Here is a 57,671-nt window from a genome sequence, read left to right as displayed (position 1 = left end):
GAACACGCCGCCAGCTCCGGCACCGCGCGAGGCGGCACGACGTAGTCACGATCCCGAATGAGGGCCAGGAACTGCTCTGGCAGCGCGACGCGATGACGGCGCACGTAGTAGGCGAAGTCCTTGCGCCACAGCCAGTCACCGTCGGTGAGCACCGTTGCCCCGTTGAGAACCTGCTGGCCGGAGTCGAACGGGTTTTCGGCGACATCCATCACATCGATGAGGACGTACCCGGAGTTCAGGTAACCAACCACCCGGGCCAGGTCGGGCAGCTCCGTGTCGGTGACGCAATCGAAGATGCTCTGCTGCGGCTCGGGGGAGCGCACCGGCCCGAACTCGACGAACATGCCCGCCGTGCGCAGCTGACCGCTCTCCATTACCGCCCACTCTTCGGATAGAAGGTCTTCCACTCACCATCGCCCCGGATCATCGGGGTCTGCCCAACCGGACCATACCGGTCCACGCCGACAGCGTCCGTAGGCGCGGTGACCGGTACGCCCAGGGCGTCGGCTACCTGCTGCGCCGCCGGTGGAACGCCCGCCTGGGGGTCCACGGTTCCGGTGTGGCAGGCCACCAGTCGGACCGGCCCGCCGTCGTAGTGCGGGTTGGCGCGAATCGCATCGGCGATCTGCTGTGGGTGGGTGTAACCGGAGGGATGGTCACCGCCGTCGGCACCCAGCAGGCCAGGGCGGAACATGCCGTTGCGTTCGCCGTGCACCACCACATCGTGGTGGCCGGGGATCGGGCCGACCATGTCGAAGTTGTTCATCGTGGCGCTGTCGTAGCCGATCGCGGTGCTGGTCGGCCTGTGATACACCGGATCACCCGCGAGCAGTTGTGCCTCCGACGGTGGCGGTGGCTGCGGATGCACAGTCGGATCGCTCCAGTCCGACCGGCGCCCCATCGGCTCCAGCCCTGGACTGCCGAACGGCGTGACGGTCCCGCCAGCTGTAGGGCTGTCGGCGGCGGTGGGATCGGTGCGGGCGGCGCGGTGCAGCAGGCGAGTCAGTTCGTCCATCAGACCCTCCAGCCGCCCCAGCAGCGGCACCAGGTGGCGCAGGCTGTTGATCAGGGCGCTGACCAGCCTGCCGATGCGTGCCGCCCACTTGGCGACCAGACTGCCCACCTGGGAGACGACCAGCGGAGTAGCGGCGCCGAGCGTCACTCCGGTCTCGGCCAGCCACAGCGGCAACCTGACCGCCAGCACGGACACGAAGTCGGCGATCAGGTCCCGGACCATCTCGCGTGTCAGCGCCACCAGGAGGCCGGCACCTTCCACCAACGACGCGATGCCGGTGGCAGCCCGCGCAAGGCCGCCCATCGCCCGTATCTGGCCGGTCACGTGTTCCTGGTAGGCCCGCGCCGACGCGCCCTCCCAACCGACCAGTTGGGCGGACATCGCGGTTTGCAGATCGGCCGCCGCGCCCGCGCTCTGTGCGGCGACATTGCGCCAGGTCTGTGCGTAGGCGGTGATCTGGTCGGGTTCTCCGGCCAGCCAGTCCAGCGCGTCCGACAGCGGCTTCACATGCTCCAGCAGCCAGCCGACACCCCAGCTGAGCATTGAGCCGAGCGGATCGAGCACGGTCGCCAGCGCGTCCAGGGAGGTGGCCACGCCGCCGATCGTGGTGTCGATCCAACTACCTGACTCGATGCCCGCCACCGTGCCGTTGATCTCCTCGACCAGCCCTAGCCCGGAATACCAGCGGGTCGAGTCGATGCGGGGTGCCACCAGGGGATTGGCGGCCACCTCGGTCACAGTGGCAGCTCCAGGTGACCGGAGGCGCGGATCCGCCGCGCATTGCCGTGGTCGGTCAAGGCCGTGGTGGTGGCGACGTGCCGGAGACTTGTCGCCGTCTCCCGCAGGGCCGTCGCTGTCTCGCCGAGGGCGGAGACCACCTGATCCCCCAGCGGGTCGATCAGCCGGGGCAGGAAGGCCGCGATCTGCCCGTACGCCTCTGCGCCCAGGTGCACCTGAGCGGCCGCGCCGCGTGCGGTCTCCATCCGCCCCGCAGCCTCGTCCACTGCTGCGGCGTATCGGTGCACTGCCGTACCCGGAATCCGCATTCCACGGTCACCAGTCATAGGCCGCCTCCCGCTGCCGGTTCGTCCGCTCCTCCGGTGGCCCGGGGAATCGCCGCGCGAACGAATCGACCACGGCCCGGCCAGTCTCCGAGTCGGCGCCGACGGTGTCGTGGACCGCCGCTGCCACCTGCGTGGTGACGCTGGCCTGTGCTCGGGCGATGGCCGTCATCACGATCTCGGCGAGATCGGCACCCCGCATCTGGCGTACCCGATCGTCGAATCTCAGGTCGGTCAGTGCGCCGGAGGCGGCTACCGTGACGCGCACCGCGCCGTCTGCCCCGGTAGCCGTGGCAGTGAGGCGCGCGACCCGGTCAGACAACTCGGCGGCTGCCTGTGCCTGAGCGGAGACCTGTGCCGTCCACGAATGCAACCACTCCTGCGCCTCGTCCGGGCTCCGACCGAGCATCACACTCCCGAGAATCCGTGGTCGCCGGTTGCCGTTCCTCCACAGTGCACCACAGTCGGAGACCGCCAGGTGCGCAAACGGTCGCTCCAGCGGATCTCCCGGGATGGAATCAGGCTGGTTCGTCCGCTGACCGGATCGTGCCTCGGGCCAGGCCGTCGGCTGTCAACTGGACCAGTTCCGCGCCGAGGGTCGCGGCCTGTCGGATCGCCGACTCGAAGGCGTTCAGCCGGCGGAAGGCCTCCCCCTGGGCGCGTTGCTCCTCCAGCGGCAGTCGGCGTACCTGGGCCCGCCGGATGTCGAAGCGCAGGGTGCCGGACAGGCTCGACGCCTGTCTCTCGTTGGTCGTGGTGCGTAGTTGACCGGCCAGGAACCAGGGGTCCAGGGCCGCCGGGTTGGGTCGCAGCAGATACAGGTTGCGGCCCAGCAGTGCCCCTTCGGCGGTCACCACCCGGGCGGTGAGCTGCCGGGCCACCATCGGCACCACGACGTCGCCGACGGCCAGTCGGATCTGCTGGCCCAGCCCGCCGTCGTCGTGGCCGGAGGGGGGTTCACCGGCGAGCACATCCGACACGGTCAGCACCGGTAGCCCTTCCCCGGCCGGTTCACCCGTCTCGGTCGAGGCCGCGCGGATCGGGCCGATCAGGTGCAGGGCACCGGAGCGGGCCAGCTCCGCCACCGTCAGGAACTCCCCTTCCGGGCCCGGCGGTGCGGGGGTGACCTGCGGCATCAGCGCCGACAGGTCGCCGACGAGGGCGGCTAGGCGGTCTCTGGTGCGTACCAGATGCTCGGCGGTCCTGCCCTCGACGGCGGGTTGGCGACGGGCGGGGGTGAGGTCGACCTCCTCGTCGAGCAGTTCGATCACCGGTACCGCGCGGGCGAAGCCGGGTTCCTCGGCCTCGGGGTCGGTGTGGAAGGCCCGCCAGGCGGCGAGGATCCGGGGCGCGGTAGCGGCCAGGTCGCCCTCGGCGGCGTCGACAAGCAGGGTCCGCGCCGGTGGTGGCGCGTCCGGCGCGGGGCGTCGCAGCACCCACAGATGCAGCGGTACGCCGTGCGGCGCGGCCACTCCGGGGGGCAGGGCGATGACGGCGCGCAGGGCGCCGCGGCGCAGCAGTTCGGCGCGGATGCGTCGCCCGGCGCGGCGGCTGGCCACCGTGGGGGGCATCAGCAGTACGGCGTGCCCGCCGGTCCGCAGGCGGGCCAGGGCGTGTTGGGCCCAGGCCAGTTCGGGTTCGGTACGCGGGGTGGTGCCGACGATCCAGCGTGGGTCGTGCCCTAGTTCCTCGTCGCCCCAGTTGGTGGCGCCGAAGGGTGGGTGGCAGAGCACGGCGTCGAAGCTGTGCCCGGCGAAGGCGTCGGCGCGCAGTGAGTCACCGATCTGCACCTCCCCGGGTACCTCGCGCAGGGCCAGCCAGAGTCCGGCGAGCCGGGCCAGGTCCTCGTCGAGTTCCTGGCCGTAGGCGGTGGTGCAGCCGGCCCGGACGGCGGCGCGCAGCAGGGCCCCGGAGCCGGTGGCGGGGTCCAGGACGGTGCCGCCGCCGACCTCGGCCAGGGCGACCATCAGGTCGGCCAGGTCGTCGGGGGTGGCGAAGGTCCGGGCGGGACCGGGTGCGCTGAAGCGTTGCCACAGCTCGTCGAAGGCCCCTTGGGGGCCGTGTTCGTCGACCAGGGCGTCGAGGTCGGGCAGCAGTGGTTTCAGGTACGGCGCCAGGGCGCGGGGACGTTGGCCGCGTTGCCGGGCCAGCAGGACGGCGCCGACGGCGGCCAGGGCGGCGGCCGGGGATTCACCGGCCGGGGCCAGGCGCCGCCAGAGCCGGTCGGCGGTGGACTGGTCGGCGAGCTTTCCCTGGTCGCGGAGCCACTGTTCGACCTGGATCAGGTCGAACTCGGGGCTGGCCGCCGTTCCGCCGACCGGGGCGGGGAAGTCGGGGTGCCGTTTGCGCCAGTTGCTGACGGCGGCTCGTCCCACCCCGGCTAGCCGGGCGATCTCGGCCGCCGTGATGGTCGGGTTCACCTGCACCTCCGTAGTGTGTCACGCCTGTCAACCATCATGCTTGTTGACACTGTTCACAGATGATGCTCTTATTGACGTCGCCACACCGGAACCAGGAGGAAAACAATGCGCAAGACCACGCTGATCGCCCTGCTCGCCACCGCCCTGGTCGGGCTGGGTTGCGGTGCCGCCACCACCGAGGGAGCCGGTGACACCAGCGGCGGCGACGGCGAGGCGAAGGCCGACAAGCAGGCCGAGAAGGTGGCCAAGATCGGCGACCCGGCGCGCGACGGCAAGTTCGAGTTCACCGTCAAGTCGGCCAAGTGCGGCGTACGCAAGGTCGGCAGCGACCTGCTCGGCGCCACCGCCCAGGGTCAGTTCTGCCTGGTCACCCTCAAGGTCAAGAACATCGGCAAGGAGTCGCAGATGTTCGACGGCAGCAGCCAGAAGGCGTACTCGGCCGACGGGACGGAGTACTCCGCCGACGGGGCCGCCGGCCTGTACGCCAACGAGAACGCCGAGACCTTCCTCAACGACATCAACCCCGGCAACCAGGTGACCGGCGTGGTCGTCTTCGACATCCCCAAGAAGGTCAAGCTCACCAAGCTCGAGCTGCACGACTCGCCGTTCTCCGGCGGCGTCACCGTCGCCCTCGACTGACCGGCCGGGCCGTCACCGTCACCGTCACCGTCACCGGCCCCGGCCCCGGCCCCGGCCCCGGCCCCGGCCCCGGCGAGCCGACCACCCCACCCCGTCCCGCACCGCATCGTCCTGCCCGCAGCATCGGAAGGAGCAACCGATGGAATCGCATCTGCCCGTCGTTCGTCAGCGTGGTGTCCGTGGCGGAGAGGGTGGCTGGGCCGGCCCCGGCTGGGCCCCGGGCCGGACCGACGCCCACCGCATCGATGGCTGAGCGGGGTACGCCGTGTCGAAGCAGCCTGATCGGCAGCCGCCGAAGGAGTTCCTCGGGGTCGGCGGGGACCAGATCACGGCCCGCCGGTTCGTCGAGGAACGCCTCGCCGAACTACCGCACCGGCCCGAGGACGCCGAAGTCCGATTACGCGGCCTGCTGGCGATCTACGAGGACCTGAACGCGCGGGGACACCCGGAGCCGATGGTCCTGCTGGCCGGGGTGCTGGGCATCCCGGTGGAGGTCCTGATCCGCCACCTGCGAGCCGCCCAGCGCTGACGGGCCGCACCGGTGGTCATCCGCAACTGCTTCGGCCGCCGTCCGATCGGGCGGCGGCCGAATTTGCCGCTCTCAAAGCAGCAGGCTGGCCAGGTGGCCGCCGGGTTGGATGTTGGGGGCCTGGAAGGAGTAGGTGGTGGCGTTCCACGGCTCGGGGTGCGGGCCGGGCCAGGGAACCGGCCTCGGGATGCGGACCTGCCAGGCCAGGCTGTTGCCGCACCAGTCGCCGTGCAGGTGATCACCATGAACGGTGAGGGCGATCGGTCTTCCGGGTATGGCGACTCCGGCGTTGGTGACCGGGGTCGGTTCGTGCCAGGTTCCGTTGACATTGGAGGTGGCCCGGATGGCGCCGTCCTCACCGGCGAACATGACGACGGCCAGGGAGTTGGAGAACAGGCCCGTGGCGAGGTGGGCCCCGGGGGGTGCGGCCCCGACACCGGCGACCGCCACCGGTTGCCATGGGTCGGGTACCGGACCACCGGTAAGCCTGACCTGCCAGATCCGCCCGTCGGTGTCGGTGACCATCCCGGCCGCGTTGCCGACCACGGCGAGCCCGCCACCGGGTACGGCGAAGTTCGGTGGACTGGCCAGGGAGGTCATCCAGGTGCCGGCACTGTTCTGCCGGACCACCCGCACCGCCCCGTCGATGCCGACGAAGGCCACCCCGACGGTGCTTCCCGGGATCGCGGCGACAACCGCACCGGGTGCGGCGACACCGACCGCGGTGATCTGTCGGGGGCCGACCCGCGTACCGCCTCGGTATGACTTGTTGTAGATCGCCCCGTAGCGGCCGACGAAGAAGACCTCCGTTCCGGCTGCGGTGACCGACGTCCCGGGCAGGGCCTGGCCGCCGGGTCCTTCCACGCTCGTCTGCCCGCCCGCGCCGGTCGAAGTGCTCCACATGACGAGAGCGCCGCTCGCGTTGATCGCGAACACCCGAGGAACGGTGGATCCGGACCCGAGCAGGGCAACAGCGGATCCGGGCAGCGCGGCCGGGTCGCGGTGCACCGCCACCGGCGCGCCCCAGGTCGACCTGTAGAGGGTCAAGTTCCTGCCGATGGTGTACGTCCCGACCTGGGCGTCGGCGTACGCCGGCCCGGTGGCGATGGGCGCGAGCGTGAGGATCAGCGCGGCTCCCACCGTGACTGCGAGACGCCGGCATCCCCCGCGAACCTTGATCATGCGTGCTCCCTTCGAGCGACGAGACCAGTAGGGACAGGATCGCCGCCGGAGCACCGAATTGATAGGTGTCTGTCAATTAGTGCGGACCCGGGCCCCGCCTGCCCGCCACACTCCCCCGCCGAATCCTTGACATCGCCTATTGTCGATCCGAAAAGTTCCACCCTGGCCGACCACCACCACCTTGGTCATTCCGGGTGCGAGGCCGTACCACCGATCGAGGTGCCGGCCGGCCCTGAAGCGACCTCGGCCAGGTCCACGCACCACGAAGGGAGTGCCACATGTGTTACGGGTACGACGGCGATGCCGCGCTGCGGCGATCCGGCATGGACCGGCGGGGTCTGTTGCGTGGTTCGTTGGCGGTCGCCGCCGGTGTGGGGCTGGCCGCCTCCGGTGCGACCGCCGCGACCGCCGGCCCCGGACACGGGCATGGTCACGGACCCGGTCACGGGCATGGTCACGGGCACGGGCCGGGGCACCCGGGGCGGCGTCCGGTGCCGCCGGGTCTGATCAGCATCCAGTTGTGGACGGTGCGTGACGCGCTGAACGGCGCACCGGGCTACGACGCCACCCTTCGACACCTGGCCCGCATCGGCTACCCCCGGGTGGAGCTGGCGCTGGGCTACTTCGGTCGCAGCGCCGGTCAGCTACGCCGGTTCCTCGACGGCATCGGGGTCAAGGCCAGCTCCAGCCACGACGGGATCAGCGCCGACCCCGCCGCGCTGCGGCAGAAGATCCAGGACGCGGTCACCCTGGGCCAGAAGTACCTGGTGGTGCCGTACCTCTACTCGGAAAGCGCCGACGACTGGAAGCGCTGGGCGGAGCAGATGAACACCGAGGCCACGGCGGCGCGCAAGGCGGGCCTGCGGTACGGGTACCACAACCACGCCCACGAGTTCACCATCGACCTCGGTGGTGGGCGTACCCCCTGGGACATCCTGACCGCGGAGCTCGACCCGAAGCTGGTGCACCTGGAGATCGACATCTACTGGGCGGTCACCGGGGGCATCGAGTCCGGCGCCGGGGCGGCCGACCCGGAGGGCTTCACCCTGGAGGTGATCCGTCGCGCACCCCAGCAGGTCCTCCAGTACCACGTCAAGGACCGGCACGCCGCCGACGGGGACATGGCCGACCTGGGCACCGGGATGATCGACTTCGCCCGGATCTTCCGGGGCCACCAGGTGCAGGAGTACATCGTGGAGAACGACACCCCCGATGTGACGCCCCAGCAGACCGCCGAGGTCGGCTACCGCTACCTGCGCAACCTGCGCTACTGACCTGCACCGACGGGCACCGGGCCGCGCGTCCGGCCCGGTGCCCGTCGCCGGCGGGGGCCCCTGACACAATCGCCGCCATGGAGGCTGCCGAACTGGTGCTGGTGCTGCGCTACCGCAAGGCGGTGACGTACGGCTTCCATGTCCTGCTCGGGGCGTTGGAGACCCACCAGACCTCGACCCGGTACGAGGTGCGGTTCGGCGACACCCCGGCGACCACCGCCGCGCACATCCGGGACGCCGCCGCCACCGCGAGCCGGGTGTTGGTGCTGTGGTCGTTCTACTCCCCCGACGCCCACGCTTTGGCCCAGGAGTTGGCCGAGATCCGGGCCCTGGCCGACGCCCCGAACGTCACCCACCTGGCCGGTGGGGTGCACGCCACGGCTGAGCCGGTGCAGACCCTGGACGCCGGGTGGGACATGGCGGCGGTCGGCGAGGGTGAGACCACCCTGCTGCACCTGGTGGACGCCGTCGGCGACCCCACCGGCATCACCGGGCTGGTGTACCGCGACGCCACCGGCTCCGTGGTGCGCACCGGGCGACCGCAGCGGCGCCCCCTCGACGACTTCCGGGGCTTTTCACTGAAGTGGGACCGATTCAACGCCTTGGAGATCACCCGGGGTTGTGTCTTCTCCTGCCGCTTCTGCCAGACCCCCTTCATGTTCTCCGCGAAGTTCCGGCACCGCAGTGTGTCGAACGTGCGGTGGCATGTCGACCAGATGCGGGCCCGTGGACTGCGGGACGTCCGGTTCATCACCCCGACCGCGTTGAGCTACGGCAGTCAGGATGAGGAACCGAACCTCGACGCCGTCGAGGAACTGCTGGCCACCTGCAAGGAGGGCATCGGTCCCGACGGGCGGGTCTTCTTCGGCTCCTTCCCCAGCGAGATCCGACCCGAGCACGTCAGCCGGGCCGCCCTGCGGCTGGTCAAGAAGTACTGCGCCAACAACAACATCATCGTCGGCGCCCAGTCCGGCTCCGACCGGGTTCTGGACGCCGCGAAACGCGGCCACGGGGTCGAGGAGGTCAAACGGGCGGCCCGTCTCGGCATCGAGGAAGGCTTCCGGATCAACGTAGACATGATCTTCGGTATGCCCGGTGAGAACGAACAGGACGTCGCCGACTCGCTGCGCCTGGCCGGCGAACTGGCCGAGGTCGGGGCCCGCATCCATGCCCACACCTTCATGCCGCTGCCCGGTACCCCCTGGCGCGACGCTCCACCCGGCGATGTGGACCCCGACACCATCCGCCAGGTCGACCGCCTCTCCCAACGCGGCGCGCTCTACGGCCACTGGCAGAAACAACGCGAACACGCCGCCCGACTGGCCGCCGCCGCCGAGGCGTACCCCCGCCCCGGACGCAGCCGCACCATCCTGCCCCAGGTCCGGAGATGCGAGACGCCGGACTGAGAAGGTCCTCGGTAGCGCTTGATTGATGCGTCACCATGTGGGGATGCCGCATCGTCTGTCCTATGCCGACGCCGTGAAGATCCTGGGTGGCTCCGGCCCATTGGCGAAGGCCGTCGACAACCTGTTCGGTGGTGCGCTCGCCGTCGCCACCGCAGGTGGTAGCGACATCGCTAGCAGCTTCTTCGATATCAAGCCCGAGGTGAGCCGACTCGGCAGCCTGGTCACGGCCAAGCTCAATGAATCGGTACGTGGGTTGGGGCGGCACGAGCGCAGTGAGTTGCTCCAAGCCGCCCACACCGTCCTGGCGATCACCGCGTTCTTCGAGAAACTGGACGAATGCCTGACCGCGGCGGGTCTCGGCAGGCCGGAGTTCACCCGGGAGGACCAACTCGACTTCGCCGCCGGTCGCGACGAGGGCACCCTGGTCGACCATTTCCTGCGTACCCCTGTGCCGTTGCCGGCGCCCGACCTTACGTATCGGGGCCTGCTGGCCGCCTTGGAGGACTGGTTCTCCGCGCAGGCGACGCGGATGAGCCGTCACCTCACCGGGCTGGCCGCGTGGGACGACGCCGACGAGCGTGCGCGTCGGGCGGTGGTGGAACTGCTCGACCAGCGGCTGCCCGGTGCGGCGGTGGATCGCTACGACGAGATCCATCGTCGCCTCGCCGAGGAGATTCCCGAGTTCGCCCTCTGGGCCGATCGGCTTGAGGCGCGGGCCGCCGCCCGGGGTCTGGAACGTCTGGAGGCGCTGCTGCTGCGGGTCGGCACCGGGCGGGTTCCGGGCCTGCACCGGGCCGCCCTGTCCCAAGCTTATCGTGCCGAGTTAGACCGTCCCGTTCTCGGCGGTGACGCCGGGGAACTGCCCGTGCCGACCCTCAGGGCGGCGTACGTTGATCCGCTCTTTCGGGTTCGGACCGCCGATTCGGCTGCCCGTCCAGCGGACGAACAGTGGTGGGCCGGCGTCGACGAACGCGACGACTTCGCCGGATTCCTCGCCGCCCATCTGACCACCACCCAGGCCACCGAGGCGCCGATGCTGCTGCTCGGTCAACCGGGTGCCGGGAAGACCTCACTGACTCGCATCCTCGCCGCCCGTCTGCCCCCGGGGGACTTCTTCGTCTGCCGGGTGCCGTTGCGCGAGGTGTCCGCCGAGGCCGAGATTCAGGACCAGGTGGAACAGGCTTTGCGCCGGGCGATCGGCGAGACGGTCTCCTGGGCGGAGCTTTCCCGTGACGCCGCCGGTGCCCTGCCGGTCATCCTGCTCGACGGCTTCGACGAACTCCTTCAGGCCACCGGGCTGCACCAGTCCGACTACCTGCATCGGGTCGTGAAGTTCCAGCAGCGGGAAGCAGCGTTGGGCCGCCCGGTAGCGGTCATGGTCACCACCCGCATCGCGGTGGCGGACCGGGCCCGTCTGCCCGTGGGCGCATTGGCCGTACGCCTGGAGCCCTTCGACGAGGCGCAGATCAGACGCTGGCTGACTGTCTGGAACGACACCGCTCGACCCGCCAAGCCGTTGTCGCCGGAGGTGGTGCTCCGCTTCCGCCACCTGGCCGAGCAGCCGCTGCTGCTGCTCATGCTCGCCCTCTACGACGCCACCGGCAACGCGCTGCGCGACGATGCCGCCGCCCTCGACGACGGCCAACTCTACGAACGGTTGCTGACCTCCTTCGCCGAGCGTGAGGTGCGCCGGGTACACGCGGGACAGCCCGACTCGGCCCTGCCGGGGCTGGTGGAGCAGGAGCTGCTGCGCCTGTCGGTGGTGGCCTTCGCCATGTTCCACCGCCTGCGGCTGTGGGCCACCGAGAGTGAACTCGACGAGGACCTGACCGGCCTCGGAATCTCCCCCTCACACCCAGGCCGCACCGAGACCTTCCACCGCCCGGTCACGGTCGGTCAGGAGATGATCGGGCGCTTCTTCTTCATCCAGCGCGCCCAGGCCGTCCAGGAGGAGCAGACCCGCCAGACGTACGAGTTTCTGCACGCCACCTTCGGCGAGTATCTCGTGGCCCGGCTGGTCGTGCAGGCCGTCCGCGACACCGAGGCGCGGGAGGCGGCGAGCACCCTGGCCCTGCGCCTGGGCCCCTCGCATGACGACGACCTGCTGGGGTCCCTGCTCGGTTTTACTCCCCTGACTGCCCGCGCCACCATCCTGACGTTCATCGCCGGCCTGCTCGACACCCCCGACCGCGACCGCATCCGCACCTGGCTAACAGGCCGCGCCTCGGCGGCCATGACCCGCCCGCAGTATGTCGAGAGCCGGTACCGCCCGGTCGACAAGCGCATCGACCACTGGTTGGCCACCTACTCGTTCAACCTGTTCCTGCTGACCCTGGCCTGCGGTGGTGCAGTGCGGGCCTCGGAGTTGTTCACCCGCACCACCGACCCCGCCAGTTGGCTGCGCAACTCGGCCTTGCAGTGGCAGGCCGCCGTTCCCGGCGGCATCTGGCTGGAGACCATGCAGGCTCTCAAGGTCACCCGCACCTGGCACGAGGGCCGCCGGGACATCGTCGTCGAGCACACTCGCGACTCAAGTGCGGATCTCCCGGAGGCGATCGATGTCCGCTGGATCAACGGGCTGAATCCGGACGAGAGCCAGGCGGAGGTCTTCCGGGCCGCCGTCGAGCTACCGCCCGCGCTCCGGTCCATGCAGCTGAGCAACCATGTGAGCGATGACGTTCTGCTGCATGCCCTGGAGCCGCTGATTCACCGGATACCCACGGCATTGACTGAGTTCGGGGAGCGGTCCTCCGGCGGCCACCAGTCGATGGCGCACACCCTCATCCGGATGTGGCTGGCGGTCTCGCTGAACGCCCCCGCGGAGGATCTGGTCGCCGCCTACACGGATGCCTGCTCCGCCGTGACAGACCTGGCCCAGATCGGCGATCGAACCACTCGGGCAGTCAGGGACGCCACGGAGATGGTGCTGAGCACCATGCGCGCCGAGGCGCATCGCCTACCGCCGGCTGCGGTTGGTGAGATGGTTACTCTGCTGATCAACGAGGAATGGATGACTGCACGCGCGGCCGGCTCCGCGATTGAGTGCCTGGTCGACTCCAGGGCCGCCGATGGCGAGTACGGAGCCTTGCTGGTCTCGTACCTGATCCAAGATAACCCACACGGCATCGACGAGCATGTGCTTGTCAAGGCGCTACGAGCGATCGTCCTTGGCAGTGGAGCCAGGCGTACGCGCCTTGATGACTTGGCCCTTGCGCTTGGCGCGACCGAACGCCGAGCGGAACTGGAACGGACGGCCCCGGAAATCGCCGACATCCTGTTCGGCCACACCGGGGACAATGGAGCGGGCAGCGGCGAGTCCGGCTGACGCGGGGCGTACACCGGGATCGGCTGTCTGGGCCTGGGCCGCCACCGTAGTCGGCCGGCTGACCCACCACCACCTCACCTGGTCCCAGAACCGTCCGGCGGGACCGCCGGACGTGCCCGCTCTCCGGGCGGGCATCGCATCCTCCATGTGAAGGAGCGCCATGAAACCGTCCCTCCGGGCCGTCCTGGCGGTGGTCGTCCTCGCGGCCCCGCTGGCCCTGACCGTCCCCGCGCAGGCGGCCAACACCCTCACCATGCGCGGCGCGGACGTCTCCTCCCTGCAACGCAGTCTGGACCTAGGGGCCCGGTACTACGACGCCTCCGGCGCGCAGGCCGACCCGTACGACATCCTCGCCGCCAAGGGGGTCAACTACCTGAGGCTGCGGATCTGGAACAACCCGGTCAGCGGCTACAACAACAAGGCCAAGGTGCTCCAGCAGGCCAGGACGATCAAAGCCAAGGGCTTCAAGCTCCTGATCGACTTCCACTACTCGGACACCTGGGCCGACCCGGGCAAGCAGTATCCGCCCGCAGCCTGGGCCAACCACTCGCTGAGCCAGTTGCAGAACGACGTCTACGCCTACACCCACGAGGTGTGCACCGCCCTGAAGGCGCAGGGCACCACCCCGGACGCGGTGCAGATCGGCAACGAGATCAACGTGGGCATGTTGTGGCCGGCCGGACGGGTGGTCAACAACAACTTCGCCCCGCTGGCCAGCCTGCTCAAGCAGGGCTACCGGGCCACCAAGGACTGCAACAGCGGCACCCAGGTGTGGATCCACACCGCGAACGCGGACAGCATGGCGAATGCCCGCTGGTTCTACGACGGCATCCGGGCCCAGGGGGTGACCTGGGATGTCACCGCCCTGTCCTACTACTGCATGTGGCACGGCTCCCTGGCGAACCTGTACAACGTGGTCGCCGACCTGCGGTCCCGCTACGGCAAGCCGGTCGTGCTCGCCGAGACCGCGTACCAGTTCACCACCGCCAACGCCGACCATCAGGGCAACGCGATCCCGGGCACGGTGCTGTGTGACAACATCCCGGCCACCTGGGCCGGACAGGCACAGCAGTTCAGCTGGGTGCAGAACACCGTACGCAATGCCGGTGGGGTCGGGGTCTTCTACTGGGAGCCCACCTGGTACGCGATCCGGGGCAACGGCTGGGATCCGGCGGACATCAACGGCACCGGCAACGGCTGGGACAACATGGCCGTCTTCAACTGGACCGGGCAGGTGAACCCGCACGTGGTCTGGAGTCCCTGACCCACCTCAGGGGGCCCGGCGCACGACACCGCCGGGCCCTCCTGGTGAGGCGGCAGCGGCGGTCAGTTGACGCCGAGGAGTTCGGTGATCTGGGTGTAGAAGGGGGCGGGGTCTCCCGACAGGGAGGACTTCACCATCGCGGTCCAGTCGTCGACGATCACCTCGATCGAACCGGCTTCCAGGCCGTCCAGGGACAGTCGGGGGACCTCCCGGGCCTCGATCTTGGGTCCGTCGTAACCGGCCGACATGGTCGTGTCGGCGGCACCGAGCAGGACCCCCTGGACCAGGGTGCCCTGCGGGGCCAGTTCCAGGCGTACCGCGTTGGTCATGTTCCACTCGGCGGCCTTGGCTGCCGAGTAGGAGCCGGTGCCCGGGGCGGCGAACCAGGACAGGGCGGACAGCACGTTCACGATCGCGCCTCCGCCGCCTGCGGCGAGCACCGGGGTGAACTGCCGGATCATCTCAAGGGTGCCCCAGAAGTGGGTGTCCATTTCCCGGCGTACCTCGGTCAGGTCGCCGGTGACCAGCTGGGCGCCGGTGGCGATGCCGGCGTTGTTGACCAGGAGGGTGACATCGGTCGCGGTGGCCGCGGCCGCGCGGATGGTGTCGTGGTCGAGCAGGTCGAGTCGCAGCGGCACCACCCGGGGGTCGTCGAAGCCCAGGGTCTCGGGGTGACGGGCGGTGGCGTACACCTTGCGCGCCCCACGCGCCAGCAGTTCGAGTACGAACTGGCGGCCGATGCCCCGGTTGGCGCCGGTGACTAGGGCGATCTGGTCGGCGATGTTCATCGGGATCATTGCTCCCTGCATGGGTCTGCTCCGGTTTCGCTGGGCCGGGTCCGGCCCTGCGTCGACTACGGTAGGAGCTGACGTTGACGTCAAGGGCAAGTCGAGAGGAGACCCAGATGCGCATCGGCGACCTGGCGCGACAGGCGGGGGTCAGCACCCGAGCCCTGCGGTACTACGAGGAGCAGGGCCTGCTGACCTCGGAACGCACCCTCAGTGGCCAGCGCGTCTACCCCGACTCGGCGGTGGAACGGGTCCGGCTGATCCAGCAGTTCTTCACCGCCGGCCTACCCAGCCGGACCATCCTGCAACTGATGCCCTACGTCGACACCGGGCAGGGTTCTCCCGAGGTCTTCGAGCTGATGGCCACCGAACGCCAACGCATCACGGCCGCCATCGCCGCCCTGACCGCCGCCCGCGACGCCCTAGACCACATGATCCACATCGCCAACCATCCGACCCCGGAACACTGCCCCGCCCTGCGCGAACCCCCCTGGACCCCGTACAACGCCGCAGCCGAGGCCGTGCCGGTCAGCGGCTGACCCGGGTACGCCCCACGTACCCAGCAGCGTCAGCCACGCTCCGGAACCGGAGTGCGCCCTTCCTCCGTCACCGGCAACTCGCGCGTCGCCCGCAGCGGCGACAGCAGTGCGGGCAGGAAGGCGGCGGTCATCCCGGCCGCCCCGATCCAGAGCACTGCCGGCGCGCCGAGCAGACCACCTAGCAGGCCACCGAGCAGACCCGCGATCGGCATGCTGCCCCACTGGACGAAGCGGACGGTGGCGCTCATTCGGCCGAGCAGCCGGTCCGGCGTGACGTGTTGCTGCAAACCCACCTGCGCGATCAGTCGGACCACCCCACCCAGGGAGAGCAGGGCCAGCCCGGCCACGGCTAGCCAGAGCGGCCAGCCGGGCCGAGCCGCCGGCAACAGGGCGGCGGCCGGCGCCGTACACAGCGGAGCCAGCCAGACGGCCGGGCCGGGGCCGATCCGGGCGACCACCCGGCGGGCCAGCAGTGCCCCGGCGAACCCGCCGCAGGCCATCACGGACAGCACCAGCCCGATGCCGAAGGACCCCAGACCCAAATGCCGGGACAGGAACACCAGCAGCATCGTCTGGTAGGTGACGAGGAAGAGGCTGAAGATGCCGTCGGTGAACAGCGTCGGTCGCAGCAGCGGATGACCGAGCACGAACCGCAGCCCTTCCGCGACCTCACGCACCAGATGCCGGTCGGCGGCAGCCGGTGGCCGGGGCTCCGGCGTACGGATGCGCAGCAGTCCCAGCGCGGACAGCAGCATTCCGGCGGAACTCGCGACCAGTGTCAGCGGCGCGCCCAGCCCGGCGACCAGCGGCCCGCCCAGACCGGGGCCGCTGATGCTCACGGCGGAACGGGCTGCGGCGATCTTCGCGTTGCCCTCGACGAGATGCTCACGGCCGACCAGCGCCGGCAGGTAGCTGGTGTAGCCGACTTCGAACAGCACGGTCAGCAGGCCGTGGGCAAGCGCGACCGCGAACAGCAGCCAGATGGTCAGGGTGTCCGTCCACCAGGCCAGCGGTACGAGCAGCAACAGCGCCGCTCGCACCAGATCCGTGTTGACCATGACCGGGCGCTTGCGCCAGCGGTCGATCCAGGCCCCGGCCGGCAGCCCGATCAGCAGCGATCCTGCCGTCGTCATCGCGGTCAGGACCCCGACCTCGAACTCGTCCGCGTCGAGCCAGACGATCGCCACCAGCGGCAGTGCCAGATACACGAACCGGTCGGAGAGTTGCCCGGCCACGGTCGCACCGAAGAAGCGGCGGAAGTCGGGCTCGCGGAGCAGACCGAGACGAGGCGTTCGAGACACATCCCTCCCTCCCCTGTCATCGGGGCCGTGCCTCGGCTCGATCACCACAGCCCCGACGCCAGATCCTATGCCTAACGCCGGGAGTGTGAATCCCACGGAGATTCCCAGGACGTCGGTCGCCGTTGGCGTCGGCGGATCCGACGATGCCCGGCTACCGACGCCCTGGGTGTGGTCATCCGGTCAGTAGCTGATCGTCTCCTCGTTGGCCGAGTCGGTCACGATCGCGATTCCGGCGCTGGTGCCGAGCAGTTCGGCGCCGGCACGCAGGAGCCCGACGGCCTGCGGGTAGGACTTGATGCTGCCGGACGCCTTGACCCTGGTCCGGCCGGCGGCACGTTCCACCAGGTAGCCGATGCTGGTCGGGTTGGCGACCTCGATCGCGCCGCTGCTGGCGTTCTTCAGGTACGCGGCACCGGCCTCGATGGACAGTTCGATCGCGGTCTCCCGCTCCGCCTCGGTCAGCAGCGGCAGTTCCAGCATCACCTTGATCGGGACCCCGGAGGCCCGGACCACACCGGCGATGTCCTCACGGAACTCGTCGTACATGCCGCTCTTCAGCCAGCCGATCTGGACGCCGATGTCGATCTGCTGGGCACCGGCGCGCACCAGGCTCTCCGCCTCGAAGGCCTTGCCGGCGCTGGTGGTGACCCCGACGGTCGGGAAGTCGAGGGCGGAGGCGACCTGGACGGCGCTGCCGCGCAGCACCTCGGCGACCACCGGCACCCAGGAGCCGGGCACCATCGCCGCGTTGAAGCCGTACTTCAGGGCCTCCTCGGCGTGCTCGATCATGCGGTCCCGGGTGGTACCCACCTCGATCAGGGTGTGCTGGATGTACGGCGCCAGGGTGGCGGGAGTCAGGTCGGCCGGCAGGTTTGCGGGGGCGGAAGTCATTGCGGGATCTCCTTCTGCGGACATGCGGCACCCTGCGGCGGGCGGGTACGCCGACAACCGCACGGATGGGGTCGAACCGGGAGGGTGGAAGAGGGATTACCGGAGCGGCAGGTACGCCTGACCGGGTCAGGACCAGTCGATCAGCACCTTGCCGATGTGCCCGGCGTCCGCCGCGGCCAGCGCTTCGGGGGCCCGCTGGGCGGGGAAGGGATCGGTGATCAGGTGCTGCAGGGCGGGAAGGCTGCGGGCGGCTCGCAGGACCGCCGGGAACTCGGGCTGGGTGAAGACCCAACTGCCGATGACCCGCAGTTCCTTGCGGATCACGTCGACCCCGGGGTCGATCTCCATGCTGTTGTTGGCGCCGAGCAACACGACCGTGCCGTGCGGCCGGGCCAACTTCATCACCTGGGTCTGGGCGGCCGGGTTGGCGGAGCATTCGAAGACGACCTCGGGTCCGCGCCCCTCGGTCACGGCCGCGACGACGGCTACCGGGTCCTGCCCGATCGGGTCGATGAGGGTGGCGGCCCCGAGGGTCTTGGCCAGGTCCCGCCGCCCCTCGATCGGGTCGACGGCGAACACCTCTGCTCCGGCGGCCGCCGCCAGGGCCACCACGCAGCAGCCCACCGGCCCGAGGCCGAACACGGCCACCCGGTCACCCACCGCTACCCCGGACTTGCGGAAGGCCGAGTACGCGGTGCCGAAGTTGCAGGCGATCAGGGCCGCCATGGCGTCGCTGACGTCATCGGGTACGGGCAGGACCCCGGTGGCCGGTGCGGTGAGGTATTCGGCGTCCGCGCCGCTGCGGTGGTTGCCCAGGGTGCGCCGGTCGGCGCAGAACATCGGCTCACCGCTGCGGCAGAAGGTGCAGTCGCCGCAGCCCGAGTGCTGGTAGACGATGACCCGGGTGCCTTCGGCCGGTCCGTCGCCGCTGGCGGCGGCCCGGGCGATCACTCCCACCGCCTCGTGGCCGGGGACGGTGTGCAGCCGGTGGCCTAGTTCCTGCGCCGACTTGCGGTAGTGCGGCAGGTCGCTGCCGCACACCGCGGACACGGTCACCCGGACCAGCACCTCGTCGTGGGCCGGCACCGGGCGCGGCACCTGGCGGACGACCGATTGGCGGTCACCGGTCAGCAGCAACGCCCGCATCGACTGCTCGTCGGCAGGGTGGGCTTCCATTCTCGTGTTCTCCTTGCTTGTGCTCGTCACGCCGCTGCCAGGCCCGACAGGGCGAGGTACCGGCCGTACAGCGCGTCGTAGACAGGGGCGGTGGTGGGGTCGGGCCGGTGGCGTCGACCAGCGGCTAGCAGTGGGCCGGCGGCGTGCGGGAGGTTGTCGTACCGGCCTAGTCCCACCCAGGCCGACATGGCCGCGCCGCGCAGCGGGGCCGCCTGCGGATCACCCGCCGGCACCTCGACGGCCCGGCCGGTGACGTCGGCCAGGATCTGGCAGAACACGGCCGATCGGGCACCGCCGCCGATCGCGGTCAAGGTCGACCCGGCCAGGGCCGGTGGCAGGTGGTGCAGCACGTCCCGGACCTGGAGGGCGATGCCCTCCATGGCGGCCCGGACGACGAAGCCCGGTCCGTGGGCGAAGTCCAGGCCGCTCATCCGGCCACTCGCCGCCGTCCAGTGCGGGGTACCGACCCCCGCCATGGTCGGTGCGAACAGCAGGCCCCGGGCGCTGGGTTGAACCGCGTCGGCGTCGGCGGACATGCGTTCGTACGCCGCCTCGTCGTCGCCGTAGCGCAGCAGGGTTCGCAGCCAGCGGAGCACCGATCCGCAGGCGGGGATGGTGCCCTCGACGGACACGTGGTCCTCGACGACGTGCGCGGCGCGGACGAAGCCCGCGACCTCGGGGGCGTCGCCGACGGCGGCCGGGAAGACCATCGTCGCCGAGGTGCCCAGGTTGACCGTGGCGGCACCGGCCCGCACCCCACCGCCGCCGGCCGCCGAGCACTGCTGGTCGCCGCCGCCGACGTACACGGGCAGCCGGCGGGGCAGGCCGGTGGTGTCGGCCACCTCGTCGAGAAGTCGACCGGCGACGTCGGTGGAGGCGCGCAGCGCGGGCAGCCGGTCCTCGTCGAGGTCGAAGGCGGCCAGCAGGTCGCTGCTCCAGCGTCCGTCGCTCAGGTCGAGCAGTCCGAACCAGGACGCGCAGCTGCGGTCGACCTGCGGCGGGCCGCCGGCCAGCCGGTGCAGCAGCCACTCCTGGACCCCGACGAAGTACGCGCAGTCCGCGTACGCCTGCGGGGTGTGGTGGCGCAGCCAGACCAGGGTGGCCAGGGCCGGCATGGTGCTCAGCGGCATGCCGGAGATCCGGCTGTAGGTCTGCGCGTCCACCGACCGGCCCATGGCCTCCAGTTCGCCGGCGCCGCGCTGGTCCATCCAGAGCACCAGCGGGGTGACCGGTCGCAGGTCCCGGTCTAGGCCGGCGACGGAGGCCCGCTGGGTGGCCAGGGTGAGCGCGACGATGCGATGCCCGGCCTGTGCGGCGAGGGCCTGGACGTCCCGGAGCAGCCGTACGGTCACCTCCCACATCGCCGGCAGGGACTGTTCGGCGTGGCCCGGGTGGGGGTGGTCGATGACCAGTTCGTGGCTGCGCTGCGCGTGCACCTCGCCCTGATCGTCGACCAGGGCGCAGCGGATGCCGGTGGTGCCGGCGTCCACGACGCACACCAGGTCGGTCATCCCTTCACCGCCCCGAAGCTCATGCCGGTGACCAGCTGCTTCTGGGCTAGGAACAGCACGACGGCGACCGGGAGCACGGCCAGGGTTCCGGCGGCCATCATCGGGCCGACGGCCACCGACTGGAACTGCATGAACCCCAGCATCGCCACCGAGACGGTCTTCGCTTCGCCGCTGGCCAGGGTGAGGGCGAAGACGAACTCGTTCCAGGAGAAGATGAAGTTCAGTACGGCCGCGGCGGCCACCCCGTTGCGGACCATCGGCCAGGCCACGCTCAGGAACTTCCTGGTCTCGGAGCAGCCGTCCAGGTCGGCGGCCTCGAAGACCGCGGCCGGCAGGTCCGCGAAGAAGCTGCGCAGCAGGAAGAAGGTCACCGCCAGGTTGACCACGGTGTGCATGACGGTCAGCGCCCATACGGTGTCGATGCCGCCGAGTTCGCGGAACAGCACGAAGTACGGGATGACCACGACGACCGCCGGGAGCATCCGGGTGGACAGCACCCAGAACTCGAAGTCGGACCGGCCCTTGAACTGCATGCGGGCGCAGGCGTAGGCGGCCGGGGTGGCGGCGGCGATGGCGATCGCGGAGGACACCACCGCGACGAGCACCGACCGCCCGATCGCCCCCATGAACTCGGCGTCGCCGAACAGGTCGGCGAAGTTGAACACGTACAGCGGGGCCAGCCAGTCCGGCGCACCGCCGTGGATGTCGCTGGGGGCGGCGAAGCCGACCCGGAGCATGAAGGCGAACGGCAGGATCGACCAGCAGATGAGGGCCCAGATCGCCGCGGTCCGCAGCACCCGGCCTTTTCGAGACTCGTGCACTAGTGCTCCAACCGTTGCAGCGCGGGTGCGGCGAACCGTTTCCCGACGATGAACAGGACGACGAGCAGCAGCAGGCCCAGCGCGGAGGCCTCACCGATGTGCAGGTCGTTGAAGGCGGTCCGGTAGATGCGTACGACAAGGGTCTCCGTCGCCGCTCCCGGCCCTCCCCCGGTGATGATCCAGATGGAGTCGAAGGTGCGGACCGCGTCGATCGCCCGGATCGTGACGACGAAGGCCACCAGCGGTTTGAGCATCGGCAGCGCGATGCGGACCAGCCGTTGCAGGGCGCTGGCGCCGTCGAGGGCGGCGGCTTCGAAGGTCTCGTCCGGCAGGGATTTCAGGCCGGCGAGCATGACCAGGGTGATGAACGGCGCCCACTGCCAGATGTCGACCACCACGAGGGCGAGCACGGCCAGCATGGGTTCCGAGGTCCAGCCCGGTGTGGGTAGCCCGACGGCGGCCAGGGTGGCGTTGATCTGCCCGCCGTCCGGGTTGAGCATCAGCCGCCAGGACAGGTACGCCGCGACCGGGGTGGCGCCGAACGGCAACACCAGCAGCGCCAGGTAGAGGCGGCTGCCGCGCAGTGGTCGCCACAGCAGCGAGGCCGCGAGGGTACCCAGGAGGAACTCGGCTACCAGGGCGACCAGGACCATGCCGACGGTGAGCAGCAGCGCCCGGAGCAGGCCCGGTTCCTCGATGGTGTTGGCGAAGTTGGTCAGCCCGGCTAAGCCCTGCTCGTCGGGGCGGGTCAGGTTGTTGTGCCGCAGCGAGTTGACCAGCACCGACACGAAGGGGTAGACCGTGAACGCCAGCAGCAGCACGGTCATCGGGGCGAGCATGCCGATGAGGAACAGTCTTCTGCTGCGCCTGTCGTCCGGTCTCGGCGTACCACCGGGGGTGCCCGGCGGTGCCGCCGGCGGGGAGCCGGCGGCCTGCCGCGACAGCACAGCTGTTCGGTCTGCGGACATCACAACCTCGTTCGGCGTGGGCGACGCCGGCAGGTCAGGCCGGCGGGACGGCGACTCATCGGCCCGCTCGGGCCATCGCGGCAGCCGCGTCGGCCATGGCACGCTTCGGGTCCTTGCCGTCCACCAGCACCTTGATCAGTTCCAGGGAGAGGGCGTCGGCCTCGCTGGGGAAGGTGGGCCGGGCGTACGGGACCCGGTCCGGCTGCACGGCCTGGAGGTTGGCGACGATCTCGGTCGACATGTCGCCGGGGTAGAAGGAGAGGAAGTCCTCGTTCGACCACACGGACTCGCGGGCCGAGGGGCTGCCCGACTCGGAGCTGACCGAGGTGGCGGTCTCCTTGCTCATCGCCCAGGCGTAGAAGAGGGCGGCCTGCTCCTTCTTGCGGGAGGCCTTGGGGATGCCGGCCATCCAGTACCAGTAGTTCGGGGCGGCCTTGGCGGCGGCGCTTCCGGGCCACCGGGACACCGCGATCTGGTCGGTGTGCTTGCTGCTGTTCTTGTCGAGCACGACCGACAGCAGGCCGCTGGCGTCGGTGTAGAGGGCCGCCCGGCCCTCGTTGACCGTGCCGGTGGCCTCCAGCCAGCTCATGTTGGAGGCACCCTTGGGGCCGTACTTGGTGAGCAGTTGCTGCACGTACAGCTCGGTGGCCGCGACCGCCTCGGGGCTGTCGACCGTCGGGGTGTTGCCGTTGTAGAACTCTCCGCCCTGGGTGAGGAAGAAGTTCGTCCAGGTCCAGACGATGTCCAGACCACGGCGGCCTCGGCCGGCGAAGGGGCGCTCCATGGCGGCGGAGAGTTTGGCGCTCGCGTCGACCAGGCTCTCCTGGGTGGGGAACCCGTTGATGCCGGCCTGGGTCGCGAGGTCCTTGCGGTAGATGACCACCCCGGCCTCGGCGGACAGCGGAAGGGCCATCAGCTCCCCGTTGAGGCTGCTGGCCTTGCGGGCCGGTGCGAAGAAGTCGTTGGTGTCGAACCAGTCGGCGTTGACCAGACCACCGCCGCCGAAGTAGGTGTCCAGCGGCTCCAGCCACCCGGCGTTCATGTACTGCCCGGCCTGCAGGTTGCCCACCATCAGCGCGTCGTACGTGGTGGCGCCGGAGGAGAGGGCCACCAGGGCCTGCTGGTAGTAGCTGTCCTCGGACAGGGTGTTGGCCTTGATCTTCATCCCGGTCAGGGCCTCGAACTCGGAGAACCGCTTGCTGACCGCGGAGGTCCACCAGTGTTCGCAGAGCAGGAGGTTGAGGGTCTCGCCCTTGAAGCGGTCCCATTCCATGCCGGAGGCGCCGAGTGTCTGGGCGCCTGTCGTGGCGCCAGGGGTGCCTGTGTCGCCTTCGCGGGAGGCGCAGGCACCGAGGGCCAGCGCGCCGGTGAAGCCCAGGGCGCCGGTCAGCAGGCCCCGGCGGGACAACCTGAATGAAGCCTCGTTTCGCATGATGTCTCCTGTTGACAGCACGCATCGACGGCGGTGGAGGACCACCGTCGGGGCGCGTGGGGGTGGGGGGTGTGGTGCGAGATGGGGGGCGGTGGGCGGATGCCTACCGTTTGATCCAGGAGGAGATCCGGACGCGGTCTCCGCGTACCCAGACATCGGAGTACTCGACGGCGTCTCCGTTGGACTGGTAGGAGATCTGTTCGAGGTAGAGGACGGGGACGCCCGGGCGCAGCGACATCGCGTCACTGACCTCGTCGCCGGGGAGAATGGCGGAGAAGGTACGCCGCACGGAGTCGACGGTCACGCCGTAGTCGTGTTCGAGCACTCCGAACAACGACCGGTCCTGCAGGACCTGCGGGGACAGATCCGGGCACAGGACGGTCGGCAGGTAGTTGTCCAGCAGGTAGACCACCTCACCGGCGACCGATCGGGTACGCCGGATGGCCAGCACGCTGAGGTCGTCAGCGGGCAGACCGAGGTGGGCGGCGATGTGGCTCGGTGCCTGGATGACCCGGGCGGACAGCACCTGGGTCTGGTACTCCACGCCCTCCCGGTCCAGGCTCTGCGCCGTGGAGATCAACTCCTGGGCGAACTCCTGCTCCAGCATCTGCCCGCGTACGAAGGTGCCCTTGCCACGGGTCTGCTTGAGCAGGCCGGCCTCGATCAGGGTCCGGATCGCCCGCCGGACGGTGCCCCGCGAGACGTTCAGCGCGCCCGCCAGGTCCGGCTCCGCCGGCAACTTCAGGTGCTCCGGCCACTCACCCGACTCGATGCGCTGCCGCATCAGCTGCGAGATCTGCTCGTGCAGGGCCTCGGCTTCAGCCGGCGAGACCTCTCGGGTGAGAGCCCTGATCGCCGCGGGGGTGAGTTCCTGAGCCGTGGCCACGTCGCTCCCATCGCTTGTTCACTGATGTCCGCGTTGGTCTGTAGACATCACTGAACATAGGCGAGCGGTCTGGTGATGGTCAAGGGGCTGACCTGGTGAAACTTGGCGCGGCGGTCGGCGGGCGCAGGCAAATTGCGACCGAACAGGGGCAACGGCCACGTACCACGATCACGCGGTGACGGTGAGTCATGCCCCCCGGGGTGACGGGCCGAGGATCCAGTGCTCTCTTGTGGCCCAGCCGAGCAGTCGTCGGCCCGTACCGGCCCGGCCGTTCGGATCGAAGGTCCCGCCGCCGACGATGTGCCCGAGCCCGGTCACGGCCGGCGCCAGCCGGGTCCGCACGTGGTCGGGCTGGGCGGCCAGTCGCTGCGCGGAGTGGGCCAGGAAGGCCGCCTGCTCCTCGCCCGTGGACAGCGACAGGAAGAACAGCATGTGCCGCCAGGCGTACGCGGTGTTCTTGACGGTGCTCAGCGGGCGGGGGTTGTGGTGGATGCGTGCCGTCAGCCGCAGCACCTCGTCCAGGCACTGCTTCGACAGCGTCGACAGCTCCTTGACGAGCGGGTTGGGCAGCACCGTGGCAGGGAAGCCGGTCACCGCCGCCGACGCCAGCCGGGCCAGGGTGCGACCGGCCTGTTCGCGGGTGTCGCTGGAGTCGATCCGGGCCGACGCGACCGCCCTGACCCAGGGCAGCTCGGCCACGCTTACCTGGTGCTCCAGGTTCAGCAGCAACACGGAGCGGCGACTGCGGAAGGCACGGTAGGTGGCGTCCATCAGGATGCGCAGGGCCGGATCGGGGTACGCCGAGGCCGCGGTCGCCGCCGCCAACCGCGGTGGCGATGCTTGCGGCAGCGCGGATACGCTGCGGCGAGGTGCCGGTAGCGGACCAGCAGCTGGGCGGCTCGCGGCAGCCAACCCTCCGGCGTCACCGCGCCGACCCGGCCGTCGACGACGGTCTCGCACCACAACGTCAACAACTCGTCGGCGAACGGGTTCCACACCGTCAGCGCCTCGCGCATCGTCTCGATCTGCGCGTTCGGCTGCCGCTGCTCCAGCGCGCAGCAACCACGCCACCACCGGCAGCGCCGCCTCCTCCGCGTACTCCACCCGGTAGCGACCGCTGTCGAGCAGCTCGCCCAGTTCCGCCAGGCCCGCATCGGTCAGCCAGGACCAGAACAGGACCCGGCGCGCGGCCGGCAGGCCCCACCGCCGCGCCCGGTCGGCCTCGTCCGGGCGCAGCGCGCCGCCGGCGGCCGGCGTTCCGGTCGCGAAGCCGCCGTGGAGCACCTCCGGCGTCACCCACACCGGCAGGCCCCACATCGGGGTACGCGAACCGATGTCCAGCGTTCCTGCGGCCATCCCGTCCACGACCTGCTGCCAGCGGCGTACCCGCTGCTCCGCCCGCTGCCGGGCGGCCGGATCCTCATGCGTCCCGGCGGCGGTCAGGGCACGCGCCAACTGGCCCAGGGAAAAGCTCACGCCGACGCGGATGTCGTTGTCGCTCACGCCAGCGTGGCGGGCCCCGCCCCCGCGCCCTCCGGGATGCGAGCCCGGTGCTCTGCTAACTGAGCTACACGCTGATGCCGCGACACTCTACGGAGTTCACCGCCGCGTACGCACCCGAGATGTGTTCAGTCGCTGACCCTGCTGCGGGACTGGTACAGCAGGTCCTGGTACTCCGGGTGTCGGGCGATCCAGCCCGCGATGAACGGGCAGGTGGCCAGGACCCGCAGGTTCGCGGTGCGGGCCTCGTCGAGGGCCGCGCGGGCCAGTGCCGCCCCCACTCATAATTGTTGCCTCGCCCCCTGGCCGCCATGTCCATCGAAGACGCCGCGCCCACGATGACCACGCAGCACTCCTGCGGCACGCCGGAAGCTGATCCCCATCGAGTGGGATTTTGCACTCCCAGTGCACTTGTCTCACGGCCGGTGTCTGCCTAGCGTCACCTCATGGCTGACTCGTGGACCTTCGCCGTGGCCCGTGCCGACCTCGCTGACACCACTCTCGTCGACAACTCCGTGCCCGCGCTGGCCGACGGGGAGGCGCTGCTGCGGGTGGACCGGGTAGGGCTGACCGCCAACAACGTGACCTACGCGGTGCTCGGCGAGGCGATGCGCTACTGGGAGTTCTTCCCACCCGAGGCCCGAGGGCTGGACCGTCGGTGGGGGCTGCCGCCGTTGTGGGGCTTCGCCGAGGTGACCGCCTCCACCGTGGCCGGGGTCGAGCCGGGCCAACGGGTCTACGGCTACCTCCCGCCCGCCGGCCATCTGGTGGTACGCCCGCAGCGGGCGGACGCCACCGGGTTCCGGGACGCCAGCGGCCACCGGGTCGACCTGCCCTCGCCGTACAACGCGTACCGGTCGACCACCGGGGACCCCGCCTACCGGGCCGAGCAGGAAGACCTGCTGATCCTGTTCCGGCCGCTGTTCTTCACCTCCTTCATGCTCGCCGACCAGATCATCGACAACGACCACTACGGCGCCCAGTCGCTGGTGCTGTCCTCGGCGTCGAGCAAGACGGCGTACGCTGCCGCCTTCGAACTGCACGGCCGCGGACCGCGCCTGATCGGCCTGACCTCGCCGGGCAATGTCGCCTTCACCCGGTCACTCGGCTGCTACGACACCGTGCTCAGCTACGACGACATCGACACCCTCGACCCGGTGGCCACCGTCTACCTGGACCTGTCCGGCTCACCCGCCACCCGGGCCGCCCTGCGCGACCACCTCGGCGACCGGCTGATCCGGGACATCGCCGTCGGGCTCACCCAGCAGACCCCCAACGCCGACGCCGCCGGGGAGGTCTTCTTCGCCCCGGTGCAGATGCGCAAGCGCAGCCAGGACTGGGGCCGCGACGGCCTGGACGCACGGTTCACCGATGCCTGGCAGCGCTTCGTCCCGGTGCTCAACGATCGGCTCGACGTGCAGGTCGGCAACGGTCCCGAGGCGCTGCGGCACGCCTGGCTGGACGTCCTCGCAGGCCGCACGCCGCCACGGGTGGGTCACGTCGTCCAACTCTGACCAGCTGTCCGGCGGCCCGGACCTCGTCCAGCCAGCCGCCAGGCGGTGAGGCGACCACCCCGACACCACCCGCGACTGCCGATGACGAATGATCATCAGCGTGTCGCATCGGTCACGGTAGGTAGGGTGTGGTGGTGGCTGGCAATCGGGTCGGGGGCCGAGGGCGGCGCATTGCCTGGGGTGCGGGGCTTCTGATCCTGGGTGTGGTGCTTTACCTGCTGGCCCGATCCTTGCACGACAATGACGTGCTGGAGGGGCTCGACAAGGTCTTCAGCATCATCGGAGGCATGTCCGGCCTCCTCGGGCTGGCCTTGACGGTCCGGGCGGTGCGGTCCGCCGATGGCCCTGCCGGCACTCGTGACGGGCAGGCGGATTCGTCAGGGTTGGACGGACTCGCCACCGCAGTGGAGCAGGTGTGGCGTCCAGAGCTGCACCGTCGCCGGCTGGCCAATCCGCATCCCCTGCCCGTCGCCTGGACCACGATCGGCCCGCCGATCGCCGACCACTGGAGCAACATTCGCAGTGACGGCGACCCCACGCCGCTGAACCTTGACGATTGCCTCGATCTGCGTAGCCCCGACGCTCTGCACCAGGTCCTGACGGACGAGCGGCTGCGCGGCCGGGTCATCCTGCTCGGTGAACCAGGCGCGGGCAAGACCACCCTGTTGTTGCGCGAGGCCCTGCGCCTCCTTCGGGCCCGCACCCCGGAAGACCGGGTGCCGGTGTTGTTGCGCCTGCCCACCTGGAACCCGGACGAGCAGACCCTCGAACAGTGGATCACCACCCAACTTGCGACCGAGTACGGCCACCGCAGCCCCATCACCACCAGCCAACTACTGCCGCTGCTCGACGGCCTCGACGAAATGCCCGCTCCGCGCCGAGCACGCGCCGTCCAAGCCATCAACAACACATTCGACCCCGACCAACCACTCGTGCTGACCAGCCGCACCACCGAGTACCTCGACACCCTCACCGGACTGCCCGGCACCACGATGGCCGCCGCCGCGGTACTGGAACTCACCACCATCGCCGCGGACGTGGCGTGTGCATACCTGCAGCGGACCACCAACCGCCCCGGCGACTGGGAAGCAGCATTCGACCGCGACACCGACGGACGGCTGGCCTCGGCCCTCAATGCACCCCTGTGGGTCGACCTCGCCCGCCTCACCCACACCGACCCCCACCAGCCCGACAATCAGCCCGGCAGACTCCTCGACCTGCCCGACACCGTCACCATCCGCACCCATCTCCTCGACCGGCTGATTCCTGCCGCCTACCCCGATCCTCCCGAGCCAGACCCCACAGGCCACACCTGGCACCGTGCAGACGCCGACCGGTACCTCCGCAACCTCGCCCACCACATGCACCGCCGCAACACTCACGACCTAGCCTGGTGGGAACTCGTCCACACCCTTCCCCGTCCCATACGGCTCGCGTTCGGGCCCGCGTTCGGGCTCACACTCGGATCGGCGATCGGGCTCGCATTCGGGCTCCCGCTCGGGGTCGCGCTCGGGCACCGGCTCGGGCTCCTGCTCGGGCTGATACTTGGACTCACGAGCGGGATCGCGTTCCTCGCCGAAGGCGGGTTCACATTCGGGCTTGCGTTCGGGAACATGACTCCATCTCGACGGCAGATAATCTGGCGATGGTCGAGCCGGTCGTTCCTGCGTCGGAACGGATCCGGGCTCGTGGCCATACCCGTGGTGGGGCTGGTGGGCTGGCTCGTGGTAGGGCTCTCGGGCGCATTCGTGGCGGCGCTCGTGCTAGTACTCATAGTTCTGCTCGCCCACGAAGCCAGTACGTCTCTCAACGGCGGCGACGCCGAAATCACCGCCTCTGATCCGCTCACACTCCTGCGCAACGACCGGCGTCGAGCGCTGGCAAACGGGCTCGCGTACGGGCTGGCGTGCGGGCTCACCTTCGGGATCGCGTTCGGGATCGCCGTGGGGCTCCTGGTGGGGCTCACGCTCGGGCTCACCGTCGGGCTCATGCTCGGGCTCACCGTCGGGCTCACCTTCGGCCTCTCGGTCGGGTTCGTGACGGCCTCATGGGGGCCGTTTCAATACGCGCGGCTGTGGTGGTGCATGCGGAAAGATCTGCCCTGGCCGCTCATGGCATTCCTTGCCGATGCCCATCGGCGAGGAGTGCTGCGCCAGGCTGGCGGCGTCTACCAGTTCAGACACAGTCTGCTGCGCGACCGGCTCATCTGACACGACCACAGGACGCGCGGATCTGCTGCCGCCTATCGCGCGCTATCAACTGTCACGACAGTCGGATGGAGCGGGTGCCGGTTTCGTCGACCTGTTCTGGCGTGGTCAGGTCCAGGCCTGTTCGAGGGCCAGGGCCAGTCGCCTGGTCCACTGCTCGGCGGTACCCGAGATACCGGGGTACTCGTCGGTGAAGTTGGTCCAGTCGACTTTCCAGGACAGCACGGTCTCGGCCGTGAAGCAGCTTCCATGCCAGCGCCAGCGAGGCGGGTGCGGCCAGCATCGGCTCGTCGACACCGGGCAGGGTCAGCATCTCCGGTGGGAGCGGAAGTCGTTCGCCGGCCGCCAGATCGGCGACCGCCGTGCTGGGCAGCAGCAGTTTGACATGATGCTCGAAGTACCGGCCACTCGGCTCGGCTGTCGCCTGCTCGTCCGACTGCGGTACGCCGACGCACCATGGCGCCGCCTCGATCTTCGAGCGGCATGGGTGAACGCCCGCTGCGCGCAGTTCGCGTTCCCAACGCTGCACCGCGGCCTGCTGCTCGGTCAGGGTGCCTGCGGGAGTTGGACAGTTCGCCGGGCGCGGAGTCTGGCGGCTGGCGGGTCGCGTCAGGCGGAAACGGTCCGTGCGGTTGAATTCAGGGCGTCGCCGTGTGTCCTGGGAGCGCCGCCGTGAGTCCATATGATCAGCTTGCTGGCCTTGACCTGCCGACCCTTCAGGTGTTGGAGGCGGCTCTGGCGCTGGGTGGCCTGGTCACCGAGGCGGAGGTGTCGGCGTTGGTCGGCGCCGACGCGACGCCGTACCTGCAGCGTGCCGCCGATGCGGGGCTTGTCGCGCGGCTACGGGGCCGGCTCACGGTGAACGGCGTACTGCGAGAGGTCTTCGCCCGTCCGCTGGGTGTCGGCCCGGCCGCTGGTCAGCTCGCCACCATGTTAAACGCCGAGGATCTGAAGGTCGTGGCACGCAACCTGGGGCTGCCGACGAAGGGCCGCAAGGCGGACCTGCTGGAGGCGGTGGCGGAGTTCTTCCTCGACACGGACAACGTGCACGCTCTGGTCAAGCGGATGCCCGGCGCGACGCGGACGGTGTTGGAGGAGGCTGACCGGGACGGTGGGCAGATCCGCCGCTACGGCGGCAGCAGCATCGCACACCGGAGTCGGTACACGAACCGCTACCGGCAGGTGCATCCGCTGGACTGGGCCGAGGAGCACGGGCTGGTCTACCGCGTGACCTGGGAGGACTATCAGCTGGCGGGGCAGGTCGCGCTCGCTGTGCGAGGAGCGGGCTACCGGGCTCCGTTCCAGCCGCAGGAACCACCGGTTGCCTGGCACACGCCGGATGCTTCGGCAGTGCGCCGCGACGCACAGGCCCAGGGCATTGCCGTGGTCGGGCTGTTGTCGACGCTGCTGGACGGGGCTGGACGTGAGCCGCTGGCTACGGTCAAGGCCGGCGGCGTGGGCGCGCGCGAGCTGACCCGGACGGCGAAGACCCTGGGCGTGACGGTTCCGACCGTGCGGCTGCTCCTGGCCGTCGCCCATGAGGCCAGGCTGGCCGACCTCGACGAACGCGTGATCCCGACGGCCGCGTACGACCGTTGGCTCAAGCTCGGCCTGAACCAACGGCTCGCGGTGATGCTGAAGGCATGGCGCGAGCTGGACTATCTGCCGTCGTCGCAGACTGGCCCGTGGGTTCCGGAGCACCGCCACAGCTGGTCTGCGCAAGCCCGGATGGCCGCGCTGCGGGCGTTGGGTGACCGGGCCACGACGGACCTCGAGCAGACGACGCAATGGATGTGGTGGCGGCAGCCGCTGACCTTCGGCGGCACCGCGACCGTACGCGGCCTGCTGGACGAGGCCGCAACCCTGGGGATCCTCGGTGCGGGCGCGATCAGCCCGGCCGGGCAGGCACTGCTGGCCGACACGGACATTGCCAAGGCAGTCGGCGACCTGGGTGAGGTCGTTCGTACCGCCCGGCTGCAGGCCGACCTGACCGCGGTCGTGGCGGGAACACCGAGCCCAGAGCTAGCAGAACTCCTCGGTGCGACCGCCGTCGTCGAGTCCCGCGGCGTAGCCACGACCTGGCGCTTCAGCCCGGCAACGGTACGCGGCGCGTACGACGCAGGCTGGACCGAGCAGCGTCTGACCAGAGCCCTGACGAAGATCGCCGAAGGCCGCCTGCCGCAGCCGCTGGTCTACCTGCTCGCCGATGTCGCCCGCCAGCACGGATCAGTACGGGTCGCGCCCGCCGCCAGCACCCTGGTCAGCGACGACACCGCGCTGCTGGCCCAGATCTGCGCCGACAAACGGCTGGACAAGCTCAACCTGCGTCTGCTCGCCCCCACCGTGCTGGCCAGCCATGCCACCACAGCCGACACGACGGCCGCCCTACGCAAAGCCGGCTACGCGCCCCGCCAGCAGAACGCCGACGGCCGCGACGTCATCGAGAAGACCCGCCGCCACCGCGCCTGACGAGCTGGTCAGCGCAGGTGGCTTGCCACCTTCTTCCGGAGTGCGGGCAGCTTCGGGTAGAAGGCGTTGCCGGGGCATTCGGTGGCCATCCAGTCCCGGTGTCCGGAGATGGTGTTGACCGCCAGCTGGGTGCCGCTGACCGGATTGACGAAGGTGGTCGCGGCATGCCCGCTCGGGCGATTCCCACATAGCGCGGCAGGTCGGGCGCGAACCGGTGTTCCCACTGCTTGACGAAGCCAAGCCGCTCGTACCAGCGGGCGGAGGCGTCGGCATCGGCGACCCGCAGAGCAGGCGCGAGATGTTCATCCATCGGTTCAGTATCGATGCCCGCCCACCAGGATCGCCGCATACCCGATCCGCCATCACTCGGGATCCCACGACCACACGCCCGACGACGTTGCCCTCGTTAGCGAGAACGGGACGGGCCGGGCCCACATGCCGCGTCGCCAGGTGCGCCGAGTCCGCCGACCCGAGCATCGATCGAAACGCTACCGGTTACTTCCCGAAACTACCGGTTGAAAAGCCGGTAACTTTCTGCCAGCCTGATAGCCACCAATCGATGTGATCGCTAACACGGTCCTCGGCCCCTGGAGGCGCCTCACGGCTGACGCGGCTCACCCGTTCGCCCGGCGACACGTCCACCACCTGCAGTTCCACGCCGCACCACATCGGGCGGACGCATCGGGCGCATTCACCGCCACCTTTGACCTGCTAGTCAGGTGACCAGTGCCGACCGCCTCCCCGGTAGCCCGGCGAGGTGGGTGGGCTCATTTGTGGGGCGCCGCCACCGCAGCCGCCCCTATCCGCGACAGAGGCTCTCATCCCATCAGTGGAGGATCTGCATGATCTCCCGGAACCGTCCCTCCGGGCGTCGACTTCGAACGCTCTCCCTCTCCGGAACAGCCGCGATAGTTGCGGTACTCGTCGTGTCGATGCTGCCCAACCTCGCCCACGCCGCCGAGTCCACCCTGGCCGCGGCCGCCGGTCAGTCCGGCCGGTACTTCGGTGTCGCCGTGGCGGCGCACAAGCTCAACGACGGCGTCTACACCGGAATCCTGAACCGTGAGTTCAACTCGGTCACCGCCGAGAACGAGATGAAGATCGACGCCCTGGAGCCGCAGCAGAACAACTTCACGTTCGGCAACGCGGACCGGATCGTCAACCACGCCCTGTCCCGGGGCTGGAAGGTCCGGGGTCACACCCTGGCCTGGCACTCCCAGCAGCCCGCCTGGATGGAGCGGATGGAAGGGCAGGCGCTGCGCTCGGCCATGCTCAACCACGTCACCCGGGTGGCCACCTACTACCGCGGGAAGATCGACTCGTGGGACGTGGTGAACGAGGCGTTCGAGGACGGCAACAGCGGTGCTCGGCGCAACTCCAACCTCCAGCGCACCGGTGGCGACTGGATCGAGGCGGCCTTCCGGGCCGCCCGGGCCGCCGACCCGGGCGCCAAGCTGTGCTACAACGACTACAACACCGACAACTGGACCTGGGCCAAGACCCAGGCGGTCTACAACATGGTGCGCGACTTCAAGCAGCGCGGCGTGCCGATCGACTGCGTAGGGTTCCAGTCGCACTTCAACGCCCAGTCGGCGTACAACAGCAACTACCGCACCACCCTGTCCAGCTTCGCCGCCCTCGGGGTGGACGTGCAGATCACCGAGCTGGACATCGAGGGCTCCGGCAGCCAGCAGGCCGACACCTACCGCCGGGTGGTCGAGGACTGCCTCGCGGTGCCGCGCTGCAACGGCATCACCGTCTGGGGCATCCGGGACAGCGACTCCTGGCGTTCCTACGGCACCCCGCTGCTGTTCGACAACAACGGCAACAAGAAGCAGGCGTACAACTCGACGCTGGAGGCGCTGAACGCCGGTGGCACCACCCCGCCGCCGACCACTCCGCCGCCCACGACGCCTCCGCCCACCACCCCGCCGCCGACCACCCCGCCGCCCGCCGGCTCCGCCAGCGAGATCGTCGGCAGCCAGTCGGGCCGGTGTATCGACGTGCCGAACGCGTCACAGAACAACGGCACCCGGGTCCAGCTTTACGACTGCAACAAGCAGACCAACCAGTCCTGGACCCACACCGCCAGCAGGCAACTCCAGGTGTACGGCAACATGTGTCTGGACGCCGCCGGCACCGGCAACGGCGCTGCCGTGCAGATCTACGCCTGCCACAGCGGCACCAACCAGCAGTGGAACGTCAACTCCAACGGCACCATCAGCGGGGTCCAGTCCGGGCGCTGCCTGGACGTGTGGAGCACCGCCAACGGCGCCCAGGTGCAGCTCTACGACTGCCACACCGGTGCCAACCAGCAGTTCCGGCTCGTCTCCCTCGGCGGTAGCAACCCGCCGCCGACCACCCCGCCGCCGACGACCCCGCCGCCGACCAGTCCCCCGCCGGGCACCAGCTGTGACCTGCCGTCGACGTACCGGTGGTCCTCGACCGGTGCCCTGGCGCAGCCGAGGGCGGGTTGGGTGTCGTTGAAGGACTTCACCCACGCGCCGTACAACGGTCAGCACCTGGTCTACGCCACCACCCACGACACCGGCACCACGTGGGGTTCGATGAACTTCGGTCTGTTCTCCAACTGGAACCAGATGGGTTCGGCCAGCCAGAACCAGATGCCCTTCGCCGCGGTCGCGCCCTCGCTGTTCTACTTCGCCCCGCGCAACATCTGGGTCCTCGCCTACCAGTGGGGTGGACCGGCCTTCTCGTACCGGACCTCGACCGACCCCACCAACGTCAACAGCTGGTCGGCGGCCCAGACCCTGTTTACCGGGTCGATCTCGAACTCGGGTACCGGTCCGATCGACCAGGCGCTCATCGGTGACGACCAGAACATGTACCTGTTCTTCGCCGGGGACAACGGCCGCATCTACCGGGCCAGCATGCCGATCGGGAACTTCCCGGGCAGCTTCGGATCGAACTACACCACGATCATGACCGACACCACGAACAACCTGTTCGAGGGCGTGCAGGTGTACAAGCTCCAGGGCCAGAACCGGTACCTCATGATCGTCGAGGCGATCGGGTCGCAGGGCCGCTACTTCCGGTCCTTCACCGCCACCAGCCTGGGTGGCACCTGGACCCCCCAGGCCGCCAGCGAGAGCAACCCCTTCGCCGGCAAGGCCAACAGCAACGCGACCTGGACCAACGACATCAGCCACGGTGAGTTGATCCGCTCCAACGCCGACCAGACCATGACGATCGACCCCTGCAACCTGCAACTGCTCTACCAGGGCCGAGCCCCCAACTCCGGCGGCGACTACGGCCTGCTGCCCTACCGTCCGGGCGTACTGACCCTGCAACGCTGACGGCGTGCAGATCCGGCTCGGGCACAGCCGGAGCGGGCGGGCTCGGCACCAGCCGAGCCCGCCCCACCCTTAACCACTCCACCACCAGGAGGTATCCACCGTGCAAGGACAGGCACACCATCCCCCACCCGCGGTGACCAGCGACCGCGTGCCCAGCTTGCGGGGACGGCTGGTCAAGCTCGCTGCGGCCGGGATCGCCGCCGCCGTCGGGCTGCTCACCGTGACGGTCGCAGCCGGATCGGCCTCGGCCGCTGACAACCCGTACCAGCGGGGCCCGGACCCCACCCGGACCAGCGTCGCCACCGAACGCGGCCCTTTCGCCAACACCTCGGTCAGCGTCCCCAGCGGGTACGGGTTCAACGGCGGCCGGATCTACTACCCGACCGACACCAGCCAGGGCACCTTCGGGGCCATCGCCATCTCCCCGGGTTACACCGCGTTGTTCTCCGCCGAGCTGGCCTGGATGGGACCCTGGCTGGCCTCCCACGGCTTCGTCGTGATCGGCATCGAGACCAACAGCCGTAACGACTTCGACACCGCCCGAGGCACCCAGTTGCTCGCCGCGTTGGACTACCTGACGCAGCAGAGCCCGGTACGCGACCGGGTCGACGCCAGCCGACTGGCCGTCGCCGGCCACTCCATGGGTGGCGGTGGGGCGCTGAGCGCCGCCATGCGACGTCCGTCGTTGAAGGCGGCGGTCGGCATCACCCCGTTCTCGCCGTCGTCGAACCTGGCCAACGACCGGGTGCCCACGATGGTCATCTCCGGGCAGGCCGACACGGTGGTCACCCCCTCGTACGCCCTCGACCTGTACAACAGCCTTCCGTCCACCACGGAGAGCGTGTACGTCGAGGTCGCCGGCGGGGATCACGGGTTCATGGTCGGGCGGTCCAACCCGGTGATGATCCGGACCATGCTGCCCTTCCTGAAGATCTTCGTCGACAACGACGCCCGGTACAGCCAGTTCCTGTGCCCGCTGATGGACAACAGCGGTGTGGTCACCTACCGCAGCACCTGCCCGCTGATCGACACCCCGACCACCCCGCCGCCGACCTCTCCCCCGCCGACGGATCCGCCACCCACCACCCCGCCGCCGACCACCCCGCCGCCCAGCTCGGCCACCCAGATCGTCGGGGTCCAGTCCAACCGGTGCATCGACGTGCCGAACTCCTCCCGCAACAACGGCACCCGGGTCCAGCTCTACGACTGCCACGGACAGGCCAACCAGTCCTGGACCTACACTGCCAGCAGGCAACTCCAGGTGTACGGCAACATGTGCCTGGACGCGGCCGGCACCGGCAACGGCGCAGCCGTGCAGATCTACAACTGCCACGGCGGCACCAACCAGCAATGGAACGTCAACTCCAACGGCACCATCAGCAATGCCCAGTCCGGGCGCTGCCTGGACGTCTGGAGCACCGCCAACGGCGCCCAGGTCCAGCTCTACGACTGCCACGGCGGCAACAACCAGCGATTCAACCTCGTGGCTCGCTGATCGCGACAGACAAGCTGTTCGAGTGCAGGCCGGTCGGCAGGGTGCAGGGCCAGATCCGACCCTGAACAGGCCAGACCGGAAACGGGCGGGCTCGACCTCACGTCGGGCCCGCCCGGATCAGCTGTTGAGGTACGCCAGGACGGCGAGGACCCGTCGGTTGGCGTCATCTGAGGGCGGCATGTCAAGTTTGGTGAAGATGTTGTTGATGTGTTTGCTGACGGCCTTCTCGGTGATCCGGAGCTTGGCCCCGATCGCGGCGTTGGAGCGGCCTTCGGCCATCTCACCGAGCACCTCCCGTTCTCTGGGGGTGAGCACCGCCAGCGGCTCTCGGCGGGCGAGGAGTTGCGAGATCACCTCAGGGTCCATGGCCGTACCGCCGGCGGCGACCCGGCCGACGGCGTCGACGAATTCACCGACGTGGGACACCCGGTCCTTGAGCAGGTAGCCCACGCCGCCGTGCGGCGTGCTGAGCAGCTCGCGGGCATACAAGGGCTCGACGTGCTGGGAGAGCACGAGGATGGGCAAGCCGGGAATCTGGCTACGAGCCGCTATCGCGGCCTGCAGACCTTCGTCGGTGAACGTCGGCGGGAGGCGGACGTCGACTACCGCCACCTGAGGCCGGTGGGTGATCAGGGTGGGCAGCAGGGCCGGGCCGTTGTCGACGGCGGCGACGACGTCGAAGTCGAAGGCCCGCAGGATGCGGGTCAGCCCGTCCCGGAGGAGCGCGTGGTCCTCGGCGATGACAACGCGCACGGCAACTCCATGGTGATGACGGTGGGCCCGCCGAGCGGGCTCGACAGAGCCATCGTGCCATCGAAGGCGGCGAGGCGGCGTTCGATGCCCCGCAGACCGGTACCGGCCACCGGGTCGCCGCCGCCCACGCCGTCGTCGGCGACCACCATCGTCAGTGTTCCGTCCCCGTGCCGCAGGGACACCGATCCGGTGTGGGCACGGCTGTGGCGGACCATGTTGGTCAGCGTCTCCGCGACGGCGAAGTACGCGGCCGACTCGACGGGTGTGTCGAGTCGGCCGGGCAGGTCGACATCGACCGTTATCGGCATGGGCAGGCTGTGCGCCAGCGCCCGCACCGCCCCGTCCAGTCCGCGTTCGGCCAACACGGGTGGATGGATACCACGGACCAGGTGCCGCAGCTCGACCAGTGCGGTGCCGCTGGCTTCACGCGCTTCAGCGAGCATCTCGTGGGCTGCGGCCGGGTTCCGGTCGATCAGTTCGTCGGCGAGACCGATCGTCATGCCCAGTGAGACGAGCCGAGCCTGGATGCCGTCGTGCAGGTCGCGCTCGATGCGGCGCAGCTCGGCCGCCTGGGCGTCCACCGTGTCGGCGCGTGTCACGGTCAGCTGGGTGACCCGCAGGCGGAGTTCGGCGGCCTTGGTCGGTGCCAGGAGGAGTCGGGCGAAGTACGCGTCGACCCGCCGTAGCCACGGCGCCAGCCACAGACCGCCGGCCAGGATGGCGGCGCCTTGCGGCAGGCAGATCAGCCCTTCACTGAACGTGTCGATGGACCAGACGGCACCGTAGCCGTACCAGTCGGTGCCGAGCCAGATCCACAGCGGCGTCAGCGTCAGACCCATGATCCCGTACAGCGGCACGGCCAGAGAGATCACGCCGAGGACAGCCCCGACGATCCCGCCGGGCAGGAGCCAGGCGAGGTCGCGCCAGGTGGCTGGGTCCGTGACGATCCACCGGAAGCGCCGCCAGCCGCCGGCGATGCCCCGCTGCGGGGGCGGATGGTAGGGACGTGGCACCGGGACCCCGGCCCGTGCGGCACGCCTACGTTCGAGATCCGCCCGCTTCCGGACCAGCGTCGTCGTCCAGCACACCAACGCCATGCCGAGCAGCGGCACCGGGACCAGGGCCAGCGCCAGCAGCGATACGCCGAGCAGCACGACGTTGGCCAGGGCCAGGCCGATAGCGGCCAGACCGGCCAGCACCGCGCGCACACCCCGCCGCGCCCACTCGTACGTCCGCTCGTCCGGCCCGGCCATGTCCACGGTTGTCATTGTGCCCACGCGATCGCCGTTTCTCGGTGGTGCTGGCACCCCCTTCGACGGGGAGACAGCGTTCCTGACAGCGCCCGTCCGAGGCGGTCTGCTGGGATCATGATGACTTCCACGACACCGTCGCAGTCGACGACCGGCAGTGATTTCGCCGTCCTGGCCCGCCGGATCGTCGACGCGGGGTTGATGCGCCGCCGGCCCGCCTACTACGTCGCCCGGCTGAGCGTCGTCACGCTGATGTTCGTCGGCGGCTGGACGGCCTTCTTCGCCATCGGCTCCTCCTGGTGGCAGATGATCACCGCCGTGTTCCTCGCCGTCACGTTCGCCCAGGTCGCACTCGTGGCGCACGACCTGGCGCACCGCCAGGTGTTCCGCACCAGACGCCCGAGCGCGGTCGCCGGACTGCTGGCCGGCAATCTCGGCATCGGGATGAGCTACGGCTGGTGGATGGACAAGCACACCCGTCACCACAACAACCCCAACCACGACGACCTCGACCCGGACGTCGCCCCCGAGGTGCTCGTCTGGACCACCGAGTCGGCCCTCGGCCGGCGCGGGCTGAAGGGCTTCATCACCCGGCACCAGGCCGCACTGTTCTTCCCGCTGCTCACGCTGCTCGCTGTCAGCCTGAAGGTGTCCAGTGTCAAGGCGTTGCGTGACGGCACGGTGAAACAGCGGGGTGTGGAGGGCGCACTGCTGATCCTGCACGCCGCCGGCTACCTAGGCGCGCTGGTGCTCGTGCTCTCGCCGCTGCAGGCCGTCGCCTTCCTGCTGCTGCACCAGGCGCTGTTCGGCGTCTACCTCGGCATGACCTTCGCCCCCAACCACAAGGGCATGCCGCACCCGACCGGCACCGAGGACTATCTCCGCAAGCAGGTGTTGACCGCCCGTAACGTTCGGGGAAACCGGCTGGTCGACGCGGCGCTCGGCGGTCTGAACTACCAGATCGAGCACCACCTGTTCCCCGGTATGCCGACGCCCAACCTGCGTAAGGCACAACCGATCGTGCAGGCGTACTGCGCCGAGATCGGCGTCGCCTACGTACAGACCAGTCTCGTCACCTCCTACCGCCAGGCCTTGCGACACCTGCACGACGTGGGCGCACCCGCACGCGCGGAACACGCGCGGCGCTGATCCAGCCGCCGGTGTCAGCCCTGTCACGCCGAGATCCGGCTCTATCTCCGGCCGTCGTCGCGCCACGCGATCCTCCCCATGGTGATCGGGCCTCCGGCGATGGCGTCTCGACAGAGCGGGCATTCGGCGTCAGGACAGTGGGTGATGTCCGGCTGGGCGACGATGGCGGCCGTCGCGGCGGCAAGGGTCTGCCGGGCTGGGAAGGCGCGCCAGCGCGAGGCACCGACCATGATGCTCTGGGCGAGAGAACTGAGGACGGGCTCCAGCTTCGGGAACCCTGCGGAGCAGGAGCCGACCTCGACCATGCGGATGGCGCCGTCGATGTCGCGCGCCCATCTGCGAAACATGCGGCGGCCGGACCGCTGTTCGGCCAGATGCAGGGCGGTCATGCGGTCGAGACCCACACCGACGAGCAGGATCACCCCATCGCGGTCGGCAAGCTCGCGAATCGGCCCGTACACGTCTTCGGGGCTCTGGGCGCCGATGATCTCGGCGGCCTCCGGGCCGATCGCGGCGAAGGAGTTGAGGGGATGCCGTCCGCGTACGGCGTCGGGGCGCCCGACGAGCACGGCCGGTAGCAGGCCGAGCGCCGGATTGATCAGTCCGCAGCCGACCCGGTAGGGACCGGCCTCCAGCAGGGCGCCGTCGACCGGCACGGCAGCGTAGTCGACTCCGTTGCGGGCCGGACGCATGTCGGTGGGGGCAGCCACTGCGAACTGGGGTTCCGTGAAGGCGGGCACCATCACGGTGCAACCCCGGTCGAGCAGTGTGTCGAGGATGGCGTCGGCACCGCCGTCGAGGACCGTCCCGAAGGACCGCAGTGAGGTGTGCAGCATGACGGTGCGCCTGCTCAGGTGCAGACCTGCGAGGGCAGCGGCTAGGTGTTCCTCGGTGATCATGTGGACCTCCGAACGGTCAGGCCGGGTGTTCGGCGTCGATGATTTTCCCGCGCAGGAGCTCGTCCAGCGCGTACCGGGTGGCCTTGGTCTCGGGATGGTCGGTGCCCAGGGTGCGGTCGCGGCGCTCCAGGACCTGTCGGTAGAGGGTTTCCGCCTCGCTCCAGCGGCCCTGACACGCGATCGTCCAGGCGAGTTCGTGCAGGGTGAGCAGGACATGGGGGTGGTCGGCCTCGAGCACCTGACGCAGGTCGAGGAGCCGACGGTAGAGGGCCTCAGCCTCGGCCCATCTGTCCTGTTTGGCGGTGATCCAGGCGAGCGCGTGCTGGGTCTGGAGGGTTTGTGGCGCAAGATCGGAAAGGACACGTCGCCGGTCGCGCAGCACCTCCTCGAAAATCGGTTGGGCTTCGTCGAGGCGGCCCTGCCGGGCGATCGCGTACGCCAACTCGTGACGCGTGGTCAGGCTGTCCCGCGAGTCCGGCCCGAGGTGGAGCACGCAGTCGCGAAGGGTGTCCCGATAGCGTTGCTCGGCCTCGGCCAAATCGCCGAGCAGGCTGGCGATCCACCCGGACTCGTGGCGGCTGCGGAGGGTGTCGGGGTGGGAGTCGCCGAGGACCCGCCGTCGGATGTCGAGCACCTCCTGGTAGATGGTCTCCGCTTGGGTCAGATCGCCCCTGTTGGCGACGGTCCAGGCGAGTTGATGCCGGACCCGCAGCACCGCCGGATGTTCCTCACCCAGCGCCACACAGCGGTCGAGGGCGATCCGGCACAGCATGCCGGCGGCCCGGAACGCGCCGCTGTGGTTGAAGGCCCTGGCCACACCGGCGGTGGCGTCGGCCAGCCGGGCGAGGTGTTCGTGGTCCCCGTGTTCGGCCGCGGTGTCGAGCAGGGCCAGCAGGTGTTGGCTGAGCAGCCGATACTCCGGCCAGCATTCCGGCTGGCTGTGGCTGAGCTCCCCCAGCGCGCCGACCAGATGCGCGACTGCGGTCCGCCACACCTCCGGACCCTCAAGGCGGTCACGGTGGGTGGCGGTGACGACGGGATGCAGGGTGATCGCGGCGGAGTCGCTGCGGATCAGACCCACGCCTGTCAACCCGTCGAGCGCCTCCTTCAGGCCGCTCATGGACAGCATGCGCGTCGGGATCTGCTCGGGCGCATAGCAGCTGGCCAGCCGCAGTAGCGTCCGAGCCTGGGGGATGCCCTGCCGGGCCAGCCCGTCCAGAGAGATCTCCGCGGTACGGGCCACCATGGTTCCCTCACGGCTGCCGAGGGCCCGATGGTAGGCGGCGAAGGTGTGCGACTGCGCTAGCCCGGAGCCCAGGTAGGTCCCGGCCAGGTGCAGGGCGAGCGGCAGACCACCGATTCGACGCGCCAGGGCCAGGGCCTCGGACTCGTTCCCGGCCTGCGGCGCGAGATCGCGGAGGACCTGCGCGGCATCGACCTCATCCAGCTGACCGACCGCGAAGAGTCGGGCGCCCACCCACATGCGTGGGTCGGTTTCCCGGCTCGTCACCACGACCAGGCCGCGCTGCGACGCCCGCACCCAGCTTCGGCCGTCCTGGACACCCGCTGGCGAGTCCGCTGCGGCAAGGATCCAGGGATCGTCGGCGTTGTCGATGACGAGCAGCCAGCTTCTGGGCGAGCGTTCCAGCAGACGCCAGAGCCGGTCGGGGCCGTCAGCCGCCCCGTTGGCGATCGACTCCAGGTCCGTGGTGGAGCCGCCGAGATCGCTCATCACCGTGGTCAAACCCTCGAAGAAGTTCGCCGGATCGGCGGCGGAGACCCACCACACCTGGCGGTCCCAGCTTCGCGCCCGCTGGGTCAGGGCGGCAGCCAGCGTGGACTTTCCCGAACCGCCCGCCCCGACGAGCACGGCGGGACCGCCCTCTGCGGGTCGGCGCGCCAGGGTCACCAACTCTGCCAGCAGATCGTGGCGCCCCCGCAGTTCCGGCTGCGAGCGTCGCACCGCGGCAGAGGGGAGGTCTTCCATGACGTCGACTTCCCGGTCGATCCAGGTCCTCAGGTCGTTCAGGCCACGTCTGAGGTCGAAGGGTGGGAACGCCTCTCCCCCGGCGGCGCGGGCGCGTCGGTAGACCTCGGCGAAGGTGAGCGGCATCCGCTCCTCGTTGTCGGTCATCACGCAGGCTCCCAGTCTTCCTCGTCTTCGATGAACGGCACCAGGTGTCCGACGCTGGCTCTCAGCTGTAGACGTGCCTCTCGCAGATGGACGCGAACCGTGCTCGTCGCCAGCCCGAGGTGGTCGGCGGCGCGTTTAACCTCCCATGCCTCACCCCAGACCAGGAGCGCGATCATCCGCCGACGTGGTGGCATCTGTTCGATCGCCTTCCAGCAACTGGTCAGGGCGATCATCAGCTCCACGTGCTCGGCCGTCTCGTTGTCGGACGGCGGGGGCAGGTCGGGGACATCGACGGCCAGATCGACCCGCTTCTGCTTTCTCCAGAGGTCGACGGCCTTGTTCCGGAGCACCTGACGCAGCCATCGTCTGCGCTCGTCGGAACCGAGGGGCTCGACCTTCTCCCAGGCGCGGACGGCTTCGTGGAACGTGATCTGCACCAGATCCTGCGCATCGCAGGCCCGGACCCACGAACGCGAGTGGGCGTACCGGTGCAGGTCCTCGGCCTCGAGCAGGTAGAGCTGCTCGATCTGCTCGACCTGGGTTCTGGTGAGCTTCGGCCGGGACTCGACGGACCCCACATCACGTCCCTGGCTGCTGTCGGTGCCGATCTGCCTCGGCAGTCCAGGTCAGCCGCAGGGTCTGCCCGCCCGTCGCGTTCCCGCAGACGATCCGGACCGTGAGAGCGACGCGGGTCGGGGTGACCAGGTTGCCTCGCGCCTGCCACTCGGCTAGCAGGCTCATCGCGGTGCAGACGGCCAGCATGCCCGCCATCAGGGTGGTCGACTGCCAGGGCAGGGCGCCCGCAGTCAGGGCGGCCAACGCCGCCCATGCTCCGTGCTTGGGCAATGTCCTCATCACACCCCACTGTCGTGCGGAGTGCCGCTCGCGTTTAGTCGTCTGCGTGAATCACTCTCGCCCGGACGGCTTGTACGCGGTGACGAGTTCCCAGGTGCCCGGCAGCACGGCCACCTCCTGGAAGCCGACCTCGGTGAGCAGCTTGGTGTAGTGGTCCGCCTCGCGGAGCCGGCTGACGCTGCTGTCGACGCCGATCAGGAAGTAGCTCCAGAAGAACTGCATGGCCAGTCGGTCCGGGGTGCGGAACTCCTCGCAGATCAGGAGCAGCCCACCCGGCTCCAACGCCGCGTACGCCTGCTGCACCAGTTCGCGGGCCACCGCGTTCGGCCAGTCGTGCAGGACCCGGACGAAGGACAGCGCGTCGTAACCGCCCGGTAGGGGTTCGAGGAAGAAGTCGCCGCCGACGAAACCGAGTCGATCCGCGTGGCCACGGGCGTCCCGGGTGGCGGCCACCAGTGGTGCCACCGCCGGCAGGTTGTACACGTCGGCCCGCAGGTCCGGCGCGGTGTCGAGGATGTGCGCGGCGAGGGTTCCGTCACCGCCGCCGACGTCCAGCAGCCGATGCCGGTCCGACCAGAGCCGATCTGAGTGCCGGCGTACCGTCTCGATCGCCGGTCCCAGCCCGAGGGCCATGCTGCGCTCGAACTCGGCGGTCTGCTCGGCCGTCTTCGGTGGCCAGGCGAACCCGTCGTCGATGCTGACCTCACCACGCAGGCTCTCGGCCAGCCGGCCGTGCAGCTGCCGCCACGGGTAGCGATCTCTGTCCCGCTCGGTGGCGTCCGGACCGACCACCGCGTTGACCGCGTCCCGCAGCCCCGGCACGGCGCGGTAGCTGGTCGCGCCGATGTCGTCGTCGGGCTCGTCGCGGGTCAGCAGCCCGAGGCTCTCGATGCAGTCGAGGAACTTGTACAGCCGCAGCGGAAGCACCCCGAACCGGGTGGCCAACGCGTCGAGGCGGACCGGTCCGGCCTCCAGCGCGTCGAGCAGTCCCAGGTCGAGTGCCGTGTGCAGCACGTCCATGGCCTTGGGGCCGTTGACGAGCAGACTCATCAACGCCCGGGGCGAGAGGGTGACGGTCACCGGCGCAACTCCTCTTCCAGCGCATCCATGAACAGGTCGATCTCGTCGAGGGTGTTGTAGACATGCGGGCCGACCCGCAGGTAGCCGCGCCAACTGCAGATCACGTCCCGAGCGGCCAGCCGCTGCTTGACGGCCTCGCCGTCGGGGATGTCCAGGCACACCACGCCGCCTCGGGCAGCGCTGTCGGTGGGGCTGACCACCGTGATGCCGGTGGCCTCGGCCCGATCCAGCAGCCGTTGGGTGAGCGCCAGCGAATGCCGCCGGATGGCGTCGGCTCCGACGTCGAGCAGCAGGTCCAGGCCGACCTGGGAGATCAGGGAGGTCAGCGGGTACGGTGTGCCGCCGGCGAAGCGACGGATGCCGGGCGCCCAGCCGGGCGACGGTCGGAAGGTCAGTGCCCGGTCGCCGGCCTGCCACCCGGTGGCTGCCGGAGTCAGCAGTGGCACCAGGTCCGGCCGGACATAGAGGAAGGCGGTGCCGGCGCCGCAGAGCCACTTGTGGGATCCGCCCAGGACGACGTCGACGCCGAGTGCGGTGACCTCCAACGGCACCACCCCGACGGTCTGGAAGGCGTCCACCACCACCAGCGCACCGACCTGGTGGGCTCGGGTCACCAGCCGGGACAGGTCGACGGTGGCCCCGGAGGTGAAGCTGGCGTGCGGCACGCACACCAGCAGCGTCCGCTCGTCGATCCGGGCTTCCAGCGCGTCCTGGTCGAGGTGGGGGCCACCGGTGCCGACCACGTCGAGCTGCGCGCCATATCGGGCGTACGCCCGGAAGATGAACGGCACCGTCGGATAGTCGAGATCCGTGATGACCACCCGGTTGCGGGGCGGGCGGTAGTCGAAACAGGAGGCCAGTCGGGCCAGGAAGGTGCTCAGGTTCGCGTCGGTGAGCACACTGCCCGGCGGCGCGCCCAGCAGGGCGGCCACCGAGTCGGCGTACCGGTCGAGGCCGACATGCCAGTCCTGCCAGACGTCGTCGCGCCAGGTGCGTAGCGTCTGCCAGTAGTCGTGCAGCACCCGCTCGACACCCCTCGGCGCGGCACCGGTGGAGTTGCTGTTCAGGTAGACGCAGTTTTCCAGCAGGGGGAACTCCGCGCGCAGGGCGGCGTGTGCGGCGGCGTCGAGGCACCGGGGATTCTGCTCGGGCCGGTTCACGCGCAACGCCTTTCGTCCTGGTCGGGTGTGGCGGCGTCGGTGGTCACGGCGGCGAAGACCGGGGCGGTGCTGACCGCTGCCAGGTAGGGCGTACCCTCGGTGTAGCCCGTGCCGGACCGCGCACCGAGCATCCGCACCGCGACCCGCAGATGGGTACGACGCCACTGCGTCAGGGCACCGGCGAACGCGGCCATCCGCCGTGCCACCAGGATGGCGTCCGCTCCGGTGAGCCGGCCGTCGGCAACCGCCCGCCGGTACGTCTGGTCCACTGTCGGCTGGCCGTCGCGTACCCGGGCCTGCACCTCCGGCACCGACTGGTAGGCGACCGAGTCCAGTCGGCCCACCTCCGGGGTACGGCACAGCGACTCGACCAGCTTGTAGGAGCGGGACTGGATCGCGCTGGCCCCCTCGGTGTACTGCCGGAAGGTGCGGAACGACTCCGGCTGCATGGTGGCCAGCAGGGAGAAGAGGGGAGCTGCGGTGCACAGCAGGTCACCCGCGTAGCCGAGTCGTTCGGCGGCGGCGGCCGGCGTGTCCCCCGCCAGGGCGGTCACTGCCGCCCGAAGTTCCTCGGCGACCCCGGCGAAGATGCACTCGTAGGCCTGGAGCACCCGGATGAACAGGTACTCGTCGTGCGTCACGTGGACCGGCAGCATGCTCAGCCGCAGCGACGGGTCCCCCGGGGAGAGCAGCGCACGGGCGACGGCGAGCAGGCCGGTCGCGGCAGTGGCCGGGGGGGCCACTCCGACCGCCTCGGCCACACCGAGACGAGCCAGCGCAGGAGCGACGGCTCGCACACCCAGCCGGCACCGTTTGGTCACCAGCACCGGTCCGGGCCGCTCCTGTGGAAGTAGCCCGGTGGTGTGCGCGGCGGCGGCCAACTCGAACGCCAGCGTGTCGGCGACCAGGCTGACGAGGAGCCGGTCCCGGACCCGCCGCTCGTCAGCGGCCTCCACTGTGGGCGGATCGTCGGTGGAATCCGGCAGTCGGAGCAACCGCAGGGCAAGGTAACTGCGATAGTCGTAACGGCCGTCCCACTTGTCGAGTGCGACGTCCAGGAAGTCGGTCAGCTGCCGGGTCGCGGCGTCGCCGCCGGCGGTGGCCCGGCGGGCCACCACCTGCCGAGCGCTGTCGAGCAGGGCGAGAAAATCCTTTTCGACAAAGTGTTTGCCGAGCCGGTGAAATTCGGCCAGCACCGGCGAGTAGGGAAAGCTGTGCGGTTCACTCGGGCCGGACAACCAGGAAGTCAACGCACGCACATGCCACCCCTCGAACTTGACGAGACCGAACCACGCTGACGGTCGAGGGATATGCCGTCGACCACAGAGCCCGGGGTTGAGCAGGGCTATCCGTTGGTGATTAGGCTCATCCGCGCCTGCCACAGTGCGGGAAAGAATCGGTGTCCGGCGAGCTTTGCCAGCATGTTCGCCGCGCTACCGGGGCTGCCGGCCGGCCGATGCCCGCCGATTCGCAGTGCCACCTGGTAATGGCGGACCCGCCACACCGACACCCGTTCGTCCCACTCCACCATCGCCTCGGCGAGCCGGTGCAGCGGTTCTGACGGGTCGGTCGGGCACATCTCCGTCGCGGCGACGCCGTGCGTGGCGAGCTGCTCGTCGAAGGCACGGCCGAGCTTTCGGCTGGCTGACTGGACCTCTCGCCACCCAGGCGATTCTGCACCGGAACCGTTGCCCAGAGCAGGCTGCATCGCCTGGAAATCCACTGGTGAGAGATATCGCAACATCTCCAACTGGTCGGTGATCAATCGGACCGCGAGCGTCGCCCGGACCAGCAGCGCCTCCGCCGCCGCCAACTGCCCCGCAGCGACCTGTGCGGTCGCCTCCGCCAACTCCGCTGCCGCCAGTTTGAGCCACAACTCAGTCGACTGGTGCACCACCTGGAAAAGCAGTTCGTCGCGATGTATGACCTCGTCCGGCGATCGTTGCAAATCGAGCAACGCATCGATCCGCATGTAGCGTGCATAGTCCGTAGCGCCGTGGCCTGGCAAGACAGGCGAATGGTCGTGCTTCACGGAACAGCCCTCCGTCTGGGCGCTGGCGCCGAGATCAACGATGTTGCCGGCGGTCATCATCCAACGACGGACAGCAATGCGCCAGCCCTCGGTCGCCATGAGTTTCGGATCAATCCACTCACCGTGATGTGCACCCCCGCTCCGTCGGCCGCACGCCTCAAGCCACCGACTTGCATCGATGCGGAGGGCGGCATCGCCTACGGTTCGATCGTTAGCCGGATGATCGAGGTGCCGGCCAGGGTGAACCGGTAGTGCAGGTCCGCCGAGCCGCCCGGGAAGTTCCCCTCCAGATGCTGGAGCACATCGAACTGGGCTGCACCGATCCGATGAGCGCCGACGAAATCCGTGCTGTACGTGTACCGGCTGCCACTGTTGGTCAGCCAGGCCCGGATTTCTTCCCGCCCCCGGTAGGTGTGGCCCTCGTCCGTCACCACGGCGTCTACGGCGAACGCGCGCACCGCGGTCTCGGTGTCCCGGGCTTCGTGCGCGGAAAGGTACGCCGTGATCACGGCCGGCAACTCGGCCCAGGTGAGGGCAGCTTCGGGGTCTGATGTTTTGTGCATACCCCCACGGTCGGGTCTCCCCCGACGAGAAGGTCAAGTGCGCCGGGAGTCGCCAGGGCCGCGGCACCTCGGTGCGGGGTACCGCCTCGGTCACGAGGTCTGACGTCAGCCGGGGGTGAGTCGGAAGACCGGCCAACCGATCTCGGTACGCCACCGCCGGGGGTCCCCGGTGTCGCGGGGACCCGCCGGGTATGTCTCGTGGACGGGTCCGTCGATGCCCAGGGCGTGTGAGACGACCCAGTCCCCCAGCCGGCCGTAGGTGACATCGATGTCGTCGTGCGGGCCCGCATGGACGGTCACGGCCAGGTCGGCCGCCGGCAATTCGACAACCTCCATCCGGCCGCCGCCGAGCGGGCTGCGGACCGGCCGGAAGACGGTCATGACGCCGACGCCGTCGGTGAAAAGCTCGTTGGCGTACCGGCCACCGGGCGGCCCGGCGCGTTCGGCCTGCGGGAAGGCGGCATCCAGCTCGTCCATGGCCGTGTCGAACCAGGCGAGTGAATTTTCGATCCGGACCGTCGCGCTGATGGCGACCACGGTCCGCGCCGGCACGGAACGCAGCTCGACCTCCAGTGTCGCGGCGTCCGGTCGCAGCAGCTGGCGCAGGGACACCACGGCCGCGCGCGTGCGGTCGAGTGCGGCCTCCAGCCGGCGCAGGTGACCCGCGATGAGTTCGGCGCGCTGCTGCGGATCGCCGGTCGTGATGATCGACCTGACTTCGACCAGCGGCACGTCGAGCTCTCGGAGCCGATGGATGACCTGCGCGGTCGCGATCTGGTCGGGCAGGTAGTACCGATAGTTCGTGTGCGGATCCACCGTCGCCGGCACCAGCAGCCCGGACTCGTGATAGCGCCGCAGGGTCCGTACGCTGAGGTGCGTCACGGTGGCGAACTCGCCGATGGTCAGGCCCCTGCGCAACGTCACGGTGTCATCCTCGCGTCTCCCCTGGGGAGAGGGTCGACATTCCCGGTCGACGCCTCGACGGTCTCCCCCGCGCCACCGGGCCGCACTGATGACCCTCTGGCGTCGAGGTACTCGGCGAGCCGGGCGGCTCCGGTGAGCAGGGCACGGCCGCGCGCGGTGAGTTGGTCCCGCCACTGACGCAGCGACGCGGCGAGGGGTTCGGCACCCCCGGCTTCGCGTACCCGACGCAGCACCTCGGCGATGTGGTCCAGCCGGTACCCACCCCGGCGCAGCAGGTGCGCGAGTTCGGCGTCGCGGACATCGTGCGGCGAGTAGGTGCGGTAACCGGTAGCCGGGTCCCGGGCGGGCCGCAGAACCCCGGCCCGCTCCCATTTACGCAGGGTAGCCGGGCGCACCCCGAGTCGGTGGGCCAGCACGCTGATCGGTACGGCGGTGCGGCGCGGCGGCTGCGGCTGCGCCCCGGTGAGGGTGGCGACGGCCGCCTCTACCGCGTCCAGGGTCTCCCGGTCGCGTTGTAGCAGCGCATGGCTGTGGTCGATCGTGCGCATCGCCCCGTCGATGTCGCCACGGATGACCGCCCGCATGATGTCGCCGCCGGCCGCGTAGCCGTGGCCCACGATCAACGCCAGGTAGGCGCTCAGCGCGGTGGCGTGCACCTCGGTGAACTGGCGGTAGCCGGTCGGGCTGCGCACGGCCGGTGGCAGGACCCCGTCGCGTTCGTAGTTGCGTACGGCTTGGGCGGAGAGGCCGTGGCGACGCGCCAGGTCGATCGGTCGGCGTACTGGGGTGGAGGGTTTTGTGGGTGTCACCGTGCTCCGTCGCTCAAGAAGTCTCAACCGGTGGTTCAACGATACGGTCGATGCAATGACCTCCCTTCTGGACCTGTTCGCCGTACCGCCGTCCCTGCTCGCGCTCGGTGAGCCGACGCACGGGGAATCCGCCTTCCTCCAGATCCGCAACGACACCTTCCTGGCCCTGGTCGAACGGGGCTACCGGTCGATCGCGGTGGAGAGTGACCGGGCGGCGGGGCTGATCGCCGACGAGTTCGTCCAGGGGTCTGCGGCCGTCACCCTGGACCGGGCGCTCGCCGAGGGGTTCAGCCACGGGTTCGGTGCCGCCCCGGCCAACCGGGACCTGCTGCTGCGGATGCGCGAGTACAACGCCGGCCGGCCGGCTGCCGAACGCCTGACCTTCCACGGCTTCGATGCTCCCCTGGAGCTGGCGGGTGCCCCCAGCCCACGCCACTACCTCGTGCGGGTCTGCGACTTCCTGGACCTGGACCGGGCGGCGGAGATCGACGACCTGGTCGGGGAGGAGGCGCGGTGGAGCGACCCGGCCGCGATCTGGGAGCCCGGCAGGTCGATCGGGGGTTCGGCCCAGGCCCAGCGGCTGCGGGTGCTCGCCGATGACCTGCTGACCGAGCTGTACCTCCAGGCTCCCCACCGCGCTGAGGGCTGGCCGGCGGCGTTCGTCCACGCCACGTCCGCCGTCGCGGTGCTGCGCTACCACGCCGCAGCCGCCGCCGCACTGCCACGGGAGGAACGCTTCGCCCGCCTGGCCGGGGTCCGGGACGCGCTGATGGCCGAGAACCTGCTGGCCATCCGGTCGGTCGAGGCGCACCGGGGACCCACCCTGGTCTTCGCGCACAACACCCACCTTCAGCGTCACACCAGCAGAATGACGATGGCCGGGACGGACCTGTCGTGGGCCGGTGCCGGCGCGATCGTCGCCACCCTGTTGGGCGACCGGTACGCCGTGGTCGTCGGAAGCCTCGGCGCCAGCCCCGCCCTCGGCATCGAGGCCCCCGACCCCTCGACCTACGAGGGCAGACTCCAGCAGGAGGGCACTCTTCCCCGCTTCGTTCGGGCATCCGAGATAACAGCGGCCGAGCGGAGAACCCATGACTACCGCTACTTCCCCCTGGATCAGGCCACCATCGACCACGCCGACGCGGTGCTGCACATCCCCACCGGTCTCGACGCTGCCGTACTCGCCGATCGGATCCTCGCGCTGCCGGGGGTGGAACAGGTCGTGGCCACCGAGGAGAGCGGGGCCCCCGAGGGTGCCTGGGGGGACCGGTTCTTCCATGTCGGTCCGGACCGCCGCCAACCCTTCGCCACCATCGTCGAACACGACGTGCCCGGCTTCGACGAGGCATCCCAGCTGGATCGTCCCGGCGTCTTCCGGCTCAACCTGGACCTGGGCCGGGCCGAGTTCGAGCGCCTGTTCGGCTTCCCACCCAAGGACTTCGAGACCCACCGGCACACCTTCGACTTCGCCCGGCTGGACACCGTCCTACCCCACCCCGGCTACGCCCTGTATGGCTTCGCCAGCATCGTCATGCCCGGCCCGCAACTGCTGCCCGAGATCGACCGGCTGCTCGTGATCGCGTACGCCCGAGCGGTCGACCGCCACGAACGCGCCCTCCGCCGGACCGCTGACCGACAGGTGACTGTCGATGAGATGTAGCCCGGCCCGAGTGGATCTTCCCGTTCACCGGCCTGCAGCCCGCCCAGACGGTTGTCTCGACCCGGACCGCAGCCGGCGTCGGCATGGTGGGAGGCATCGTCTCGTGCGCCGGGTACGCCTGAAAGCGCGGCTGGTCAATGCACCACCGGTCGGGATCCGGGCAGCGGTAGTCCACCCCGCACCGCGAGAACGCGTTTGCGTTTACCTCACGTCTCAACCCAGAGCGGTATCAGGGATGTACACCCTGGGGAGTACGGAAATCAACTCCCACCAGCGGACGCAGGTGCAGGCTGCGCTTTGTAGCGTGAAGTGTCGCATCCATCTGTAATCGGAGCTTGAGATGACCGAGAAGAGTGCGTCCAAGTCGCTCCTGTCGAACCGGCTGTTCTGGGCGGGCATCGTTGTGGCACTGGTGGGCCTGGTTTTCAACCTCGGCTGGTTCTTCGTTCCGTTGAGCGTCTGGCTCGATGATCCCGGTTTCGTACCGATGCCCGAAGTGCTACTGGGCTGGTGGGTAATCGCCATCGGTGTCGTGATGATGATCTGGAGCCTGCGTCGCAGGCTGTCTCGCTAAGTCCACGACCACTTCCACACGGTGCTGAGCCTCGATGATCCGAGGGGTCGGGCGGGTAGGGGCACGAATACCGACCAGGAGAAACGACCTTGGAAAGGGTAAATCGTCGTACCGCGCTGAGATGGTTTGCCGCCTCAGGGGCTCTCCTCGTTGCCCCGGCTGCCGGCTTTGCCGGCTACCTCTACGTCGATTCCGGACGCAGCAACACGGGTACGCTGTCGTTCCGTAACCGGCTGAAGGTACCGCCGCTGTTGGAACCGTCCTCGGACAGTGACGGGCGCAAGCGTTTCAAGCTCACATTGAGCGAGGGACGCTCCGAGTTGCTGCCGGGCACGAGCGCTGTCACCTGGGGCGCCAATGGACCACTACTCGGTCCCACCCTGCGGGCCCGCTGGGGCGAGCAGGTGGCGGTCGATGTAACAAACACTCTCGATGAGACGACGACGATTCATTGGCACGGAATGCACCTGCCCGCCAGAATGGACGGCGGTCCGCACCAACTGATCAGGCCGGGGCAGACCTGGCAGCCATACTGGACTATTGAGCAGCGGGCCAGCACCCTCTGGTATCACCCGCACCTGCACGAGGCCACGGCGGCACACGTCTACCGAGGCATCGCAGGATTCTTCCTGATCGACGACGACGAGACCGACGCGCTGCCGTTGCCGAAGCGCTACGGCGTCGACGACATCCCCCTTGTCATCCAGGACCGCAAGATCGCCGACGACGGGACGCTCGACACGTCGGACATGAATTTCAGCGGTCTCACCATCACCGGTCTGCTCGGCGACAAAATTCTCGTCAACGGCACCTACGACCCGTTCTTCGAAGCGACCACCACGCGCGTCCGCTTTCGGCTGCTGAACGGCTCAAACGCCCGGATCTACCACATCGGATTCACCGACAACCGGGATTTTCAACTGGTCGCCACCGAAATGGGGCTACGAGACAGGCCGCTGTCGCTGAACCGACTCCTGCTCTCCCCCGGCGAGCGGGCCGAGATCGTGGTGACGTTCCAGCCCGGCGAAGAGGTGATCCTGCGCAGCTTCGATCCTCCGCTCGGCGCGAACTTTGCCTACGAGCGATTGGCGGGCGGCAGCGACACCATGGATCTGCTCAAGATTGTCGCGGCGGGCACACTGCAGCCCGCAGCCGAGATACCGGACACCCTGAGCCCGACCCGGCCGACGCCGAACGTAACCCGTCCCGATCCGTTCCAGATCACGATGGGCGATTTTCTGCTCAACGACAGGACCATGGAAATGGGCCGAGTCGACCGCGTCGTTCGAGCGGAATCGGTCGAGCTGTGGGAGATCAAGAATGGTCAGTCAATCCCACACAACTTCCATGTCCATGGCGCGGCATTCCACGTCATTGACATCGATGGCCGCCCACCGGCGGACTATCTCCAAGGCGAAAAGGACACGGTCTACGTCGCGCCGAATACGATCGTCCGCCTCGCGGTACGGTTCCTGACACACTCCGACGTCACGGCGCCGTACATGTATCACTGTCACATTCTTGCCCACGAGGACGCCGGAATGATGGGTCAGTTCCTGACGGTGTCGAAGCAGGACGAACCACGGGTGCCGCAGGAGCTGACCGTGGAGAACCACGCCACACATGGCGGTGGCTGAAGATCCTTGTGAGGGCTTACCGGCGAAGGTTCACGGTAGGGTGATGCAGGCGGAGAAGATTCGGCCTCGAAGGTTATGCCCCATCATGGAAGTCGATCCAGTGCACGACCCGGCTCTCGTCCCGGCGACCAGACGTCGCATCGACAGCATCGTGGACGTGCTGGTCGCCGGGGGAAGCGCAACCGCGATCACCGTTTTCACGTCGGTGGCGGCCGAGCGAAACGAGTCCTCCGCCCTTGCCGCCTATCTCCTCGGCATCATCCTGGGCGGCCTGTTGTTCTTCCGTCGCCGGCAGCCCGTGCGGGTCCTGGTGCTGTCGATGATCGTCGTCATGGGCTACAACCTGACCGGCCTCCCCGGGATCTCGCCGATCTGGTCGCTGCTCGTGCCGCTCTACACCGTCGCCCGACACGGCCAACTACTGCTCGGCGCCGCCGTGGGCACCTCTCTGGAGATCATTTCAACCGGTTGGGTACTCAACTCCGACGTCCCGCCGCTCGAAATTCTCGACGGAGCGATCCAGGAGACGGCCGTTCTCGGCGTCGTCCTCGTCGCAGGGGCGGCACTGCGGAACAAGGAACGCTTCGCTCAGGAGTTCACCGCCCGGCTTGCCGCAGAGCGCGAGCAGCAGCAACGCGAGGCGGCTCGCCGAATCCTGGAGGAGCGGCTACGTATCGCTCGTGAGTTGCACGACGTCACCGCGCACACCGTGGCCGTCGTCGGGATCCAGGTCAACCTGGCCCGCGAACTGGTCACCGATGATCCGGACACGGCCCGGGAACTGCTCGACAACGCCCGCCAGCTCAACCTCGACGCGGTCGGCGAACTCCAGGCCGCGGTCCGACTACTGCGCGCCGACGGCACCCAGCCGGAGCCGGATCGCCGCCCGATGCCTGACGAATCGCAAATTCCAGACCTGCTCGACCGCGCGGCGGAAAGTGGCCTGACCGTCGAGTTCGACCGGCAGGGCGAACCGCGGCCAGTGCCACCAGCGGTCGGTTTGACCCTCTACCGGATCACCCAGGAGTCGGTGACCAACGCACTGCGACACGCAGACGCCGACACCCTCCAGGTGAGCCTGCGCTACGAGGCGGACGGTGTCGGCCTCGACGTGATCGACGACGGAAGAGGCAGCCATCCCGCAGACGGGTCGGATTCGGACCGCCCCGGCGGGGCGGGGTACGGGCTTGCCGGCATGCAGGAACGGGTCAGCAGCCTGGGCGGCAGACTGACCGTGGGCCCGGCCCCCGAGAGGGGCTTCGCGGTACGGGCCTGGCTGCCGCTGTCGAAAGCCGGAACCTCCGCAGCGCCGGAGACCCCGTCGATGCGGACGGACCCGTCCGTGCGGCACTGAACGACCAGGGAGGCTAGCAGGATGACCATCAGGGTACTTCTCGCCGACGACCAGCAGCTCGTCCGGACCGGCCTGCGTGGCCTGCTCGAACGCGATCAGGACATCACGGTGGTGGCCGAGGCGGCGGATGGCCCCGAGGCCATCCGGCTGGCGCGACAGGTCAGCCCGGACGTGGCACTGCTGGATATCCGGATGCCCCACCTGGACGGCTTGGCGGTGGCTCAGCAACTCACCACCGACCCGGCGACCACCAGCATTCGGATCATCGTGCTGACCACCTTCGAGCAGGATTCGTACATTTTCGAAGCGCTCAAGGCCGGCGCCAACGGGTTCCTCACCAAGACCGTCAGCGGCGAGGAACTGTGCCGGGCCGTGAAGGTGGTGGCCGCCGGTGAGGCGCTGCTCAGCCCCAGCGTCACCCAAAGGGTCATCGCCGAATTCAGCCGCCGTCCGGAACCGGTTAAGGCGGCCCCCGAGCAACTCGCCGCCCTCACCGCCCGGGAACGCGAGGTGATGTTGATGATCGCGGCCGGCCTGAGCAACGTCGAGATCGGCCGGGCCCTGCGAATGAGTCCGCTGACCGCGAAGACCCATGTCAGCCGAATCATCACCAAGCTCGGCGTACGCGACCGGGCGCAACTGGTGGCCATGGCGTACGAGAGCGGGTTGGTGCAGCCCGGTGCAGGTCTGCCGCGCCCGACCTGACCGGCGGGCGGGGCCACCGGCGGCCGGTCCACGGTCGGTCAACCGGTGAGCGTCCCATCGTCGGCACCACTACCGACCATCCGTCCGGCCACGACAGCCCCGCCAGCGAACTCCGCCCACACCACGTCACCGTGTTGGTGGTAGTCCGCCACCGGCGGCATCCGCCGTCTCCGGCGCCGAGGATGAAAACTACGCCCGTCGTAGTTCACGGCATGTTCCCTATCGACGCCGGAGTCTGAGGCGCCTGCGGGGTATGTGGATCTGGCCAGTGCACGAAGCTCTGCTCCTCTCTGATGGTGTACACCTGCCGATCCAGCAGGGTGTTGACGATCAGCGCGGCGCGTACCGAGAGCAGGCTCAGGTTCGGGTCGCTCAGGCCGTGACTAAGTAACGCCCCGGTACTGCACGTACGAGACGTCCTTAGGATGGTCTCGATGACCATTCCCGGAAAGCCACCCGAGGACGCCCCGACCTACGCAGCCCGACTCGAAGAGGCCCTGCGGCTGCTCTGCGGTTCGCCGGTCGGTCTCGATGTCGCCGTCAAGCGACTCAGCCGTGGCAGCGGTGTCTACGCCTGGTGGGCTGCTCCCTCGGTCCTTCCCGACCTTCCCGGGCCGCCGAACGACAGCGACCCGTCGCTACGACTGCTGTATCTCGGACGAGCGACCAGCCTGCGGGGCCGTGTCCTGCGCAACCATCTGAGGCGTTCGGGCAGTTCGACTCTGCGCCGTACCCTGGCCGGGCTTCTCGTGTCCGAGGGATACCGGACGACCTGGACCGATCGCGTCGTCCTGGTCCCTGAGGATGAGGCGCGGCTGACCGCGTGGATGTACGAGCATCTGCGCTTGACCTGGGCGCAGGATGCGGAGCCGGCGGCCATCGAGGCCGAACTGGTCCGGCGCCTGCACCCGCCGCTCAACGTCCACGGGGTCGCCCCCGAGCACCTCCAGGCCGCCGTGATCGCCGCCAAGAAATCGTACGACGCCAGCAGTGGACCGACCGGGCCCACACAAACGCCGTAGGTAGTCGTCCGAGACGCTGCGGTCACCGATGTGGGGCCCCGCCGACTCGCCTGCGCTCTCCCCTAATGGGAGCTACCGGGTCAGCTGTTGGCAGACTCGGTGCCTGGTAGCCGCGGGCGGGTGAGCACTTTCATCCCCTGGACCGATGTCGAGTCCTAGGGTCAGACCGTGCCCCCGCTCG

General features: G+C 69.4%; 50 protein-coding genes and 1 tRNA gene (1 of these 51 running past the window's edge). 19 read left to right on the top strand and 32 right to left on the bottom strand.

Features of this window, described 5'->3' with window-relative positions:
• The 5 genes from ACGFIK_RS26155 to ACGFIK_RS26135 form a co-directional block, all read right to left on the bottom strand.
• Positions 1–374: the 5' portion of a hypothetical protein gene (locus ACGFIK_RS26155; protein ID WP_393341877.1), read on the bottom strand. It extends 37 nt beyond the left edge of the window; the window shows 374 of its 411 coding nt (coding positions 1–374); it begins with the start codon at positions 372–374; its stop codon lies off the left edge, out of view.
• Positions 374–1,744 (bottom strand): WXG100 family type VII secretion target, encoded by a 1,371-nt coding sequence (locus ACGFIK_RS26150; RefSeq protein WP_393341875.1) that lies wholly within the window; start codon positions 1,742–1,744, stop codon positions 374–376. The genes ACGFIK_RS26155 and ACGFIK_RS26150 overlap by 1 nt, the downstream gene beginning before the upstream one ends.
• A 5-nt stretch (positions 1,745–1,749) precedes the next feature.
• Entirely contained in the window at positions 1,750–2,079 is a 330-nt protein-coding gene (locus tag ACGFIK_RS26145) for a hypothetical protein (protein ID WP_393341874.1), read from the bottom strand.
• Complete coding sequence (locus tag ACGFIK_RS26140; RefSeq protein WP_327025747.1) at positions 2,069–2,485, bottom strand: YbaB/EbfC family nucleoid-associated protein; 417 nt, start codon at positions 2,483–2,485, stop codon at positions 2,069–2,071. Before ACGFIK_RS26140 ends, ACGFIK_RS26145 begins: the two co-directional genes overlap by 11 nt.
• A gap of 109 nt (positions 2,486–2,594) precedes the next feature.
• A complete protein-coding gene (locus ACGFIK_RS26135; RefSeq protein WP_393341871.1) occupies positions 2,595–4,496 on the bottom strand; it encodes an N-6 DNA methylase in 1,902 nt (633 codons plus the stop codon).
• A 105-nt stretch (positions 4,497–4,601) separates the two neighbouring features.
• Here ACGFIK_RS26135 and ACGFIK_RS26130 point away from each other — a divergent pair, with 105 nt between their 5' ends.
• Positions 4,602–5,135, top strand: a complete 534-nt coding sequence (locus tag ACGFIK_RS26130) for a DUF4352 domain-containing protein (protein WP_327025744.1) — start codon at positions 4,602–4,604, stop codon at positions 5,133–5,135.
• Positions 5,136–5,400: 265 nt separating this feature from the next.
• A complete protein-coding gene (locus ACGFIK_RS26125; protein ID WP_393341868.1) occupies positions 5,401–5,664 on the top strand; it encodes a hypothetical protein in 264 nt (87 codons plus the stop codon).
• 72 nt (positions 5,665–5,736) lie between these two features.
• On the opposite strand, the gene ACGFIK_RS26120 is transcribed toward ACGFIK_RS26125, so the two are convergent.
• Positions 5,737–6,804, bottom strand: coding sequence for a hypothetical protein (locus tag ACGFIK_RS26120; protein ID WP_393341865.1), 1,068 nt, complete (start codon positions 6,802–6,804; stop codon positions 5,737–5,739).
• A 320-nt stretch (positions 6,805–7,124) separates the two neighbouring features.
• On the opposite strand from ACGFIK_RS26120, the gene ACGFIK_RS26115 reads away from it, so the two are divergent.
• The 4 genes from ACGFIK_RS26115 (at position 7,125) to ACGFIK_RS26100 (ending at position 14,115) form a co-directional block, all read left to right on the top strand.
• Complete coding sequence (locus ACGFIK_RS26115; protein WP_327025741.1) at positions 7,125–8,120, top strand: sugar phosphate isomerase/epimerase; 996 nt, start codon at positions 7,125–7,127, stop codon at positions 8,118–8,120.
• Positions 8,121–8,197: 77 nt separating this feature from the next.
• Positions 8,198–9,526: a TIGR04013 family B12-binding domain/radical SAM domain-containing protein gene (locus ACGFIK_RS26110; protein ID WP_393341863.1), complete on the top strand. Its 1,329-nt coding sequence runs from the start codon at positions 8,198–8,200 to the stop codon at positions 9,524–9,526.
• A 43-nt stretch (positions 9,527–9,569) separates the two neighbouring features.
• On the top strand, positions 9,570–12,851 hold the full coding sequence (locus ACGFIK_RS26105; protein ID WP_393341861.1) for an NACHT domain-containing protein: 3,282 nt from the start codon (positions 9,570–9,572) through the stop codon (positions 12,849–12,851).
• Between the two features lie 160 nt (positions 12,852–13,011).
• Positions 13,012–14,115, top strand: coding sequence for an arabinogalactan endo-beta-1,4-galactanase (locus tag ACGFIK_RS26100; RefSeq protein ID WP_393341858.1), 1,104 nt, complete (start codon positions 13,012–13,014; stop codon positions 14,113–14,115).
• A 62-nt stretch (positions 14,116–14,177) separates the two neighbouring features.
• Here the strand turns inward: ACGFIK_RS26100 and ACGFIK_RS26095 are convergent, their stop codons facing one another.
• A complete protein-coding gene (locus ACGFIK_RS26095; protein WP_327025738.1) occupies positions 14,178–14,903 on the bottom strand; it encodes an SDR family oxidoreductase in 726 nt (241 codons plus the stop codon).
• A gap of 116 nt (positions 14,904–15,019) precedes the next feature.
• Here ACGFIK_RS26095 and ACGFIK_RS26090 point away from each other — a divergent pair, with 116 nt between their 5' ends.
• On the top strand, positions 15,020–15,442 hold the full coding sequence (locus ACGFIK_RS26090; RefSeq protein WP_393341855.1) for a MerR family transcriptional regulator: 423 nt from the start codon (positions 15,020–15,022) through the stop codon (positions 15,440–15,442).
• Between the two features lie 29 nt (positions 15,443–15,471).
• On the opposite strand, the gene ACGFIK_RS26085 is transcribed toward ACGFIK_RS26090, so the two are convergent.
• From ACGFIK_RS26085 to ACGFIK_RS26035, 11 genes are all read right to left on the bottom strand, one after another.
• Positions 15,472–16,743: an MFS transporter gene (locus ACGFIK_RS26085; RefSeq protein ID WP_393341852.1), complete on the bottom strand. Its 1,272-nt coding sequence runs from the start codon at positions 16,741–16,743 to the stop codon at positions 15,472–15,474.
• 180 nt (positions 16,744–16,923) lie between these two features.
• A complete protein-coding gene (gene deoC, locus ACGFIK_RS26080; protein WP_327025735.1) occupies positions 16,924–17,634 on the bottom strand; it encodes a deoxyribose-phosphate aldolase in 711 nt (236 codons plus the stop codon).
• A 126-nt stretch (positions 17,635–17,760) separates the two neighbouring features.
• Positions 17,761–18,810, bottom strand: a complete 1,050-nt coding sequence (locus ACGFIK_RS26075; protein WP_327025734.1) for a zinc-binding dehydrogenase — start codon at positions 18,808–18,810, stop codon at positions 17,761–17,763.
• Between the two features lie 26 nt (positions 18,811–18,836).
• On the bottom strand, positions 18,837–20,321 hold the full coding sequence (locus ACGFIK_RS26070; protein ID WP_393341850.1) for an FGGY-family carbohydrate kinase: 1,485 nt from the start codon (positions 20,319–20,321) through the stop codon (positions 18,837–18,839).
• Positions 20,318–21,142 (bottom strand): carbohydrate ABC transporter permease, encoded by an 825-nt coding sequence (locus ACGFIK_RS26065; protein ID WP_393341847.1) that lies wholly within the window; start codon positions 21,140–21,142, stop codon positions 20,318–20,320. Before ACGFIK_RS26065 ends, ACGFIK_RS26070 begins: the two co-directional genes overlap by 4 nt.
• A complete protein-coding gene (locus tag ACGFIK_RS26060) occupies positions 21,142–22,110 on the bottom strand; it encodes a carbohydrate ABC transporter permease (protein WP_393341844.1) in 969 nt (322 codons plus the stop codon). The genes ACGFIK_RS26065 and ACGFIK_RS26060 overlap by 1 nt, the downstream gene beginning before the upstream one ends.
• Positions 22,111–22,165: 55 nt before the next feature.
• Positions 22,166–23,542 (bottom strand): extracellular solute-binding protein, encoded by a 1,377-nt coding sequence (locus tag ACGFIK_RS26055; protein ID WP_327025730.1) that lies wholly within the window; start codon positions 23,540–23,542, stop codon positions 22,166–22,168.
• Positions 23,543–23,645: 103 nt separating this feature from the next.
• Positions 23,646–24,428, bottom strand: a complete 783-nt coding sequence (locus ACGFIK_RS26050; protein ID WP_393341841.1) for a GntR family transcriptional regulator — start codon at positions 24,426–24,428, stop codon at positions 23,646–23,648.
• Between the two features lie 186 nt (positions 24,429–24,614).
• Complete coding sequence (locus ACGFIK_RS26045) at positions 24,615–25,904, bottom strand: hypothetical protein (RefSeq protein WP_393341839.1); 1,290 nt, start codon at positions 25,902–25,904, stop codon at positions 24,615–24,617.
• Between the two features lie 28 nt (positions 25,905–25,932).
• Positions 25,933–26,005: transfer RNA gene (locus ACGFIK_RS26040), tRNA-Ala, on the bottom strand.
• Between the two features lie 51 nt (positions 26,006–26,056).
• Positions 26,057–26,209 (bottom strand): GNAT family N-acetyltransferase, encoded by a 153-nt coding sequence (locus tag ACGFIK_RS26035; RefSeq protein ID WP_393341836.1) that lies wholly within the window; start codon positions 26,207–26,209, stop codon positions 26,057–26,059.
• Between the two features lie 165 nt (positions 26,210–26,374).
• On the opposite strand from ACGFIK_RS26035, the gene ACGFIK_RS26030 reads away from it, so the two are divergent.
• The 3 genes from ACGFIK_RS26030 (at position 26,375) to ACGFIK_RS26020 (ending at position 32,118) form a co-directional block, all read left to right on the top strand.
• Positions 26,375–27,442 carry a DUF2855 family protein gene (locus tag ACGFIK_RS26030; RefSeq protein WP_393341833.1) on the top strand — a complete coding sequence of 356 codons (1,068 nt, stop codon included), beginning with the start codon at positions 26,375–26,377 and terminating at the stop codon, positions 27,440–27,442.
• A 203-nt stretch (positions 27,443–27,645) separates the two neighbouring features.
• Positions 27,646–29,652 carry an NACHT domain-containing protein gene (locus ACGFIK_RS26025; protein WP_393341831.1) on the top strand — a complete coding sequence of 669 codons (2,007 nt, stop codon included), beginning with the start codon at positions 27,646–27,648 and terminating at the stop codon, positions 29,650–29,652.
• Between the two features lie 717 nt (positions 29,653–30,369).
• Positions 30,370–32,118: a helicase-associated domain-containing protein gene (locus tag ACGFIK_RS26020; RefSeq protein ID WP_393341828.1), complete on the top strand. Its 1,749-nt coding sequence runs from the start codon at positions 30,370–30,372 to the stop codon at positions 32,116–32,118.
• On the opposite strand, the gene ACGFIK_RS26015 is transcribed toward ACGFIK_RS26020, so the two are convergent.
• Positions 32,087–32,428: a glyoxalase superfamily protein gene (locus ACGFIK_RS26015; protein ID WP_393341825.1), complete on the bottom strand. Its 342-nt coding sequence runs from the start codon at positions 32,426–32,428 to the stop codon at positions 32,087–32,089. The genes ACGFIK_RS26020 and ACGFIK_RS26015 overlap by 32 nt on opposite strands.
• 622 nt (positions 32,429–33,050) lie before the next feature.
• Between ACGFIK_RS26015 and ACGFIK_RS26010 the strand changes: the two genes are divergently transcribed.
• Complete coding sequence (locus ACGFIK_RS26010) at positions 33,051–35,435, top strand: non-reducing end alpha-L-arabinofuranosidase family hydrolase (protein ID WP_393341903.1); 2,385 nt, start codon at positions 33,051–33,053, stop codon at positions 35,433–35,435.
• A 133-nt stretch (positions 35,436–35,568) separates the two neighbouring features.
• The gene (locus ACGFIK_RS26005; RefSeq protein ID WP_327025723.1) at positions 35,569–36,930 is read left to right on the top strand and encodes a ricin-type beta-trefoil lectin domain protein; all 1,362 of its coding nucleotides are present in this window, start codon (positions 35,569–35,571) and stop codon (positions 36,928–36,930) included.
• A 117-nt stretch (positions 36,931–37,047) separates the two neighbouring features.
• Here ACGFIK_RS26005 and ACGFIK_RS26000 read toward each other — a convergent pair whose 3' ends face one another.
• Both ACGFIK_RS26000 and ACGFIK_RS25995 read right to left on the bottom strand, forming a co-directional pair.
• Positions 37,048–37,683, bottom strand: a complete 636-nt coding sequence (locus ACGFIK_RS26000; protein WP_327025722.1) for a response regulator transcription factor — start codon at positions 37,681–37,683, stop codon at positions 37,048–37,050.
• Positions 37,635–38,951, bottom strand: coding sequence for a sensor histidine kinase (locus ACGFIK_RS25995; protein WP_393341822.1), 1,317 nt, complete (start codon positions 38,949–38,951; stop codon positions 37,635–37,637). The genes ACGFIK_RS26000 and ACGFIK_RS25995 overlap by 49 nt, the downstream gene beginning before the upstream one ends.
• A gap of 102 nt (positions 38,952–39,053) precedes the next feature.
• Here ACGFIK_RS25995 and ACGFIK_RS25990 point away from each other — a divergent pair, with 102 nt between their 5' ends.
• Positions 39,054–40,082 (top strand): fatty acid desaturase family protein, encoded by a 1,029-nt coding sequence (locus ACGFIK_RS25990; protein WP_393341900.1) that lies wholly within the window; start codon positions 39,054–39,056, stop codon positions 40,080–40,082.
• 41 nt (positions 40,083–40,123) lie between these two features.
• Here ACGFIK_RS25990 and ACGFIK_RS25985 read toward each other — a convergent pair whose 3' ends face one another.
• From ACGFIK_RS25985 to ACGFIK_RS25935, 11 genes are all read right to left on the bottom strand, one after another.
• Positions 40,124–40,981 (bottom strand): AAC(3) family N-acetyltransferase, encoded by an 858-nt coding sequence (locus ACGFIK_RS25985; protein ID WP_393341820.1) that lies wholly within the window; start codon positions 40,979–40,981, stop codon positions 40,124–40,126.
• Positions 40,982–40,997: 16 nt separating this feature from the next.
• Positions 40,998–43,115 (bottom strand): tetratricopeptide repeat protein, encoded by a 2,118-nt coding sequence (locus ACGFIK_RS25980; protein ID WP_393341817.1) that lies wholly within the window; start codon positions 43,113–43,115, stop codon positions 40,998–41,000.
• The gene (locus tag ACGFIK_RS25975; RefSeq protein ID WP_393341814.1) at positions 43,115–43,693 is read right to left on the bottom strand and encodes an RNA polymerase sigma factor; all 579 of its coding nucleotides are present in this window, start codon (positions 43,691–43,693) and stop codon (positions 43,115–43,117) included. Before ACGFIK_RS25975 ends, ACGFIK_RS25980 begins: the two co-directional genes overlap by 1 nt.
• Position 43,694: 1 nt before the next feature.
• Positions 43,695–43,970, bottom strand: coding sequence for a hypothetical protein (locus ACGFIK_RS25970; protein WP_393341812.1), 276 nt, complete (start codon positions 43,968–43,970; stop codon positions 43,695–43,697).
• A 51-nt stretch (positions 43,971–44,021) separates the two neighbouring features.
• Positions 44,022–45,050 (bottom strand): methyltransferase, encoded by a 1,029-nt coding sequence (locus tag ACGFIK_RS25965; RefSeq protein WP_393341811.1) that lies wholly within the window; start codon positions 45,048–45,050, stop codon positions 44,022–44,024.
• Positions 45,047–46,210 (bottom strand): aminotransferase class V-fold PLP-dependent enzyme, encoded by a 1,164-nt coding sequence (locus ACGFIK_RS25960; RefSeq protein WP_393341808.1) that lies wholly within the window; start codon positions 46,208–46,210, stop codon positions 45,047–45,049. The genes ACGFIK_RS25965 and ACGFIK_RS25960 overlap by 4 nt, the downstream gene beginning before the upstream one ends.
• Positions 46,207–47,469 carry a tryptophan 2,3-dioxygenase family protein gene (locus tag ACGFIK_RS25955; RefSeq protein WP_393341806.1) on the bottom strand — a complete coding sequence of 421 codons (1,263 nt, stop codon included), beginning with the start codon at positions 47,467–47,469 and terminating at the stop codon, positions 46,207–46,209. The genes ACGFIK_RS25960 and ACGFIK_RS25955 overlap by 4 nt, the downstream gene beginning before the upstream one ends.
• Positions 47,470–47,555: 86 nt before the next feature.
• Complete coding sequence (locus tag ACGFIK_RS25950; RefSeq protein ID WP_393341898.1) at positions 47,556–48,242, bottom strand: tryptophan 2,3-dioxygenase family protein; 687 nt, start codon at positions 48,240–48,242, stop codon at positions 47,556–47,558.
• Between the two features lie 197 nt (positions 48,243–48,439).
• Entirely contained in the window at positions 48,440–48,805 is a 366-nt protein-coding gene (locus ACGFIK_RS25945; RefSeq protein WP_393341804.1) for a nuclear transport factor 2 family protein, read from the bottom strand.
• Between the two features lie 105 nt (positions 48,806–48,910).
• Positions 48,911–49,729: a MerR family transcriptional regulator gene (locus tag ACGFIK_RS25940; RefSeq protein ID WP_393341802.1), complete on the bottom strand. Its 819-nt coding sequence runs from the start codon at positions 49,727–49,729 to the stop codon at positions 48,911–48,913.
• Entirely contained in the window at positions 49,726–50,538 is an 813-nt protein-coding gene (locus ACGFIK_RS25935; protein ID WP_393341799.1) for a TioE family transcriptional regulator, read from the bottom strand. Before ACGFIK_RS25935 ends, ACGFIK_RS25940 begins: the two co-directional genes overlap by 4 nt.
• 55 nt (positions 50,539–50,593) lie before the next feature.
• Here ACGFIK_RS25935 and ACGFIK_RS25930 point away from each other — a divergent pair, with 55 nt between their 5' ends.
• The 6 genes from ACGFIK_RS25930 (at position 50,594) to ACGFIK_RS25905 (ending at position 57,490) form a co-directional block, all read left to right on the top strand.
• Positions 50,594–52,198, top strand: a complete 1,605-nt coding sequence (locus ACGFIK_RS25930) for a DUF6194 family protein (protein ID WP_393341797.1) — start codon at positions 50,594–50,596, stop codon at positions 52,196–52,198.
• Positions 52,199–52,538: 340 nt separating this feature from the next.
• Positions 52,539–52,772, top strand: coding sequence for a hypothetical protein (locus ACGFIK_RS25925; RefSeq protein WP_327025708.1), 234 nt, complete (start codon positions 52,539–52,541; stop codon positions 52,770–52,772).
• A gap of 89 nt (positions 52,773–52,861) precedes the next feature.
• A complete protein-coding gene (locus ACGFIK_RS25920; protein WP_327025707.1) occupies positions 52,862–54,409 on the top strand; it encodes a multicopper oxidase domain-containing protein in 1,548 nt (515 codons plus the stop codon).
• Positions 54,410–54,452: 43 nt separating this feature from the next.
• Positions 54,453–55,763, top strand: a complete 1,311-nt coding sequence (locus tag ACGFIK_RS25915) for a sensor histidine kinase (protein WP_393341895.1) — start codon at positions 54,453–54,455, stop codon at positions 55,761–55,763.
• Positions 55,764–55,784: 21 nt separating this feature from the next.
• Positions 55,785–56,468 (top strand): response regulator transcription factor, encoded by a 684-nt coding sequence (locus ACGFIK_RS25910; protein WP_327025705.1) that lies wholly within the window; start codon positions 55,785–55,787, stop codon positions 56,466–56,468.
• A gap of 434 nt (positions 56,469–56,902) precedes the next feature.
• Positions 56,903–57,490, top strand: a complete 588-nt coding sequence (locus ACGFIK_RS25905) for a GIY-YIG nuclease family protein (RefSeq protein WP_327025704.1) — start codon at positions 56,903–56,905, stop codon at positions 57,488–57,490.
• The last annotated feature ends 181 nt before the right edge of the window (positions 57,491–57,671 follow it).

The organism is Micromonospora sp. NPDC048871 (assembly GCF_043198155.1).
Lineage (GTDB): Bacteria > Actinomycetota > Actinomycetes > Mycobacteriales > Micromonosporaceae > Micromonospora.
This window is presented reverse-complemented; position numbering and strand designations above follow the sequence as displayed.

Bases quoted from the DNA above. Each gene is read 5' to 3' on its own strand.
- ACGFIK_RS26100 (WP_393341858.1), top strand. From the start codon at position 13,012: ATGAAACCGTCCCTCCGGGCCGTCCTGGCGGTGGTCGTCCTCGCGGCC.
- ACGFIK_RS26105 (WP_393341861.1), top strand. From the start codon at position 9,570: ATGCCGCATCGTCTGTCCTATGCCGACGCCGTGAAGATCCTGGGTGGC.
- ACGFIK_RS26015 (WP_393341825.1), bottom strand. From the start codon at position 32,428: ATGGATGAACATCTCGCGCCTGCTCTGCGGGTCGCCGATGCCGACGCC.
- ACGFIK_RS26060 (WP_393341844.1), bottom strand. From the start codon at position 22,110: ATGTCCGCAGACCGAACAGCTGTGCTGTCGCGGCAGGCCGCCGGCTCC.
- ACGFIK_RS26115 (WP_327025741.1), top strand. From the start codon at position 7,125: ATGTGTTACGGGTACGACGGCGATGCCGCGCTGCGGCGATCCGGCATG.
- ACGFIK_RS25910 (WP_327025705.1), top strand. From the start codon at position 55,785: ATGACCATCAGGGTACTTCTCGCCGACGACCAGCAGCTCGTCCGGACC.
- ACGFIK_RS25915 (WP_393341895.1), top strand. From the start codon at position 54,453: ATGCAGGCGGAGAAGATTCGGCCTCGAAGGTTATGCCCCATCATGGAA.
- ACGFIK_RS26145 (WP_393341874.1), bottom strand. From the start codon at position 2,079: ATGACTGGTGACCGTGGAATGCGGATTCCGGGTACGGCAGTGCACCGA.
- ACGFIK_RS26095 (WP_327025738.1), bottom strand. From the start codon at position 14,903: ATGAACATCGCCGACCAGATCGCCCTAGTCACCGGCGCCAACCGGGGC.
- ACGFIK_RS26010 (WP_393341903.1), top strand. From the start codon at position 33,051: ATGCTGCCCAACCTCGCCCACGCCGCCGAGTCCACCCTGGCCGCGGCC.
- ACGFIK_RS25985 (WP_393341820.1), bottom strand. From the start codon at position 40,981: ATGATCACCGAGGAACACCTAGCCGCTGCCCTCGCAGGTCTGCACCTG.
- ACGFIK_RS26055 (WP_327025730.1), bottom strand. From the start codon at position 23,542: ATGCGAAACGAGGCTTCATTCAGGTTGTCCCGCCGGGGCCTGCTGACC.
- ACGFIK_RS25990 (WP_393341900.1), top strand. From the start codon at position 39,054: ATGACTTCCACGACACCGTCGCAGTCGACGACCGGCAGTGATTTCGCC.
- ACGFIK_RS26030 (WP_393341833.1), top strand. From the start codon at position 26,375: ATGGCTGACTCGTGGACCTTCGCCGTGGCCCGTGCCGACCTCGCTGAC.
- ACGFIK_RS26110 (WP_393341863.1), top strand. From the start codon at position 8,198: ATGGAGGCTGCCGAACTGGTGCTGGTGCTGCGCTACCGCAAGGCGGTG.
- ACGFIK_RS26070 (WP_393341850.1), bottom strand. From the start codon at position 20,321: ATGACCGACCTGGTGTGCGTCGTGGACGCCGGCACCACCGGCATCCGC.
- ACGFIK_RS25970 (WP_393341812.1), bottom strand. From the start codon at position 43,970: ATGAGGACATTGCCCAAGCACGGAGCATGGGCGGCGTTGGCCGCCCTG.
- ACGFIK_RS26130 (WP_327025744.1), top strand. From the start codon at position 4,602: ATGCGCAAGACCACGCTGATCGCCCTGCTCGCCACCGCCCTGGTCGGG.
- ACGFIK_RS25995 (WP_393341822.1), bottom strand. From the start codon at position 38,951: ATGACAACCGTGGACATGGCCGGGCCGGACGAGCGGACGTACGAGTGG.
- ACGFIK_RS25905 (WP_327025704.1), top strand. From the start codon at position 56,903: ATGACCATTCCCGGAAAGCCACCCGAGGACGCCCCGACCTACGCAGCC.
- ACGFIK_RS25925 (WP_327025708.1), top strand. From the start codon at position 52,539: ATGACCGAGAAGAGTGCGTCCAAGTCGCTCCTGTCGAACCGGCTGTTC.
- ACGFIK_RS26090 (WP_393341855.1), top strand. From the start codon at position 15,020: ATGCGCATCGGCGACCTGGCGCGACAGGCGGGGGTCAGCACCCGAGCC.
- deoC (WP_327025735.1), bottom strand. From the start codon at position 17,634: ATGACTTCCGCCCCCGCAAACCTGCCGGCCGACCTGACTCCCGCCACC.
- ACGFIK_RS25980 (WP_393341817.1), bottom strand. From the start codon at position 43,115: ATGACCGACAACGAGGAGCGGATGCCGCTCACCTTCGCCGAGGTCTAC.
- ACGFIK_RS25930 (WP_393341797.1), top strand. From the start codon at position 50,594: ATGACCTCCCTTCTGGACCTGTTCGCCGTACCGCCGTCCCTGCTCGCG.
- ACGFIK_RS26140 (WP_327025747.1), bottom strand. From the start codon at position 2,485: ATGCTCGGTCGGAGCCCGGACGAGGCGCAGGAGTGGTTGCATTCGTGG.
- ACGFIK_RS26075 (WP_327025734.1), bottom strand. From the start codon at position 18,810: ATGGAAGCCCACCCTGCCGACGAGCAGTCGATGCGGGCGTTGCTGCTG.
- ACGFIK_RS25945 (WP_393341804.1), bottom strand. From the start codon at position 48,805: ATGCACAAAACATCAGACCCCGAAGCTGCCCTCACCTGGGCCGAGTTG.